Below are 57,671 nucleotides of genomic sequence, written 5' to 3'. Positions count from 1 at the left end.
ACCTGCACAATGATATCTTCGAGATTGTGGTAGACGGCGACCAATCTGGCGGTCCCCTCATTGACCGGTTCCACCCCAACAAGAGCCTGGACCCCATGGAGGCCTACTTTTCCTTTCATGGTGTGCACGCCCAGAACTACCACATCTTCACCCCTTCTGAGGGCAAAGACTGGGCTCTGGCGTGGGGCAGCCAACCCTGGATCAAAGACCTCCCCTATGCCAACTTCGCGTATGATTACAAATTCCGGCCCGGCGAGTCTGGCAAGCTGCTTCTGGAATTTTGGATTACCCCGTTTGACTACGCCGGTGCCGAAGGACCAGCCCGCGCCGTGGAAACCCAACTGGTGGAAAACAAAAACGTGGGCCTCGCCTGGGCGGTTCTGGACTATGATGATGTAAACAGCAAGCAGCACGCTTTCTGGAACCTATCCAAAGAACACACCATGTACGGCAATGCCTCTTTCCTACTGCCCTTCCGCCTGATGCCGCTGGAAGACAAGTTCAAAAAGAAGCTGGAAGCCCAATGGTCGTTTAAGGTAGTAGACATGAACCGCCGGCTGGTTTTCTTTAAAGATGAATCTGGAGGCACCATCACTTCCTGGAAATGGGACTTCGGCGACGGGAAAACCTCCGCAGACCAGCACCCCAGCCACACCTATGAAAAAGCAGGACTTTACGTAGTGACTTTGTGGGTAGAAGGCCCGGCCGGAAAATCCCGGAGAGCCAAAGTCTGGGACGTGGCCGTGAAATAATCTACTCCAAAACCCTCATCCGTTTTCAAGTCATTTTAGAAAAAGAAGCGAAGAAACAAGTCCGCCTTCTGGCGCAAGCTTCCGCTTGCGCCAGAAGCTATCTGCCTGGCCTCAGATAGAAAGTCCTTAGTGATTTGATATGACCCCAAAGAGCTGGCGCTTCTGCTTTGGTGAACGGTTTCAATAAGTGTTACTTCACCAACTGCTGCTTCAGCCACTCTATTGATTCTTGGTTGGTTTCCTCAAAACGCCAGTGGCCGGTGATAGGAGTAATGACAACTGTTTTGGGCGCTTTCACTGCATTCACGGCCGCATACACCGACGTAGGCGGACAGGTATTGTCATTGTAACCCCAGGAGTAAAAGCCCGGCACCGTTACCTGCTTCGCGAAATTGACCACATCATAATACCCAATGGTCTTGATCTTGGCGGGTGTGTTGGTAGTAGCGGCATACCGAGGGCTGAGCAGGTGGGGCCAGCCGCCCGCTCTACCGTGCAGGTAACCAGTCATGTCACTCAAAGCCGGGTAAAAAGACGCGAGCGCCTTTACTCTTTTGTCAAGGGCAGCGGTGACAACGGCCAACGCCCCGCCCTGGCTTCCGCCGGTCACTACCACATTCTTCCCGTCAAACTCGGGCAGGCTGCACAGGTAATCAAGGGAGCGTACGCAGCCCAGGTACACACTTTTGTAGTAATAGTTATCGCGGTCATCCAGCTTGTTAAACCAGTAATCGCCGAAGGCATTGCTGATGTTCTTGTAGGTATCTGCATCCAGCAGAGGCGAGATGCCGTGGATTTCTATGCTGAGGCTGATAAAACCCTGATCGGCGAACGCCGTGCTGGGGCTACCCGGTTTTATACCGGCTCCTGGGGGCGAAAACAGCACCGGGTACTTGCCGGGAGCTTTTGGTTTGCAGAGATACCCGTACAGGCGCTGGCCTTTTTTGTAGTTCTGCAGGTTTACCAGGTACACGTCTACCGTGGTGGTAGAATATTCCGGCAGGTACGTGAGCTTGGCATCCATGGGTACTTTGGCCGCTTCGACCTTGGCTGCTTCCCAGAAAGCCACAAAATCATGGGGAAGTGCAACGGTAGGCACAATCTTCTCCGGCGAAAAACCGACCTTTACCTGACTGCTGTAGGTTTTCCCCTGGTACTCGGTTTTGACTACCAATTGCCGGAAGCCCGGCTCCTTGCTGGTACCCAGGTCTATCTTCCCTTGCCCGTTTTTCAGCTTGAGGGTGGCTTTCTTCTCGGCAGGCAGCATCTCAGGGCCCAGTTCATAGCTGATGGTCACCTCTTCCAGAGGCACATCAGCTTTCAGAACGGTTACCTGCACAGAAGCCGGTTGGTTTACCGCATACGTCCAATCTGCCGCGTTAGGCGTCAGTACAAAGTTGATCAGCTTCAGGGGAGCGGACGAATTCTGCGCTTCAGTATGCGGTAGGTTTAGCAGGTAAAAGCACAAAAACAGCAACAAACCGGTTCGTTTCATTCAGGTGTCATTAAGAAGTAAGCTACTGAATCTGTTTAGCCCCTGTTTTTCAGAAAACAGAGGTTAAACAGACTTACAAGGTAGGTGAGTGCGGAATATATCTCGTGATCAGACAAGAAAAACAGGCTTGCCAGTGCTATTTGGCAGCCGTTTCTGTACTGCGGGAAAGGTTCTCGTAGATTTCGGCCTCAATAATGCTCATGGTGCCTTTCGCCTTGGCGTCATCTCTTGCCACCCCGTCATCCAGCTTCTTGCCATTTACTTCCACGCCGGTGTTATTGCCGTTGGTGGCAGACGCTCCGGCTAGCTGAATTCTGACTTTTGTTCCTTTCTGCGGAGTGCATTTGATGGTGTAGTACCCCAGGGTAGTTTGGGTATTTCCTCTGAAAGCTTCCTTGCCGTCTACGGTGATGAGCAAGGGGTACACCCGTGACCGGAAGTTATTCAGCTTGAGGGTAATTTCATCTACCGTTGCCTCGCGCTCCAGCGTATATTCAATCCAGGCCGAGGACAGTTTTCCGTCGTTTACCCAATCAGAAAGTTCGTTGTCATCAAAGCTGGCTGCTGCTTTCTCTGCGTTGGCCCCGGCGGTTGCGCCTACTACTTTGAGGGGCGTGCGCGTCATGGTGTAAGAAGGGGTTGCCGGAGTTGGGCCGCGGTCCAGGCGGGAAGGAAGTCCGGCGGACGGCAAGGCTTTTGCCAAACCATTTTCGGTCTGAAAGGACTTGGTGGTGAGGGTGAGCGTAGCGCCTTTCAATCCCTCAGCGTTAGCCTGAACCGTGATTTTGCCGGGCTTGGTGGTAGACCGAATCAAGAACCGGTTTACGCCCCCTTCCACCGGAAAGCTTTTGGCCATCACGTAATTACCTGGCCCCATGGCCATGCCGCCCCGCCATTCTGCAGGTCCGTTTAGGGTGTAGGTAATCATGTTCAACGCGGTGGGGCATCGGTTGCCCTGGGCATCTACCACCTCTACTTCTACCAGCGCCAGATCATGGCCGTTGGCTACAAACTCAGTTGGTCTTTTCACCGGGGTCAACCGCAACGCTACCGGAGCACCCACGGTTTTAATGGCAGTAGCGCATACCTCTTTGTTATTGGCATCATACCCCACAGCATTGATACTACCCTGCTGCCAGGCCACGTCTTTGAACGTAAACAGGAATCCGTCACTTTTGGTGCCAAAGCCCAAGGACTTGCCGTTCACCTTCAATTCTACTTTCTCTGCGGAGGAAATAACCACTATGTCCTTTTTTACCCCCGGGGCATAGTTCCAGTGGCCTACAATGTGCAGGCGGTATCTCTCGGGGTTCACCCAACCGTCCCACATTACCTGGTGGGCGAAAAAGTTCTGTTTCTTGATTCTAAGGGCATCTACTTCCCCGCTGCGCCGGTAATTCTCTTCCCCCCGGTGATGGGTATTGGACTCTGACCAGACAATGTTCACCCCGCCGCTGCTTACCCGTTTGCCGGTGCCGGGCCGCTCGTTCCAGAATTCAAACCAGCGTTTCACGTTTTCCACCGCGTGGCTTTCCATGTTGCGGTTGTAGACCGCCGCGCTTTGCCCGTTGTGCAGGGGCCCATCACCGTCTTTGTGGAAAGGCGGCGTAAACTCATCCCAGTATTTGCGCGATCCTTCATCACGGGAATATTCCATGGCCCACATGGGTATATGGGCACTTTTGTTCGTGTACAGCATCTCGCCGCCGTACTCGGCAATCTTGCTGTCCAGCATCTCGCGGGAGCCGATGGCCCGCCCGCCATGCGGATCATATTGGTCTCTGATAGCCTTCATCTGAGCCATGTGCGGCTCACTGATGCTCTCGTTGCCGCACTCATAGAAAATAATGCTGGGGTTGTTTTTGTTATAGATGATGGCGTCGCGCATGACGGCTTTCCGCTGGTCCCAACGGGTACCCTCCACGTCTTTCTCGGCGTCACCGGCAGGCATGGCTTGCATCAAACCTACGCGGTCGCAGCTTTCCACATCCTGTTTCCAGGGGGCAATGTGCATCCAACGCACCAGATTGCCGCCGCTTTCCACCATCAGCCCGTTGCTGTAGTCACTCAGCCAGGCCGGAACGGAAAGCCCGATGGCGGGCCACTCATTGGAGGTGCGTTGTGCGTAGCCATGCACCATGATTACCCGGTCATTCAGGTAAATCATGCCGTCTTTGAAGGCCGTTTTCCGGAACCCAGTTTTAGTAGTGACGGCATCTACGGGTTTGTTGTTCACCTTGAGCACCGTCTTCACGTCATACAGGTAGCCGTAACCCCAGCTCCAGAAGTTCAAGCTATTGACTTTAGAAGCAGCATTGATGGTTTTGGTCTCGCCGGGTGCCAGGGTTAGTTTCTCGCCCGCAAAGGTTTTAACTGTTTTGTTGTTCAGATCCGTTACGGTGACCTCATAGGCTATCTGCTGCGGCTGGGTGGTTTCGTTTTTCACCTGCGAAGTGGCATGAATGGTAGCCGATTTTCCTTTGATGTCAAAGCCGGCGGCGTACACGTACACCCCGGTAGTGCCCAGGTTGCTGTACAAAGGCAGCGTTTGGTACACCTTGGGCAACACGTGCAGGTACACGTTTTTGTGAATGCCGCCGTAGTTCGCGTTGAAGTTTTTGTCTTCCCACTGGAACTTGGTGTTGGTGGCTTTCTCGCGGTAGTTCCAGTCGTTGTCAATTCGGGCGGCCAGCACGTTTTCCTCGTTCCCGAACTTCACCAGATCAGTCACGTCAAAGCCGAAGGCCATTGCCCCGTTTTCGTGCATACCAATAGGCTTGCCGTTCAGGTAAAATTCTCCGCCTTGCCGAATGCCCTCAAACTCCAGGAAGATCTTCTGACCTTTGGCCGAGGCGGGCAGCTTGAAATGTTTGCGGTACCAGGCAATACCCGTGGGGTGGTCCACAATGTCTTTTTTAAAGGCATCGTCCTCATTCCAGGCATAAGGCAGGGTCACCTTCTTCCAACTATCATCATTGAAAGCCGGAGTTGCCGCTTCTTTGGCATCGCCCACCAACACTTTCCAGTCACTGTTGAAGTTGTATTTTACGCGTTGCGCGGAGGCCATGAAAAAGCCGACCAGGAAAAGGAAAGTAAACGTTGTTCTTTTCATTACAAGTAAGATTAGAAGCTAAAATTTGATGTTTGCAGCAGTAAACGGATCACTTCACAGTTTCCGGAATGATAGAATAAGCCCTTTTCAATCCTCCCAGATCTATGGTCATGTAGTCCAGGACCACGCCGGGATCTATGAGGTAAATTTTGAGGGTGTGTTTTCCTTTGGCTAAAGGAGCAAACGTCACCTGCCGCTTGGCCCGGTTCTCCAGCACATTTACTTTCCACTCCTCGCTCCTGCCCACCGTTTTGAAATCTACTACCTGCACCGGGCCCTCATCTATGGAAACGCCGTAACGCATGCTGTTTCCCGTAGTGACCGGATGAGTAGGAAGCGTGAAAACAGAAACAGTGGGTGCGGCCGCTGAAAGCGAATAAAAGTCATACTCTACCACCGGTGCCTGCGCTTTGATGCGTTCGGGGGAGGTTTCTGTCACGTCGGTCTGCAAGGGCATCGCCATCAGGGCTCTTCCGGTATGGCCCAGGTCTTCTACCAGTTCCCACCGTTTTGCCTGCTTTTCCGTTTTCCGGGTGAAATTGGCAGCATGGATGGAAATGTACCCGTTGTTCTCATAGAACCCCCTAAAGAAATCCAGGTCTGCCTTTTCTGGGGCGACTGCTTTTACTTCTACGTTAAGCTTCTCTCCTGCACCCTTAAAGGTGATATACCCCTGTGATTCCAGCTTCTGAGGTGCCTTGCTCCAGTCTATGCTTACCCAGATGCGCTGCTGTTTTTGCCCGGCAGCAGAGGTTAGATTTCCGCTTGGCGCTGATAGCTTGATCCATTTCTCAGAGGCAGTAACTTTCCAGGCAACGGGTTGGTCACAGGTTAAAAACACATCCACAAAGTAGGACTGAGTGCCCCCTAGCTGGAAGGTTGGCAATTGGAAGCCGGTTGCTGAAAACAGGGAAGAATCTGCCGTTACAAATCCTTCGGGCGCAAGACTCCATGTTTTAAGGCTATTTATTGAAATTTGCGGCAAAACCGGCTCCTGGTAAACTGGCAAGTCGCGTGGTTTCATGGACATCATGCCCTTCCACTTGCCGTTGGCCAGTTGGTTGTTGTAGTAGTCTGTCTCCGCCACAATACTTTCGTAGGCTTGTCTGGCTAACTGGGCGAAGTCACGGGCGCTGGCCCGGTTCTGTTGGGCGTAGAGGTAGCTTTTGTCGCGGTACAGGAATTTCTTGTTCATGAGGGCGGCACCCACCACGGGGTAGTACACCAGTTGGTAGAAAGCATCGGCGTCTTTGGCTTCTATCTGGCTGCGCAAGGCTTTTATCTGTTTCTCCAGCGCCTCGTAGCGGTCTAGGCGTAGCTGGGCTTCATCGCCGTAGAAAAAATGGTTGTAGGCAGTGTAGGTGGTTTTGGTGGTAGGCTCGGTCCGGCTCCAGCCCATGAACTCGGGTTTTCGCTCAAAAGCCAGGTTGTAGTATTCCCACAGACTCTGGCTGATGACGGCCGCTTTTTCCTGCCCAAAAATCTCACCTACCCACTGCTGTAGATGCTGCTTCGCGGAGGTCCCGTTCTGAAAAGCAGGCGCATCATACGCCATGTCCAGAAACAGATCAATGTTGTGTTCCAAGGGTTTGATGTCGCCCACGTTCAAGACCCACAACTGGTCAGATTTCAGATGATAGGCTTTCATCATTTCTTCCCTTATCAAAGAAGGGTGCGTGGAACTGAGCCACAGGTAATCATGCGGACGGCCCCAATACGAAGCATGGTAATACACGCCTGAGCCACCGGCCCGCTTCTGTTCCTGCGGATTGCTCAGCCGATGTATGTAGCCGTAGTTGTCGTCGGGCCACACCAGGGTGATGTCTTCGGGTAGTTTCAGGCCGTGATCATAGATTTCCAGCACCTCTTTGTAGGCCGTGAAGACCTGCGGTACGGCGGTCACGTCTTTGTTTACATGCTTCTGCAGGAGGTCTCGTTGATCAGAGATAATTTTCTCCAGCATGGTGGCCGCCTGAGCGGTGTTTTTAGCGCCTTCCATGCCGCTGTCGTGCACGCCGCGCATGCCCATGGTGTAGATGGCTTCTAGGTTTCTGGCCTCTTTCACCCGATTCTCCCAATAACTATGAACCGCTTTTTGGTTACTGAAATAGTCAAAGGAGCCCATGGTTTTCTCTTTCCATTCATCCACGTTGTTGCGCAGCATGGGCTCTGCGTGGGAAGTGCCCACCAGAATGGCGTAATCATCGGCTACCTTGGCATTGCCGGGGTAATGGAAGAAAGCTTTGGTGCTGGGGTGCATGGCGGGCCAGATGAGGTTGGCCTTCAGGCGAAGCAGCAACTCAAAGATTTTGGCGTAAGTGTTAGGGCCTATGTCTTTGATATTTTGGTCCATGTTTTGGGCCGCCCACGGCTGTAATCCCCAATCCTCGTCGTTCAGGAAGATGCCCCGGTATTTGACCGAAGGCGGTCCTTGCACCAGCGTACCGGCCGTCACAAAAAGATCACTTCTGCGCGTAGGCTTGGCATCGGCCCACCAGTACCAGGGCGAAACGCCCATTCTTCTGGACAGTTCAAACACCCCGAAGGCTGTTCCCCGGTTGTCGCTTCCGGCAATGACCAGGGCTTTTTCTACCTTTCCGAAAGGCTTATCCACTACGGCAAGGATGTAGCTTTCCCATTTTCCTTTGATTTCCTGTACCTGCAGCACTTTCTTCTCAACCAGTTGATCCACCAACGCCGACTGCCCAATGGTACCGATGATTACGGGCAAGTTGGAAAGCTCTTTTTGGTCTCCTTTCCTGATTTCGGGGGTAAAACCGGTGACTGCTTTCACGTCCCCTCCCAGCGCCTCTGCCGCCACCTGTACCACTGCCGCATCTTTCGCGTCAATAAAAAAGGAAGCCGCCCTACCAGCCTGCACCAACGGAAAGCTGCCGGAAGTAGCCTTATCCGTCACGTGGACGCCACCTTCCTGCTGAGAACTTTGCGCCTGCAGGGTGTGCCCTGCCAAAGTACATATAAGCGCTATCGCAATAGCAATTTGTCTATTCATTTATCTGCTGCGTGTGGACGGAAAAGTATTTCTAAGTAAGCACCGCGCTTTTCACTTGTAAACTTCCAGCAGGTAAGTAACCAAAACTCAATTAGTAACCCATCCTGTACTTACAGGTCCATGCCCCTGATTTTTTCCTTTTCGGCTATTTACCCTATTATTTCTGCGTGTGGAGTCAAGATCACAACCGCTGAGGCTCCGGTATAAAAAATAGCCCCTGACAGGTTTGTATTACCTTTCAGGGGCTATTTCCCAAAATCAGCCCGTTTTCACACAGGTATAAAAACCTATGCAGCCGGGAAGATTTTACATTTTGAATGGAAGGTACCAGTTGTTGGGGTCCATTAACTTGGCTCTTACTTCCTGGGCTCTTGGATCATTGGCTTTGACCAGTTTCTCGTACACTTTGTCTGCCAGGAAAGCCGGATCATTTCTTCTTCTGGCAATTCTCAATAGATCTTGCCATCTGTGGCCTTCAAAAGCCAATTCCAGAGCAGCTTCTTTTACCAAAGCGTTTTCTATCCTGATCATTAAAGGATCTTGCGTGCCTTGGGTTGCGAAATTGATGTTCTGCAAACCTGCCCTGGTTCGCAGACCAATGTGACGGTACCAATCTCCCCGGAAAGTAGGATAAGTGCCTTCCCGTGCATCAAAATTGTAAGGCGCTGGCAGAAAGGTTTGCTGGGTGTTGGTAACGTCTGGGTTGGTTGCCGGAAGGTTAGGGTCAGAGAAGACCGCTTTGATACCGCGCTGCAAAAAGGCCTCGGCCAGATTTTGGTGACCATCCCGGTTAGCGGCCTCGGCAAACCGCAGGTGTATCAATGAAGCGCGGGCTAAAAACCAGTTGCCTTTGTTTTCAAAAGGCAGAGCGGCGTTGAAATTCTGCAGATACTTTCCAACCACCGGCTGTCCCATTTGGTAGCGCACGGCCCATCCGCCTCTGGTATCGCCGGGGGTCAGATCAGAACGTGTCTCGGCGGCCCATTTATCAATGGCGGCTTGTGATGGTTTCAGGAGATAATTGCCTCCCGCATTCGCGAACAACCCAATAAAAGGGTTACTAGGGGTGGTGTTTGCGGTAAAGGGCAGGTCCCATACCCACTCATAATTCCATACGTTATTTTGGGTCCCGTTAAACCCAACAGAGGGGTCAAAAGGGTTACTCCAGCTTACTCTGTACTGGTCATAGAACCTGGCTCCTCTTGAGGCATCCAACGCTCCGGTTTCCAAAAGCGCCCGGTAGTGCGTGGCCGCTTGGGTATAGTTTCCTTTCCATAAATGCAGATCTCCTAGTACCAGCCTTTTATTCACAAAGAACTTCTCTGTGTTGAACCCGCCTATGTTTGTGAGAAGGGAGCTCCCCGCAGGGTACAGGTCTTTAAAGGGTATTTTCTCCGTAACGGCAATCAAACTGTCTAAGAGCACTTCAAATTCAACCTTCTGGAACTTAGACTGGTCTGCCAGATCTCCTACTTTCGCTAATGGGTCAGTGATATAAGGGATGCGCCCGTACTGGATGCCCAATTGCAGATACACCCAGCTTCTAAGCGCCGTGATGTCTGAAGAACGTTGGTTGTACTCCGCAATGGTTATCTTATTCTCGCTCACCATCTTGTTGAAATTACGCAGCACATCATTACAGTTAATGATTACCTCGTAATACGGTCTGGGGTCTGCGTATTTATTTTCCGGTAACACCGAGTGGTAATTGATCTGCAACAGATCTGGATTACCGGCGGCATTGGCGGTCACGTTCAACAGATCTCCCCTTAGCTCATTCAGAATGACATGCCGCTCGGCCAGGTTCATGAATTTGCCATACACGCCTATCACAGCCGCATCTGCGTCAAAAATATTCTGATAGGCTCGTTCTTCGTCTACTGCCGTTTCTGGGGCAATATCCAGCATATCGTTACAGGAGAAGGTGCTGAAACCAAGCAGCAGCATAGGCACCACACGCGCTATAGACCTGATAAATTTATTTTTCATGGGTTACTGACTTAATACTTTGATGGATTCTATGGCCTACAAACCAATTCTTACCCCTAACAGCACAGATCTGAACTGCGGAATCATGCCAAGGTCAATGCCTTGCGCAAAAATGGTTTCTCCCGCACTAAACTCAGGATCATATCCTTTGTATTTGGAGAAGGTTAACAGGTTGTTGGCAGTGGCATAGAATGAAGTAGACTTGATATATTTTGTATTCAGGGGCAGGTCATACCGCAACGTCAGGGTTCTCAGACGCAGGTAAGAACCATCTTCAATCCATCTGTCAGAGAAGCGGTTGTTGCCCAACGGATCACCGAAATTAGCTCTTGGCATATCGGTTACCTGGCCATCTGTTCTCCATCTTCTAATGACAGCATCGGTCTGGTTAGCGGTTCCGGCAGCAGACTCTAACTGTGCTCTGGTGTAGTTGTAGACATCATTGCCTTGGCTGAACGTGAAATAGGCATCCAGCGAGAACCGCTTGTACTCAAATCTGGAGCTGAACATGCCGGTAAAATCAGGATTAGGATTCCCTATCACCACTCTGTCGTTTTCGTCAATCATCCCCTGGGAATCACCTTCGTTGTTGAAATTCACAAAACGCACATCTCCTCCCTGGAAAGGCACTACTTCCCCGCTAGGCGTTCTGGTTCTCAAACCAGACTGAGCGGCCTCTTCATTGGTGGTGTAGACACCGTTTGTTTTGTAACCATAGAACAGATTCGCTTCCTGTCCTACTTTCGTGAGGATGTTCGCACCGGCGAACTGAGTGATAAACTGATCGCTGTTTAAGGCAGTGATTTGGTTTTTGTATTTGGAAAGGGTTAAGCCCAGGTCCCATTTAAACGAAGGCGTATTCACAACCCGGCTGTTCAGCGTGAGGTCTATTCCTTTGTTCACCATCTTACCGTTGTTGGTGAACATGAATTCAAATCCGGCAGGTGAAACCAATTGTTCCCGCACCAGCATGTTATCAGTCACGTTACGATAGGCATCTACACTTACAGAGAACCTTTCGTTAAACAGGGCCAGATCTACCCCGCCATTTACTTTTCTGTTAGTTTCCCATTGCAAGGCAGGATTCCCGATGTTACCTCTTACCAAACCCTGAAAATCCAGGAGGTTCTGCGACACATAGTACTGACGAGCTGAATAGTTTCCAATATCATCGTTTCCACTGATGCTGTAGGTGGCCCGTAGTTTCAGCATATCCAGGAAATCAACGCCTGCCATAAAGTTTTCAGAAGAGATAAGCCAGGCCGCGCCTACAGACGGGAATACACCAAACTTCCGGTTGAACAAGTTGATCCCATCCTTCGCCTCGGTCCCGAAGCGGGAAGACCCGTCAACGGCCACATTAAACGAAAGGAAGTATTTGCTCAGTAAACCGTAATTGGCACCTGCATAATAATTCAGCCAAAGCCAGTTACCAATATCACCTCCCGCTCTGCGCAAAGCAGCAGATCCTGAACCAATGGTTCTTAACTCATCTGTTGCCGAGTTAAAACCCAGACCCGTATCTGTCTCACTGTTGTTTTTGATGTACCGTAAGCCAATGTTACCGTCTACACTGTGGATATTGTGGAAGGTCTTGTTATACGCAAGGCGGGTGTCACTGAACGTGCTGAACATTCTTTGCACCTGTGCGCCCATTCTGCTTTCAGCCACTGCGTTTTCCAACTGCTCTGCGCTTGTACCTCTGCGCGGCACAAAGAAGTTCTCCCGTATTTTATCATACGTAAGACCGTACTGGGTACTGGCTACCAGGTTTTTGGTGAACGCATAGTTAAACTTAGCCGAGCCAAAAAACCGGTAGTTGATTCCCTTAGCCTGCATGTTGCTGGTAATAACAGCCGGGTTACTTACATCAAATATATCAGTATCAGATAAGTTAGGCGAGGTAATACCAGTGTTTGATATTTCATTTGTGGACAGGAACGGAGCTTTTATCAGGCTCAGATAAATAGGATTTGTGTTGGCGGCAATGCCTTGGTCAGCCAGATTCTGCTCGCTGTACGTAAAGGCCATACTCGTATTCACCGTCAGCTTTGGCGTCATGTTCAGATCTGCGTTGAACAAGGTATTATACCGCTGCAAACTTGTATTTTCTACAATGCCGCCGTTATCCAACACCCCTAGTGACAGAGCGTATTTCGCAATGTTATCGCCCCCTACTACCCGCAGGTAATAATTCTGGTTGTAGCTTCTTTTCAGTACTTCTTTCTGCCAATCGGTATTGTTATGGTAGGTGTAATAGCCAGGGCTGGCCACATCATCACTCATGTAAGGCTGCGCCTGTATCTGGTTATCTGTCATGCCCCGGCTTTTCAGAACATCAGATAGATAAATGCGGTAATTGGAGGCATTCATCACCGGAAGGTTGCCTGGGGCAAAGTTGACGCCCGCATAAGAAGCAAAATCTATTTTGGTTGCCAGTTCCTGAGCACGGGCCGTTGTGATCAGGATGGCTCCGTTGGCTCCTTTTGAGCCGTAGATAGAAGCGGCATCTTTGATTACCGTAATGTTCTCTATGTCTTTGATGTCAATGTTGGAGAGTGGGTTGGTGAAGTGGTTGTTAATGATGGATCCACCGTAATCATTCATGTCGTAAATCATACCATCCACTATAATCAGCGGCTGGTTGGAGGTATACAGAGACGAGTACCCCCTCAGGAACAGGTTGGCACCAATACCAGGTGTCCCGGAACGACGTACCACATTTAAACCCGCTACTTTCCCTTGCAGAAAGTTCTCCGGCGATTCAGCAGAAGTGCTCCATTTTTGACGGCTAGGATCTAACGACACCACCGCGCCTGTGACCTGGTTTATAGGTCTACTGATGCTATTAGGTAAAACGGCAATGTCATATAATGAATTAAAGCCTCCTTCATGCAGGCTAACGGTTACGTTGCTTTGGCCTTTGACCGGTACTTCCCTGCGCTGAAAGCCTTCTCCTTCTAAAGTGATGGAAGAGGAAGAAGACGGTACATTAAGGGAGAAATTACCTTTATCATCGGTTAGGGCAGCTGAATAACCAGGCACGCTCACACTGATCCCCGCCACAGGAAGTTTGGTCGCCGCAGAGGTAACAGTACCGGTAACTTTCACCCCACCCACCTGCTCACGCACAACCGCTACGCTGTCTGCTGTGGCACCAGCAGTCTGGTTCTGCTGGGCAAAAGCGCAAACTGGCGTACCGGCTAATACAACAAGGAATGATAACTCTTTTATTCTTCTATAGAAATGATGCATGAAATTCCTTAGCTATGATGTGATTAAAAGACAGGTACTAACTCCAGGTAATCCAGTGTGAGTGGATTAAGGGCGTTGTTGGTAGACAAAGCACTTCTCAGGAAAGCATTCAAATTGCCATATTTTGCTACTGTGTATTCCCCTAGTTCCTGACGTACCGGGAAAGTAGAAGCGGCTACTGCTTTATAAGGGAATGATGTTGCATCAGGAGTCCCCATTACTAATCGTTGATTAAATGAATCAGCCTGGAAATCATTGATCACACTCCAGTAAACCTTATACTTCATGGAGTACACATTGGGAATAGCATACCTTAACCATAGGCCAGAAATGCTGTGGCCAGTGGCCCGCAGGTATCGGAAGTTTTCACCCGCTACTTCGCTTCTTCTGGTCTGGATAGACACATTGCCTGCTTTATCTGGGTGGCTTAGCCGAAGTGCTCTTATGTCAAAGATAGACTCGCCCTCCACTCTGATCGGCTTAATCTTCTCTTCGTTGGCAACGGTGAGGCTGTTTACTAAAAGAACATTTCCGTTAGAGGTACGCTCTTCCCGCACCACGGCATTCTTATCAATATGTACCTGCACACCTGATCTGGAGGTAAGTACCTGCGGCAATGTTTCCTTTGTATAAACCCCTCTAAAAGCCAAGTCTTTGGTAACGGCCCAGTTGGTTAAAGCATTGGTACTGTCTGTAGTACTAGTGGCAAAGAACTTCTGAAATCTGGTAAACTCGGCAGTATAAGCCTCGTCCGTCAGCATCACGAAGGTATAAACAGAGTCTTCATTGGCAATATCATACACCCTCCGGAAAAACTGATTTTGCTGTACAAACCCGGTAGCAGGATCATACACCGGCTTTCCGGTAACCGGGTCTACCCCTGTTTGCACGGCAAGGCTGTCCACAAAAACTCTTTCGTCCAGAGACTGCATATAGGCTTTCTGGCGTGGGCTTAGATTGGTGCTGGTTAAGAATTCCCAGGAATTCATACGGGGAGTAAGTGGCGCATTTATGATGTGCAACACCCCGTTGCCCGTATACTTATTGGCTTCTTCTACTTTGGCTGCATTCACCATGGAAGTTGCCTGGTTCCAAAGAATGTTCTTACCACTTAACGTCTTTATCTGAGAAGAAGCAGGCAACGCAGTATGGGTAAAGTATTGCTGGTAGCTGATATGGTTACTGACAAACTGCTTCAGTCTATCTGGATTATTCACGATAGTCTGATCTAAATTCTGCAGTGCCTCATTGGTAGGTGCCCAGACAGTAAAAGATTTGGAAGATTGAAGCACCTGGTCAAGCCCGGTTTGAACAAGTAGTTCACTGAACCGGCTTATCCTGGGGTTGATACTAATTTCCTGCATTATGTTTTTGTTTAAGGCAGGATCATCAATACTCGTGTGGTCTTCCCATCCATCCTTACAGGCGGAGAATCCTGCCAGGATACATGCAACTAGTAGTATCTTTTTGTACAAAGTCATTTCTTTGGGTTATTTCTGGACAAAATCATCTTAGGAGTACACGGGCAAATCACTACATGACTGCCAGTGTACCTTCCTAAGTAAATTCATAATTTGATATTAACTCCTTATTGTTCGAATACCAGAGTACCGTCTCTTGCTATTTTAGGGTACAGTTGGTCTTGATCTTCCGGGATAAACTGGATCATATCAATCCGATGGACACCATTGTCATTGGTTAGCCCTTGTAGTCTGATCTTGTGTCTTCCTGTAGTTTCTACTGTAACAGTACCGGCTAACCTTGCATGTGTATTGCCTGGAGAATCGGACACATGTCTTTTTATGCCCTGGGCTAATAACTCTCTTTCGTTTCCACCAGGGTAGTAGATGGACATGTCAATGGTTCTTGGCAATACCTGCCCGTTGAAAGATACCTGTAGCGGCGATGTTCTTAGAATGGTTCTGAATCCTATCCAGACTCTGTATCTTCCTTTCACAATAGCAGGTGTAGTGAACTCCACAACCCTGGCAACGTTCGCACTCATCCGAACCTCCAGGTAGTCCCGATAAGCATACCCGTCTGCATCACCTGTTGAACCTGGTCTATAGGTGATGGATGGGCTGTTAGAACCTTCAACATAGATATCTTTAAAGGATCCAATGGCTGGGAAAGAGACAGAAGCGGCTCCTGCTTTTCTGTAAGATGGAAGAATCTTTATTTCTGGCTGATCTGCCAGATCAAAGTACACCCGCACTGGATTTCTCTTTTTTATCTGGAAGTTTTCGGTAACGGAGTGCAGTACTCCGTTGGTTGCTGTATTGTCACTGGCTCTTCTGTCTACCAGAGCGCCTTCTTCCTGTACGCCATTGAAAACATCCTCATTAATCAATACCTGTTCGCCTTTAAGTTTTGAGGTGATCACCTCCTGTGGTGCCAATGTCGCATGGGAAGGGGCCGTCACCAAGTCAGCCAAGTACTTGCTGTCATTCAGAATATGATAAGACATGTTCAGGTACAGACTGTCAGTTTTATCAGACGGATTACCGGTTTGAGAATATTTTGCTTTCAGGTCTGCATAAGTATTGATGTTCATGCTTTGATAGACCGAGTTTTTCTGTGCCAGTACCGTGTACCATGCTCGTTGGGTGGTAGACCCATCCAGGTACATCTTATCAAGCTGGTTAAATAACCCAGTTTCCTTTAAAGCAGCTGTAAAAATGGAGTACTCAGGGTTACTGGCCAGCATCTGGGCCACTGTCTGGCTGGCTGGCTTCAATACCCGGTCAATAGAGTGAATGATCCCATTTCCTACTCGTATGTTGGCCTGTATTACGTTTGCCTGTCTGTTCACGCGGGTTCTGGCAACCCCATTTTCCAGCTCAGCCCCGGTAATGACATATTGCCCCAGCATGGTGATGCTAGGGAGCTTACCATCTGTAAACTCTGAGGTTGCAATGGTATCCTCTATAAGGTGGAACCGTATGATCTGCTTTAGATCTTCCGTCTCTAACTGATCTACAGACGTGACACCCTTTTCCTTTAAGAAGACGTCAACTGCTTCGTTCGTTGGCGCAAACATGGTATAAGAACCATAAGCAGACAAGAAACCTGCATTCCCTGTTTTCTCCAGAATCTTGACCAAGCTGGAAAACTGATCTGCATTTTTCTCAAAATAGCCCAGCATGTTCACGTCGCTGGTGGTGGTAATGTCAAGATTCTGCTCTTCACAACCCCATAAGGAGGTTATTAAAAGTAGGCTTAAAACCAGTATTCTGGTCCGTAAGCTTTTGTGAAAAATTAGATCTTTCATATGTGATAAAATTTTAGTTAACTATCTTCCTATGTAGAAAGGATTCTGCTCCAGACTCTTGTTAGTAGTCAGTTCGTACTGGTAAATTGGCCAGTAATGGCTGTTGGGGTCTTTGAACTTATTCAGAATAGACTGCTGTCTGTCTGGCGGTGCGCTGTTTAAAACCATTTGGTTTAGCAGATCCTGGCGTGCATAACCTGATCTTCTGGCATTCCTAAGAACATCAAACCACCTTTTTCCTTCAAAGGCGAACTCGCGGGCGCGTTCCTCCAGAATAAAGTTGATCATGTCATTCATTGAGTTTGGATCAATGTTCGCGTTATCTGTTCCTGGAAGAGCATTTGCACGACGTCTAACGGTACGGATCAACTCCAGTGCCTCTTCCCCTCTCCCGTTATTCTGCGCCACCAGCGCTTCTGCCTTCATCAACAGCACATCTGCATAGCGGTAGAATACCCAATGCGCATACGATTGGTCCTGTGTTCTTCTCTCTTCCTCCGTAAGCCCTAAGTATTTCCACACCTCGCTTGTTGAAACTCTCACTGATGCATTTGCCCTTAGATCAGCATTTAACACGTCTACCGGATCTGGTGGAAATACTTGCTCCAATACACGCGGCGATGCTAAAAACCTTCTGCCCGTAACTGAACTGAACATTGGGAAATAAGGATTAGTCCGTTGCTCATTGAATTGCAAGGAGAATATGATTTCACTTGAGTTTCCCTGAGCATAAAGTTGCTGGAACCACTGAGGGTTATTCACTCCCTGTACCAGGCCGTATTGTCCTGAGTTGATTATTTTATCTGTAGCAATGATGGCACTGTCATACTTCTCCTTCCAGAGGTAAACATCTGCCTGTATCGCATTTACCGAATACTTTGTGATGCGACCTCTGTTGAAGGCATTGTTCCCGTAGGTGATCACCGCGAACTCCTCAGCTTTCAATAAGTCTTTTGCCACCTGGTTTAACACCTCTGCCTGGCTTGATTTAGGCATGGCAACAGCCTGCTCATCACTGATAGTAGCGGTCAGCTTCAATGGCACATCACCAAAGCTTCTGGCCAGGTAGAAGTACATAAGCGCTCTGATCGCGTACGCTTCTCCCAGATAGGCATTCAACTGCTCCTGGGTGAACGTTCTGTCCTCTGCCAGAGCACCCGGCGCAAGCTCTATCACGGTATTGCACTGGTTTATGGTTCTATAGAACGGTCTCCAGTCAGCGATGGGGTTGGTATCAATGATGTTTCCATTCATTACCTCCAACTCATTGGCTCTAACTCCGGTATTGGCCATGAGCATATCTGCTCTCAGCTCTCCCCATAGAAGGATTTTCTCCGCGAAATCAGGATCCAGCATAGAAGCATAAATTCCTACTACTGCTGAATTTACCTGCTCTTTTGTTTTCCAGAAGTCCTTTCCTACTATCCCATTCTCCGGCTCCAGATCCAACCAACTATTGCAGGAACTTGAAACCAGAACCAGTAGCGCCAGTGCTGCTTTATATACGTATTTTCTTAACATGTTGTCTTTCTGTTAATTATTTAAAACCTCACATTCACCCCAAGGGTCATTGTCTGCACCGGAGGAGTTCTGGAGCTGTCAAAGCCAATTTTGAACGGATCTCCTCCTGCTAAACCAACTTCCGGGTCCTGGCCTGTGTATTTTGTGAAGGTATAGAGGTTGTTGGCTGTCACATAAAGGCTTAGTTCGTTTGCTCTCAGCTTTTCAACAATGCGTTTAGGGAAGTCATATCTGACGGTGATTGTTTTAAACCTCAGGAAAGAACCATCCTCTACGTACCGGTCTGAAGCCAACCAATTGTAACCCATTCTGTTCAAGGCACGGGGCATGTCTGTCACGTCTCCAGAACGCTGCCATCTTCTTAGAATAGCGGTGCTTTGGTTTGAGTAATCATACATGTTCTCTGTGAGCATTCTGGTCTGGTTTACAATGTCGTACTTGTATCTGAAGTTGAAGAACATGTTCAGTCTCCAGTTTTTGTATTTGACCGTAGGACCAAAACCGCCGGTAAGTTTAGGGTTCGCATTACCCAAATACACTACATCTTTGTAGTCTATGTTCCCGTCATGGTTGATGTCTTCATACATGGCATCACCGGGCTGGAATACATAGTCAATAGCCGGATAACCAAAACGCATAGGTACTACCTGCCCGTTAGGTCCAATAATGGCGTTGCCGTTTCTGTCTTTGGCGATAGTTGCTTCGGCGTCTTTGTACACGCCGGTGAACTTGTAGCCATAGAAAGAGCCAAACGGGTTGTTTTCCTGAATGGTGATCAGGTAGTTGCCGTTTGCATTCAGGTTTCCTCTTTCCCGTGGATAGAATTCTGAGATCTCCCTGATCATGTTTTCGTTGCTGGACAGGTTCAGGCCGAAGTCTACGGTAAGATCCTTGGTTTTATAAGCCGTCAGGTTTAGTCCTACTTCCCAGCCCATGTTATCCATGGTGCCTACGTTCATGTCTACATCAGTAAAACCTGAGATAGACGAAATGCGCAGATCCTGGAAGAACATATCTTTGGTGCGTCTGTTATAGATATCAGCATCTACAGAAAGCCGCCGTTGCAGCATCACCAGGTTAATACCAAAGTTGGACTGTAATACACTCTCCCATTTCAGGTTGTTCAATCGCATGGTAGACTGATACAAACCCGTCATGCCTAAGTAGTTGTAATTGTAGTTTTCGTACAGATCAAAGTGACCGTAGCTGGCACGGGGTTCATTACCACTGGCACCGTAGCTGGCTCTCAAGCTTAGGTCATCAAGAAAGGTAAAGCCCTGCATAAACGGCTCCCCAGATATTCGCCAACGTCCTGAAATGGAAGGGAACGTACCATACCGGTTATTTTCACCGAATCTGGAGCTTCCGTCGCGGCGGACACCTACGTTCACGATATAGCGATCCAGAAATCCGTATTGCACATTCAGCAACAGACCAACGCTTCTGGTTTGGGAAGAGGAAGAGCCCAGTTGGTGTTCATTCCCCTGAATTCTGGACGGAACAGATGGGTCTTGCAGATAAGCAGAGGCTGTGTTAGAGGTCATGACCCCGAAACCTTCGTTTCTGGCATCAAATGTCATAAAGGACAGTAAACCTTGTAGGTTGTGGTTTTCACCCAATTTTGGCGTATAGAGCAGGTTTGTTTTGGTAATCACGCTGAACCGGTCTGCGTCAGAATCTGAGGCTCTGTTCACGGTTGTTTCTGTCCAGGGTCTGCCGGTGGCAGTCTGCGGCAAAAACATCTTTGTCTTGCTGTTATTTATATCAAACTGCACATCTGAGGTGGCTAGCAGCAAACCTGGCAACACATCATATTGGATATTGAATTTAGGGATGATGCGCTCGCCTATCTGTCTGTTGATGCCCTCCAGTGCCATGGCTACCGGGTTGAAGGTACCCGGGTAGCCTCCCTGTACATTGTTTGCCGGTGAAAAGTAGTTGGGGGTTCGCTCTCCAAATTCATTGTACTCGTACACACTCATGTTCGGCATCTTGTTGTAAGCTACCGTTCTGATGGCATTGGTGTAGTTCTGGTTATTATCAAGGTGCGTATAAGATAAATCTGTTCTGAATCTGATGCGGTCTGATACAGTAAAATCCAGGTTGATACGGGCCGAGATACGGGAAAGGTCTGTACCAATGGTAGTACCCTTCTGTCCGAAGTAGCCCAGGGAAGTGTAGTATCTGGCTTTGTCCCCCCCACCCGATAAGGAAATGTTATGATCATTGATACTGCCTAACTGGGTAATTTCCTCAATCCAGTCTGTGTTGTGGTTGTAGTTGTAGAACCAATAAGGATCTTTGGGATCATACTGAAACTCTTTGACCGTAGTGGTGTTCAGGGGAGTTCCCGTTCTGTTCATGAAAGCCTCTGGTATGTACTGGGAGTACTGGTCACCATTGAGCATGGGCAACGCCTCGGGCTGTCTTGTGAGGGAACCTCTGTAGGAATAATTTACGGTTGGTTTTCCTATTCTACCTCTTTTAGTAGTAATCACGAGTACCCCGTTAGAAGCTCTGGCACCCCATATTGCAGTGGCTGCCGCGTCTTTTAGGACAGATATTTCTTTGATGTCTGTAGGGGCGATGTTCAGTAATTGCGCGTAGCCTTGCTCATCTGCCGTGGCAAAGTTGAAGTCAGAGGCAATTTCTATGTCATACGGCATTCCGTCTACCACAATCAGTGGCTCAGAGGAAGAGTTGATGGAAGAAGTTCCCCTGATCCGGATCTGCATCCCTGCTCCCGGGTCGCCGGTGCTTGCCACAATGTCTACCCCAGCCATTCGCCCCTGTAACGCTTCATCAATGGAAGGAGCTGGTAACTCCGCCAAAGCGGTAGCATCAATGGTACTGATCGCAGAGGTCAGGTTCCGCTTGTCTACGTCTAACATACCCGTACTTGATTGCTGGTGGGAAACAATCTCTACCTCCCTCAGGGTATTGGAAGTAGACTCCAGCCCTACATTCACCACAGCTCTGTTGTTCACGGTGAAGGTGAAGTTCTTGTAGCCGATGTAGGAGACAACCACTCTGTTTTGTGGGCTCTTCATCTTCAAGGCGAAACCTCCGTTTATATCGGTACTAACGCCAGCCAGGGTACGGTTTTCATTGTCTATTTCGTAGACGGATACCCCTATGAGCGGTTCTTTGGTTGTTTTGTCTGTGACTGTTCCTCTTACAATCGTCTGCCCTGCCTGGGCATAACCTAACACACTACAGCAGACAAAAACCGCAGTGAGGATCAGATAAGAGAAACTTCCTAAAAATCTTTTCATATTAATACGCTATAGATTCTGTTGACCCTTAATTTCCCTTGTACTTTAAGTAATTGTCTATCTGGTGGATGATAGCCCTGTTAGACAGCACATTGCTGGTTGCTTTGATCACTTTAGCTGTTCTGTCATTGGCATCTGTGATTACCATCTGCCCAGCGGAGTAGGAAACGCCCAGGATTCCTAGGTTACCTTCAACATCTCTGTACAGAGTTTCGTAACCTCTTGGCTCCTCTGACTGGCTTTTGACTGGTACCTGTTCTTTTGCAATGATATGGTACTGCAGGAATCTGGCTACCTGATCGCGCTGCTCTGGGGTTCCAGGATTGAAGTTAGGTACGCCTGTCGCCACTGTGCCCGGCAGAAGCCCATCTTTCACCGCCCGCTCTATGGCCGCGTTGGTAGGAATCAGGAAGGTGTAAGGGGTACCCACGGTTGTACCTTTTATATCGAGCGTAGCCGCATCAAACATGAGTGTGGAGTTTCTGAGATAGCTATTGAAATGAGAGAAAGCAGGATTAGCCGCTATGTGCTGGGCAGGTTTCAGTTCAGAGAAGTTCAGGATGCGATCTACATAGTATACCACCCCATTGCTGGCCTGTACCGGACCGGTTAAAGTGACTTGCTCCCCTTTGTCCACATTACCGGCAGCAAACACTTTCTTGTTGTTGTATTTGATGTATTCCTCACTGAAGGTTTGGATGATTCCTTCGCCGCTCAGGTCATTGAAGACAGTGTTTCTGTTATCAGCCGCGGTGACAATGTGTTGGTCAATGATTCTCTGCAGTCTTACTTGTGCCTGCCCACCTGTAATAGTGGTTCCACCAGTAGGCGGGGTGTACACCCAGTAATTGAATCTGGTATCCCAAGAGAATCCGGCGGCGGTCAAGGCGGCGTCAGAGATCAGGAATAGCGTATATCTGACGTTTGGCGTGGTAAGGCTTTCCTTGTAGCCGGCCAACGCTCTGATCATCATAGAGTACTTGGGGTCCAGGTAGGCTTTCCCGTAAACCGTATGGAAAACATTGGCTTCCTGTACTTTATTAGTGCCATAAAAGAACCCGTTGCTCAGCATTTTGGCTTCTACCACGTGGTTAGCTGGGTTTAACCGGGCGGCTTCGCTTGTTTTAAGGGGTGCCTGGTTGAATTTAGTAGGCCATACCGCCATAGGGAACATGTGCGCATTCAGGAAATCACGGATGATCTCAATTGGTGCTTCCTCCAATGATCTGTAGTTCTGGAGAAGAACTGTATTGATGTAATTGGTCACTACCTCATTTTTGGGAGCGTAGATGGTGTAGGTATTGGTCTGGCCTTCGTTATTCTGGCGGCTTGCACCACGCACCTCGTACCCCTCATCATTCAAGGCAAACTCAAGCTGCCCGTCATAGATTTTGGCGTATACCGGATTGGAAGAGCCCGTTAAGATTCGGTTGCGTTCGGTTGCCTCTGGGTTTTGCTGGTAATACACCATGTATTTTTCAAACAACTCCCTGAATACACTGTATTCTGATTTGCGGGCCAGATACTCTTCTATGTTATCCAGAGGCAGAATGACATTATCCACTTCATGGATTACCCCGTTCTCCGCCAGAATATCAGCGGTCACCACTTTGGCATTAGCCACCTGGAAGTTCCCGTTCCAATTGGCCCCGGAATAAAAGAGATTATAATCTGCCCCCGAAAGCTGCTGGCTGGCGAAAAAGATCTGCATAAAGTACGGGATGTACTTGTTGTTATTGTCAGCAAACACAAAGCCTCCGGTTCTGTTCCCGGAAATGATATTCTGATTCTGTAAGATCTGATTCCCTACTTTTACAGGACCTGTATATACACCTTTATAGTAAGCTGTCCGGCGTTTGAAAGCCTGGTCTGGCATCCACCCAGTGTTGCTCTGATAATCATCAAGCCGGTCTGTCATGAAGGCATTGTAGACCAAGGCGTAGGTGACAATTTTGGTGGCCGTCTCTTTGTTTATGGCGTCTACCCCAGAGATTCCGTTGGCGGTGAAATACTTCGTGAAGGCATCGTCATTGGGGGCAAAAAGGGTCCAGTAACCGGCAGCACTAAGAATGCTCTTGTACTCAGCCTTATCTACCAGTGCTAAAAAATTCTTGAAATTACCTCTGGCTTCTAATTGCTGGTAAATAGCAGGTTCCAGGCTTTCAGGCCTTGCGTAATATTCGTCCTTATCGTCACAATTAGTCAGAAGAACTAATAATGACAGGAAGTACAATAAAACTTTTACAGATTTAATCATAAGAATAGTTAATAGTAAAGGCTTTAATCTTGTGTTGTTTTTTACAATGTATGATGGCTTCTGCCATTGAAATTATCTTCAATACCACAGCATTTTTTGATACTTGAACTCTGTTATATCCTGAAATTGGAATACTTCCTTCTTCTGTTTTGCGGTACCCGTACTAAGAGAAGCTTCTCTGGAGTTTTTCGCTCATTTTTACAAAAGGGGCTTAAAAACCAACTGGAGTTGAGCACCTAAAGAATACCGCTGGCAAGCACACCTCAATTGATAGAGAAAGCTTTGCCACCCAACCCACACCAGCTTTGCAGTTGCCGTTGCAGCAGGCCTGAATAAGTCTCTTTGCGTGGCAGCGATTAGGCGCTGGTTTGGGAAAACAAGCTTCAAACTGGGTAGTTTTTCCGGAACTTGTCCTTTGGGCTGGCTTTGGGGGAAGCCTTGCATGATTACCCTTCCTCTTGTCTCTGACAGTAACACGTCACCTAGGTTGTGTTGCTGTTATTTTCCCGCTGGGCAGGATTCAGGCAAGTTCGGCTTGCATTTGAGACAGGACATGAGCTCTATCCACGAAGAGGTACATTCAGCTTAGTAGAGTTTTATCATATTCCTTTCATATTGTTTTACCCAAGATACGTGATACAATTCCAGTAATCTTTTATCCTATAAAACTAGTAAGTGTACTTGGTACAAGTATCCTGCACTATCCTGCCCTGCTCTGTCGTTTATTACTTATTTCTCTTTTTTAGCTTATAAACCAAGCTGTGGGTTATTAATAAGAGAAAAACATCTACGTTTTTTGAAAATATTTTAATCACTGAAAAACGGCTCATCTCCCATGGCAAGGGCACCTCTCAGATAAGGTAGGTTAAAATATGCCTATCTCTCTGTTGTGAGTTTTCTTCCATGAACATGGGAGAGCGTAAGGCATATTGCTGTTTTAAGGCCGTTTGGGCGAAACTTGGCCTAAAAACCCCTAGAGGCTGGGCTCTCATCAAGGAGCACCTGTTTCTCCTTTCTAACCTTAGGTTTAAACAAGCGAGGTGCTCCGGTCTATTGAATAATCTAACAAAGTAAACCTCGCCCTCTACGGCAGGCACTAACCAGAATATTCTAAGCGGTTGGTAAGTTTACTTGATTACTATTTATGGTGCATCCTGCCCTATCCTGTCAGAAATTGGCAAGTAGCTGCCCCTATACCTCTTCTTATGAACCAGTTTTCACAGGATAGCACAGGATAGAAAACTCCCTACCCACTTCTACTTTTAATAAATATGGACTTACAAAAGCGTACACTATTTTGAAGGCAACAGACAGCACACTTCCCAAAGCAGCGTTTTCCCAGCGTTTGACTTTCCGCCATCTTTTCAGGCACTTCCTCTTTCCCTTGATTTTGCTGCTGCCGATGAGTCCTGCTTTTGCTCAAAAGAGCAAGACGGTTAAACCGGTTACCAAGCCTCTTTTCGCCGATCCAGTTTATGACGGAGCCGCAGATCCGGTGGTGATTTACCATAAAAAGGAGAAAAAATGGTTCATGCTCTACACCAACCGCAGAGCAACGGATGAAAAAGCCGAGGGAGTTACCTGGGTCCACGGTACCCGTATTGGGATAGCCGAATCGACGGACGGCGGCGCTACCTGGAAGTACCGCGACACCGCTAATATCAATTACCGTCCGGTTGCGGCCTATACGCATTGGGCTCCCGATGTGGTAGAGCATGATGGCGTTTACCATATGTATCTTACCTATGTGCCTGGCATCTTTACAGATTGGAACCACCCGCGCACCATCATTCACCTCACCAGCAAAGACTTGTTTAACTGGGACTACCAATCTACCCTGCCTTTGGTGACCGACAAAGTAATTGATGCCAACGTGTACCGGTTACCCGATGGTACCTGGCGCTTGTGGTACAACAATGAAAGAGACGGTAAATCTATTTACTACGCAGACAGCAAAGACCTTTACCATTGGCAAGACAAAGGCAAAGCCATACAAGCCAGAGGCGAAGGCCCTAAAGTGTTCAGGTGGAAAGACCAGTACTGGATGATCATTGATGCCTGGAAAGGCCTTCAGGTTTTTAAATCTGATGACTTGCTCACCTGGCAAGCGCAACCAGAACGTTTGCTGGAAGAACCCGGCAAAGGAACCGATGACCAAGCCATTGGCGGACACCCAGATGTGGTAGTGAACGGCGACAGAGCGTACCTTTTTTACTTTACGCACCCAGGTAGAGCAAAAGCCAATCCGGCTCCTGGCAATTCTGTTGCCGCAAAACGAAGCGTCATTCAATTGGTGGAACTGGAGTATGCAGAGGGAAAACTCACCTGTGACCGAGACAAACCTACTTACATCAACCTGAAGCCTGGCAAATAGCCACAAACTCAACAGAACCTTATTCTGCCTTATGAAGAACCAATTCTTCCTTTTCTTTTTTGCCTTGAGTGCCTTTATCTTCTCTCTTGTAAGTTGTAAGGTAGAGACACCCGTATCCCGTACCTCTGGTCTTGCCTGGGTGCAGGAAGTGGGTGCTAAAAAACTGCCCCGGAAGAAAAAAGAATACAACGTAACTAACTACGGAGCAAAAAACGATGGCCAGACACTCAACACAAAAGCCATTCAGGCTGCCATTGATGCCTGCGCTGCCAACGGCGGGGGGATTGTCACATTTAACCCGGGCAATTACCTCACCGGATCTATCTTTCTGAAGAAAGGCGTCCATCTGCGCATTGACAAAGGCGTGCAGCTATTAGGAAGCCAAAACCTGGCAGATTACCCCGAGATGGATACCCGGGTAGCAGGCATTGAAATGAAATGGCCCGCCGCACTGATCAATGTCCTGGACCAGGAAGAAGTAGCCATTTCCGGCGGCGGAGTGGTGCATGCGCAAGGCAAACCTTTTTGGGACCTGTACTGGAACATGCGCAAGGAGTACGAGCCCAAAAAGCTGCGCTGGATTGTAGATTATGATGCCAAACGGCCCCGTACGCTTCTGGTTTCCAAGTCTTCTGATGTCACCATTGAAGGCATTACGCTGAAACAAGCGGGATTCTGGACCATTCACATCCTCTATTCTGATCATGTAACCGTAGACGGCGTGGTCATTCAGAACAACATTGACGGACACGGCCCTAGCACCGACGGCATTGACATTGATTCTTCCTCGTACGTGCTGGTGCAGAACAGTGACATTGACTGCAACGATGATAATTTCTGCCTTAAATCTGGTCGGGATTGGGATGGACTACGCGTGAACCGCCCTACGGAGTATGTTGTGATCAGAAACTGCATCTCGCGGGCCGGCGGCGGCCTGATTACCTTTGGCAGCGAAACCTCGGGCGGCATCAGGCATGTACTGGCGCATGACTTAAAAGCAAAGGGAACGGGTGTGGGCCTTCGGTTTAAATCTGCCACTACCAGGGGCGGCACCGTTGAAGATATTTATTTGCAGAACATTCAGATGGACGGCGTGGGCACTGCCATTGAAGTTTCCATGAACTGGAACCCCAGCTACAGCTACTCTACCCTACCGGAGGGCTATGCCCCTGAGTCCATCCCGGAGCACTGGAAAACCATGCTCCGGAAAGTGGAACCAGAAGAGCGCGGCATCCCTACGTTCCGGAATGTGACCATCTCCAACATCACCGCCAACAATGCCCGAAAAGCTCTTTCTGCAGCCGGTATTGAAAAATCCTTTGTTCAGGCATTTAAGCTGAATAATATCAACATTCAGGCTGCCACTGCCGGGGAAATCAACTACGCCAAAGACTGGACATTTGAAGACATGAGCCTGCAGACAAAAGACAACAGCAAACTAAAAATACAAAACAGTACCAACGTCAATCCTTAGAAGAACAATCCTGGACTGCGTTTCCGGTTTCAGGCTCGTTTTCACCAAACAGGCCAGAAACCGGAAACGCAGTTTGCAGCAAAACATCATTGTAACTCCTCTACCCTTGGCATGAATTTACTTTTCACCATCCCCTTGCAACCCAAGCGGCTATTATCTTTAAAAAGTTTTTTTGTCTTGGCGAAACTGCTGCTTGTTGGATTATCTTTCTCTGCCCAAGCACAAACCACGCCGGTAACTAAACTACCTGCCATTGACTTTTCACACGCGGGTTATCACGGTGGTGGCGTTGTACTGCCAGTAGTTCCGGCAGTATTAACGGTGCGCCCTACTGGCCAAGATGATACCCGGTTACTACAAGCGGCTTTAGACGAGGTGGCTAAATTACCGTTGCAAGCAAATGGGTTTAGAGGCGCGCTTCAGCTGGCAGCAGGCAAGTTTTTGGTTTCTGGTCAGCTTATCTTGCACGCAGATGGTGTGGTGCTGCGCGGAAGCGGTAACCAACAGACCACCCTTGTTGCTACGGGTAAAAACCGACGCAGCTTGTTTGTTGCAGGTAAAAAGAAATCACCTCAAACGGGTTCGCCGGTTAAAATAACAGACACGGTTGTTCCGGTAGGAAGCCGCACCTTTACCCTTAAAAATCTGGAAGGCCTACAAGCCGGAAACCGCGTGGTCATTACCCGGCCCAGCACCAAAGAATGGATTACCGCCCTGGGCATGGATACCCTGAAGGGAGTGTTTCCAGATCTCAGGTTCCATTGGCCGCCCGGCTCCCGAAACTTGGCGTGGGACCGTACCATCATCGCCCTTGATCCCGCAAAAAAACAAATTACGGTAGATGCACCCATCACCACTGCTCTGGAACAAACATACGGAGGTGGCACCTTGGCCAAAGTAACAGCAGAAGAACCTCTTCAGCACCTCGGCATTGAAAATCTTGTTTTGGAGAGCGATTTTGCGAAAATCAACCCCAAAGACGAAGAACATGCCTGGTACGCCATAAGCCTGGACCACGTGCAGGATGCCTGGGTGCGGGGAATAACGGCTCGTCATTTTGTTTCTTCGGCGGTGCGGGTGGGCCCTCGCGGACGAAGAATCACGATAGAAAACAGCCGGAGCGAACAACCCATCTCTGAGATTGGTGGCTACCGCCGGCATAGTTTCTTGGTGGAAGGCCAGCAGGTTCTGGTGCAGCACTGTACGGCAGAGGCAGGTATCAATGACTTTGCCATCGGGTTTGTGGCCGCAGGTCCCAATGTGTTCCTCAACTGTACCGCCACTAATGCTTTGGGCGCCAGCGGATCTTATGAAAGCTGGGCTTCAGGCGTACTTTATGAAAATGTGCAGGTAAACGGAGCAGGCTTACGACTCACTTACGACTTAGAACGAGCCCAAGCCGGCGGCTGGACTGCCGCCAATTCTGTTGTCTGGAATTGTACCGCCAAAGAGATTGTCGCCAAAGGTTTTGCTGCCGCGCCTGTAGTTGCTATCACTTCTCCAGTGCCAGTTTATTCTAACCAGCTTGCCCTACGGATGGGCAAACCAGCCTTGGCAGCAATCAACAAACGGGTTGCTACAGGTACGCCAGCAAGCGCGGCTTCTCTCAAAGAATTCACCAGCAATAACCTTCCTCCTGCCGCTCCTGAGAATACTAAAACGCATTCTGTCTTACAACTTGTAAACGGCCGGTTTGTGCTGGGCAACAAAACCCTTTGGGGCGGAATGGTAAACGATGCCTGGTGGCTGGGGCAAACCTCTCCCGCCAATGCGTTGGATGCAGGAATTAGCATTACCCGCTACGTACCGGGCCGGGTTGGTCCGGGGCTAACGGAAGAATTACCCGCTCTGGCCGCAAAAGTAGCAGCGCAGGGAACGCCTTTTTACCAAAGCGGTCCTGCCATCTGGTATGACCGCCGTAGAGACGATCATACCATCATAGAACGTCCCACCAGCAACGTATGGGCTGCTTTCTATGAGCTTCCCTGGGCCCGAAGCGGCAAGGGTAAAGCCTGGGACGGCTTAAGTCAGTACGATGTAAGCACGTACAACCCCTGGTATTTTGAGCGTACCCGCGAGTTCGCCAAGCTTTGTGACCAGGAAGGAATTGTGCTGTACCACCACTTGTATAACAACCATAACTTGCTGGAAACTGCCTCCCACTGGATTGACTTCCCCTGGCGACCTGCCAACAACATCAATGAGACAGGCTTGCCAGATCCGCTGGAACCCAAAGCCAGGGTGCACGTGGCCAATCAGTTTTATGACGCCACCAACCCAAAACTGAGAGAACTGCACCGGGCGTACATTTTTCATGTGCTGGATCAACTAGGAGCATTTGACAACATCATCTTTGGGTTGAGTTTCCAGTATTCCGGACCGTTTGAGTTCCAGAAATTCTTCCAACAAACCGTGGCAGAATGGGAGCAGAAAAACAACCGCAAAGTGCGTCTGGTACTGGACACCAGCAAGAACGTGACCGACGCCGTACTCGCAGATCCGGAACTTGCCAAACAAGTAGCGGTGGTAGACATGCGGTATTGGCATTATCTGCCTGATGGCACTTTATGGGCTCCGCAAGGCGGCAAGAACTTGGCTTTTAGAGAAATTCACCCCAAAGAGTTTGGCGACAATACCACCCCCGAGCAGGTGTACCGTCAGGTACGGGAATACCATGCCCAGTACCCAGAAAAAGCCATTGTTGCCTGGCACAGCGGCGCAGGTCCGGTACCAGCTTTGATGGCGGGCGGAGCGCAGGTCATTATGCGCAACCCAACCGCGGGGCACGGACAAGGTAGGAGCCTGGACAATCATCCGCTGGATACTTTTGTCCAACAAAACCTGGCCGAAAACCTCATGCAGATGCAGCCGCAGGACGGACTCCTTGCCCAAAGCACGCAGAACTGGGCCCTCACCGCTGCCAACCAGAACACGCTGCTCTTCTCTTCCCTCTCGGGGCAAGAAATCACCTTATTGCAGAAATTGCCTAAAAAGGCCTACACAGGCTTGTGGTTTGATCCACAAACCGGTAAAACCCAAGCCGCTGTTCTTCCAGGTAAACTCAAGAAAGGCACCGCCCTACAGAAACCCACCGCAGACCATTGGCTTTTACTATTGAAGGTCGGCAATCAAGCATTATAGGTTAGGACTCAAGCAATACCGTCCCGGAACACAGATTCTCCCCTTGAGGGGAGATAAAGAGGGGTGTTTACACAGGAGAGCGAGCACATTATTGACTTATTATAGGGGGTAAAGATAATTTGTAGTTGCTAGGAATTGTATGACCAGAAATGCGTTGACCAGCAGGTGTAAACACCCCTCTACGCTCCCCTCAAGGGGAGAATTTGCCTTGAAGAGGTGCTTTGGTGTTTCTGGGGATGTTTTAACCCCGTGAGGGATGATTTCCTATTTCACATCATGTTACAAAGCCAAAAGCCTTTGGAGAAAACAATGTTGTTTCTTCCAAAGGCTTTTGGCTTTATTCGTTTATTACCTCCTTTTCTCAAATTAGGGCAAAACTAAACCTGTTCTTTTGAGGTGCCTAATCTTTACGTGAGCGCTTCACTTTAGCAGAAGCAGGTTTCACTGGTGCAGGTTTAGCAGATGTAGAGGTTAAAGTAGTTGGCACCAACGCAATAGATGGAGTTGGAGGCGCTGCCATGCCTTCGCCCACGTAAAAACTAGTATGTGGCGGCTGGTTGTACCCTACGTTCTGCCAGGCAATGGCGGTCCGGTATTGAGTATCGTGCATGAAGGTGTAGAACCGGTGCGTAGTGGGGATGGTGGTAGTGAAAATCAGAAGCTCGTCGTTGTTGCTGCTCCGGTAAATGGCTTCCTCTCGCCAGTCGCCCAGGATATCCGCACTTAGTGCCGGATTGGCTTTGGTGCCGTTGTTGCTGGCTGCGCCGTACTCCCGGGCATTGAAGATTCTGTCCAGTTCACTGGTGTTGTAATTCCATTTGTAGATGGTGGGCCCGTCCAGGAGTTCCCGCTGCAGATCGCCGTCCCACCAGCTGCCAAAATTCATGCTTCGGGGCTTCGCGGTAGAGATTTCCTCTCCTTTTGCGTTGTGCAAGCCTCCTGCGGCTCCCCACGCCTCATACCCTTTGTACCTGGGGTCAATATCAGCGGTCATAGCCCGGCCGATGTCACCCGTAGCAGGTATTCCCCATAGTTTTTCGCCAGTGGCGGCATCGCGCATCCAAAGACCATTGCCTTGGTATTGGCGCTGAGATTCATGCGCAGTCCAGGACTCCAGACCCGGACGGTCAGGATCCAGGTCGCCCACGTGCAGGGCATCGCCGTGGCCCAGACCCGTGCTATAAAGCCCCTTGCCATCGTCATTGACGGTCATGGAACCGAAAACCACTTCGTCTTTGCCATCTCTGTCTACATCACTAATCGTTAGATTATGGTTACCCATGCCAGCATAAGGACGGTTGCCTTCGGTTTTGGTGTCAAAAAGCCAGCGTTGGGTTAATTTACCGTTCCGCCAATCCCAGGCTGCCAACACAGCACGGGTATAGTAGCCTCGGGTCATAAGCAAGCTGGGACGCTGCCCATCAAAGTAACCTACTCCGGCCAGAAAACGGTCTACGCGGTTGCCGTACGGATCACCCCAGCTGGCCACATTTCCACGGGCGGGCAAATAGTCAACGGTTGCCATGTTGGCCCCGGTCTGGCCGTTGAAAACGGTCAGGTACTCTGGCCCGCTGAGAATGTATCCGGTTTGGTTGCGGTGGTCAGCAGCGGCATCGCCAATGACCTTGCCCGCACCGTCTACTGTTCCATCAGCGGTCTTGCAGGCCACTTCGGCTTTGCCGTCACTGTCTAAGTCATAGACAATAAACTGGGTGTAATGCGCCCCCGCCCGGATGTTCCTTCCCAAGTCTATGCGCCACAGTCTGGTGCCGTTCATTTTATAAGCATCCAACAAAACCTTGCCGGTATAACCTCTGTGCGAATTGTCTTTGGCATTGGAAGGGTCCCACTTGACCACAATTTCATATTCGCCATCTCCATCTAAATCTCCTACACTGCAGTCACCTGGGCTATAGGTATAATTTATGTTGTCTGGAGTGGTGCCACCGGCGGGGCGCTGCAAGGGCAGGCGTTTAAACGGCTCCGTCCAAACTGTAGCCGGCGCAGATGCTGCTTGCTCCTGCTTACCTGTGATGGGACGTACGGTGTACGGTTCATTCGAGCTTGTTTTATCGATAAAATTAGTAGCTCCAGTAATGGGAGATGCATTTACTTTTGTTTTTCCCCGGTACAGGTTGAAGGCAATCTCCTTGGGATCGGTGCCAAGGAGGCGCCAACTCACAAATACTTCCGCGCTATTGGTTCTTACCGCCACTATCCCTCGCCCCAAATTCTCCACTTGGCGCTGGGCAAACCCAACCGTGCCTAGAGAAAGCAACAGAAACAGCAAGTTCAAGCTCCTGCGCACCAACCTGGGGCAAATCTTAAAATTGGTAAGCATCAACGCACCAGTCCTTTCCCCTTTTGCGGAGAGTTGGTGTTCCTGTAGTTCTTGCCGGTTTAGGTTCATGCGTGAGAAGCGTTAAAATAGGATTGGAGAATCTTAAGCGTAGAACATTTGGATGCATCAGTTTTAGAGCCGTTTTACCGAAAACGCCCTTAAAACAGGAATAGCTTTCTTCTAAACCAAGGCATACACATTGCCAGAGATCTACGCAAGGGTGTGCTATGCAAAGAAAAAGCCCTGGCAAGTAATGCACTCGCCAGGGCTTGAGGGGTTAGAACAACTCGTTTACCACAGGTCGGTCAAACTGTTGGGAGTTGCCGTCTGTTTTAGGCAGGCCGAAGTAGAAGTACAAGGTCCGTTTGATTGGTCCAGACACCTTGTTCATCTCGCCCGCAGGTCCCAGGTTTCTGGTGTTGGCACTGATGTTCAGGGCCAGTTTGGTGCCCAGTGGCGGAATGTTATCCAGGAAGGACACGTTCCCTATTGGCAATTCTGGGTGCGGCTTAATACCAGATAGGCCGTAGAAATCAAAGCGGCGCACGAACAGGCCTTCCTGCGGCGAGGCCACAATGAACTTGCCCTCCACGGTGTTGAACTCCATCCAGGCGATGTCTGAGAAATAGCCTTTGAATTCTGGGTACTGCCAAGGGGCGCTACCGGTCTGCACATCGTTGTAGTAGTTTTCATAAACCCCATGCTCCATACCCTGCGGACGGTTTTTCCAAACACGGTACGGACCTTTGCCCAACCACTTGGCGCCAATGATAAAGTTCTCAGGGTACGTGAAGCTGATACCCGTGAAAGGATAGTTTCCGTTCAGGTTGTACTCATAATCCAGGCTTACCCAGCCGCTGCCATGCATTTTCCATTTTGCGTACTTCAGGTCTCCGGTGTAGTTCACTTCCACCACGTGCCCGTCGCCGTCTTTGTAGTGCTTCACGTTGGCCACTTTGGCAGTACCAGAAACCATTACTGGTCCGTCCCCGAAGTTCAGGTTTTTGGCGGTGGTGTTGAGCACCTCGGTCAGGGTGCCTTTCTTCTTGTCCAACTTGATCGCAATCTCCCCGCCTTTCAACTGGATGGTGGAATCAGTTTCGGTTACTTCTACCTTCCACTCTGGCTCAGCAGTCTTGCTTTGGTTACCGGTAGCAGGTTTGTTGGCGTTTTTCGCTTGTTCTTTGGAAAGGAGCACAATACCGTCCAGCAGCTTTTCATTGGTCTTCACGTTCCAGGTCCAGGTGTAGAGCAGTTCTTTGTGCGGATCATAGGCCGAGAGCATCAACACGTCATAGTCTTTCCAGTCGGCGGGAAGGTTCAGTTTCAGGTTTCCTTTGGCGGTTGGCGCAATAGACGGGCCAGCGCCAGTACCTTTTTTGCGCGTAACTGTGCCGGTGAAGGTATCGCCGGGCTTGCGGTAATCGGCTAGCTCCCACTGGAACGTGCACTGATTTAGGTTTGTGAAATGGTAGCGGTTCTCCACCGGAATAGTGCCTTCAAAAGCGGCAGGCAGTTTCTCCATCTTGATATGCACCGGCGAGTAGATTTCCTTGATGGCGAAGAAGCTGCCTTCTTTCTCGCGGTGCGGACCTACCAAACCATCCGGCGCGTTTACCTTGTTCACATCAATGATGTTGTTCAGATCGGTACGCACAATTCCTTCGTCGGCCAGGTCCCACAGAAAGCCACCGGCACCCAGTTTGTTGTTCCAGTGAAGTTCCCAGAAATCGGCCAGCGAGGTTCCGCCGCCGCCATCGTCCTGAGAGTGCAGGAACTCGGTAGGCATGTAGATATTCGGTCCTTCCAGCAGGTTCTTGGTGCTGTAATAATCTTCGTAATGGTTACAGTCAATGCCGTTGAACGCGTTGCCGGGGCGGTGGTGCGCATGAATCACCGGGCGGTTAGACAAGTCGAATTTGGCATAATCGTCTACCAGTTCTTTGTTGTGTCCGCCTTCATTCCCGTTGCTCCAGAAGATGATGGAGGGGTGGTTGGCATCTCTGATTACCATCTCTTTCACTAGCGGGGCACCGGCTTTGGTGCTGTAGGCTTTCTGCCAGCCAGCCAGTTCATCCAACACGTAAAGACCCAGTGAGTCGCAGATTTGCAGGAAGCTTTTGTCTGGCGGGTAATGCGAGCACCGCACGGCGTTCATGTTCATTTCCTTCATCAGCTTCACGTCCATCAGGTCAATATCGCGGTTCACCGAACGGCCCGTCTCTGGCCACCACACGTGGCGGTTCACTCCTTTCATCTTGATCTTGGTGCCGTTCAAATAGATGCCGTCGCCCTTACGAATCTCAATGGTCCGGAACCCGAACTTCTCCGAGGTTTGGTACAAGTTCTTTCTTCCATTTTTGATAGAGGTCCTGACAATATAGAGATTAGGCGTTTCAGCGGTCCATTGCAGCGGGCTGTTCACTTGAGTTTTGATGTTCACCAGCGTGTCTTTCGAAACGGTAGCGCGGCCGGTGCCCACTACTTTTCCAGCCGCATCTACTATCTCAGCCACTACTTCCCGGCCGGGCTGTGGATTCACTAAATGCACGTTCATGGAGAAAGCACCGTCAGCCTTGGCATCAACAGCGGTGTAGGCCACATGCTCAGTTGGCAGAGCCTCCAGGTAAACCGGGCGGAAAATACCTCCGAAGATCCAGTAATCTGCCAGTCGCTCTGCGTTGTTCACCGATGGATCGGCTGACATTTTGCTTACCGTCACTTCCAGCAGGTTGTCTTTGCCGTACTCCAGCTTGTCCTTAATATTGTACTTGAACTCGTAAAACGCTCCCTGATGGACTGGCCCCGCTGACTTGCCGTTGATCTTTACCTCCGTATCTGTCATGGAGCCCTGGAAGACGATGTACACGTCCTTGCCTTTCCAGTTTTTGGGAACCTGGAACATGTGCTTGTACATGCCTTTCTCATCCGCGAAGCGGAAGTTCTTGCCGTAGGTCACGTAGTCACGGCCATAATTGTACGACCCAAAACCCTGTTGCTCCCAATGCGAGGGCACCTGAATAGTAGTCCATTTACCGCTTTGCCGCCCGCCAGTAACCATAAAATCCCAGGCAACCGTGTTCTTGTTATCGGTCCCGGAGAGATACTTTATCTGTTTGGTTTCGGGTGTTTTGGAAAAGGCTCCCGCCGAGACCAGCAGAAGTAAACAAATAGATGCAAGCTTTTTGATGAACATGAGCTAGTGATTGTGGTACTATAGAAAATGACTATTCAACGTTGAGTTCTTGAGTAAAAAGTATTTTGAAACAGATTACCGTGCCTTCCTCTATTGCTTCTCTCTGTTCTTTACAAGCCAGATTATTGGCTGTTTTAGGCAAATTAGCCTATAAACAAGCTACCTAAGTTCTCTGCTCCAATGTCTTCTTCTCTTCAACTGCTTTAAAAATAAGGAAGTGGTTTGGCAGAAGTATCCTGTTCTGTCCCGTTGTGCCTTCGGCTTCTTTGAAGAAACTCTTGCCATGCACTACATAATCAGTCAATAGAAGAAGTTCTCCACTTTATTCTCTGCTGCTTTCTGCCTGATTTTAGCAAAACACCCTGAAAAAGATAAACACCTAAAAGAAAAGGGAAATACCTAAAAGAAAAGGGAAACAGGAAGTAAACCTCCTGTTTCCCTTTTCTTTTAGGTGTCCTTTTGGTAAAACGCGCTAGAAACGCAGACTGAGTTAATTAATAGCCCGGATTTTGTTCGGCTTGCCGTTCCTCAGAATTGAGGGGCTGCCCGTTTCTGGTTACCCGCTCCAAGTGTTGGATTGGAATGGGCCGTAATTTGTGGAACGGCTGTACATTCACCGCATCTGGGTTGAAGGCTTTGGCGCGTACCAGCAAGGTTTCGGTGCGAACCAGATCTTCCCAGCGGTGTAACTCGCCCAGCAACTCACGGCTTCTCTCGTTCAGGATAAAGTGGATGAACCGGTCTTGTACAGATGTAACGGAGGCGGGATACATTTCACTAGCCGCATTGGTGGTGAAGAGTTCAGTAGTGGCGGTGATTTCTGGATAAGTGCTGCTGGTGTTGTTTCTGTCACCACCTTCTACTTTCCAGTACTCAGGTCTTTTCACCTCACCCGCTTTGTAAGCAGCACGTTGTCTAATTACATTGATGTACTCCAACGCTTTGGCATAGTTTCCTTTACGTCCGTAAGCCTCGGCTGCAATCAGGTAGGTTTCGCCAAGGCGGGCAAGAATACCGTCTTTTACACCTTGTTGGGCCGCTACGTTCTGGCGGAATGGATCTATATACTTAATCAAAGTTGGAAAGATTGCTCTTGTTGAGAAAGCTGATGCCAGTGCCCCTGCGCTGGTGGTGTAGTATCTTGGATACAGATTATACCTCGTTTTATTTATCTGGTCCTGTGTTACTGGTTTGTTTGCCGAATTCACCATCACATAGAAGGCAGTATCTCCAACAGCCCACCTCGGTTGCCCTACCAAGTTAGCGCTAGGTGCATTGGCGGCAGTCCATTTTGGTATGCTGGCTGCATTATTACTGATGTAAGCCAGTTGAAAACTCTTGTGGAAACGAGAGTCGTTCTTGCGGTCGTAAATGTCCATAGCGTAATTGGTGGGCATGGCTCTACGGAAAGGTCTGCCGTTGGCAAGATCCCGCACCATACCTGGTTGCTGGTCATAGGCCATGATGAAATACATGTGGGTCTGGTTCCCATAGCGGCCAGAAAGCAAGGTATTGTTGTTCCATTGCGCTGAGAAGATGATTTCTTTGCTCTTCTGGGCAGCGGTACTGTTGGCGTAGCTGGAGATATCCCACAGTCTGCCGTAGTTTGACTCCAATGCATACGTACCAGAATTGATTACCTGGTCTGCGTAGAAAGCGGCGCTGTCTATGTCAGTAGGTTTCTGTCCTCTCTGGTCTGTGATGGCACTGCCTCTAGTTAGATAGGCTTTGGCCAGAAAATGCTGGGCCGCGCCTTTGGTTACCCTCCCAAACTGGGTTTGAGTGGCAGGGAGATTATCTACTGCAAATTTAAAGTCAGAGATAATGGTCTGGTACACTTGGGGCACCGGTGTTCTAGGAAATTCGGTTTGTACCCCTTTAGTAGATTCCAACGGCATAGGAATGGCCCCAAACTGCTGCACCAATTGGAAATAATACAGGGCTCTCAAAAACCGAAGTTCACCCATTCTTCTGGCTTTTGCCTCAGGGGTCACCAAGGTCTGCACGCCAACTACCTGCGGAATATATTCAATGCCGGTATTGGCCTGGTTAATCCCAAAGTAGAGCGTAGACCAGGTCTCATGCAGGAACACATCTGGGGCCGGTGGGTTGGAGTTTAACCGGTTGTCATAAGTATTGTAGTAGTTATGGTTTACCTGATCTGCATGGGTAAACTCATCAGTCCCGAAGTTCCATAGGGTATAAGCCCACTCATAGGTGAACTTATGCCTTACCGGCTCATAGGCAGCCTCTACTAAATCCTCCACTCCTTGCTCTGTCTTGTAGTAATCCTCTGTTAATGTGGCTACTAATTCCTCTTCCAAATAATCATTACAAGAAGTGGCGCCCAGAAAAAACAGAGGAAATATAGCCGCTATGATTATATTCTTCTTTTTCATTTGTTCAACTGTTAATCTTTAAAAACCTACTCTTAACCCAAACACTAGACTTCTGTTGCTCAAACCCAACTGACGTTCTGCCTCAGCAGAACCTGTACCCGGGTCTGTAACTTCTGGATCTAGTGCTTCAAAACTTGTGAACAAGAATGGGTTCACTGCATTCACGTAAACACTAAGGCTCTTGCCTCTGAATTTAGAGACAAAGGCTTGCGGGAAGGTATAACTCAAGGAGATGTTTCTAACCCGTACAAAGTCTCCATTTCTGTACTGTAAAGAAGTACCGTACTGCTGAATATCAGTGTTTCTGATTGGTCTTGGGAATTCATTACTTGGGTTGGCAGGGGTATAGTAATCAAAATCAATGTTCTGGTAACGGCCGCCAAGCCCTGGCCGGTACGCGATGCTGTTGATTTTCTGGCCAACCCTGGCAAACACCAGGAAAGAGAGGTCAAAGCCTTTGTACGCGAAGGTATTCTGAATACTGCCCGACCACTTAGGTCTGTTGGTTCCTACAATGGTCAAATCCTGTCCATTGATCACTTTGTCATTGTTCAAGTCGGCTACTTTGATATCTCCTGGCACTTGTTTATACACCGATGCCTGATCTCGTTCGCTTTCCTGCCAGATGCCCTCAAACTTGTAGTCATAATACACACCTAAAGGCTGACCAATGAACCAGCGGTTTCCTATGTCATCATTAGCCCCGTTGTACAGCTCCACAAATTCTTCTTTGTTTTTAGTGAAGATGAAGGTTGAGGTCCAGTTCAGACCGCTCTCATTACGGATGTTGTCTGTAGTTAGAGAGACCTCTACCCCTCTGTTACGGGTAGCGCCAATGTTCTCCAGTACGCTGGCATAGCCTGAGGCGGTAGGCAAGGCTCTTGGTAAGATCAGGTCCGTGGTTTTGGCATCGTACACTTCTACCGTACCGGTGATTCTTCTTTGAAAGAAGCCAAAATCAAGGCCGAGGTTTACTGTGCTGGTTTTTTCCCAGGATAGATTTGGAAGACGTTGACCGGTTACGGCATAACCATAGGCGGCGGCTTCATCCCATACGTAGGAAGTACGACCCAGTACACCACCTGTTTGGTATGGCCCAATAGAGGATTGCCCCACAGCACCGTAACCTATTCTGAATTTCAGTTCATTGATAAAATCAACCCCTTTCAGGAAATTCTCTTCCTGCGCTTTCCAGGCCAAGGCGAAGGAGGGGAAGAAATCCCATTTGTTACCCGGCGCCAATACCGAGGAACCATCATAACGGCCAGAAGCGGTAAACAGGTATTTGTCTTTGAAGCTGTAGTTCACCCGCCCCATCCAAGACTGTAAAGTTCTCAAGGAGTAACCACTTGAAAAAGCCGTTGGTGTACTCTGGTTTGTAGAGCCTATGTTATACCACAACTGACTTTCATAAGGAAAATCAGCGGCGGTAATACTGCTGCCTTCGTTTCTATCTTTCTGAATACTCTGGAGCAACGTTACCCCAAGGGTATGGTCTGTGGCTATTGTCTTGTCATAAAACAACAAGTTTTCAACCACATAGGTAAAGTTCTGGCTTTGGCCGTAAACCGCACGGGCACTACCACCTTGTCTCACGGAAGACAAAGAACCTTCAAACGTACCGTTTCTGGAATGCCTGAAGTCTGGCCCTACGTTGACCCGGTACCGTAAACCTTCCAGCAATTTGGCCTCGGCATAGAAACTCCCGAAAATGCGGGTACTGCGGTTTTCGTTGATAATTAAATCTGCATCACGTATGGGGTTATAGATGTTGATATCGCCGCCTGGTAGCTGTATTACATTTCCTTCATTGTCATAAGGGATAGCTAGAGGCAATTGACTGGTGTATCTACCGTAAATGTTGGCTCCGTTGTTCTGAACGTTCACGTTGGCGTTGATGGTACCGCCCACCGTTAAGAACTTAGCTACGGTATAGTCCAGGTTTAGGCGCGTATTGTACCTTGTAAAATCCTGACCTAACTGGAGCCCCTCTTGGTTTAAATAACTTGCTGAAAAGGCTGCTCTGATTTTATCTGTACCGCCTCTCAATAGAATCTGGTGGCTTTGGGTAACAGCATCACGCAAAGCCATGTCCTGCCAGTCTGTTGATCTCACATTGGCTGGGTTGTAAATAGGCAATTCAGTAACTCCATACAAGGCCTGCTCCTCAGCAGTTGCAGGGCGCAACCTGGGAATCCGGTTTTCCAGGTCAATCCACTCATATCCCATGGCCACTGATTCCCACATATAGGGATCTTGACGGAACAAGTTGTAATCTAAAGTTGGATCTGGATAAGGACTGGCATACGCATTGGTGTTCCGGTACGCCTGACGTCTCAATTCGGCAAACTCTGGGCCGTTCATTAGGTCAAGCGTAACCAAAGGACTATCAAAACTCATGTAGCCATCATAGTTCACACTAATGGTCCCTTCTTTCCCTCTTTTGGTTGTCACCAATACCACTCCATTTGCTCCCCGTGACCCGTAAATAGCGGTAGAAGAAGCATCTTTCAGGATCTCTATTGATTCAATATCCAAAGGGTTGAAATCATTGATACCTGTACCTTCTGCCAACGGAATACCATCTACCACATACAAAGGCTCATTAGATGCCTGAACAGAACGGTTCCCTCTTATTCTAATGGAAGGTACTGCGCCCGGGCGGAAACTACTGGTGGCAATGTCTACCCCGGCTGCTCTACCCTGCAAAGCCTGCGTCAAGTTTTGCACTGGCACCTGCGCAATTTGCTCCGCTGAGACAGAAGACAAAGCACCCGTTACGTCACTTTTCTGAGCAGTACCATACCCAATGACCACTACTTCATCTAATGCCTGAGTATCTGTTTTAAGAGTGACATTTACGGTAGTGCGGCCATTAACGGCAACCTCTTGCGTGACATATCCTATAAAGGAGACCAATAGAGTAACGTTGCCATCTGGAACGTTCAATGTATAGTTTCCTTGTACATCTGTAGCCGTAGCAATAGTGGTGCCTTTTACCATTACCGTCACGCCCGGCATTCCCTCTCCGTCACTTCCTATCACTCTGCCACTAATGGCCAAATCGGCATAACCTGCCGTTCTGCTAGTACTATTTTCTGCACTGCTGTAAAAATGAGCAGCAGATGTGATTATAGCACTTGCTCCACTATTGTCAATTCTCCTGTAGCTTACTTTGCTCTCAGCATGAACTGGATTCACCCCAATACCAAGAAACGGCAAAGCAAAACAAAGGTAGCAAGCATAATAAAGTCTCTTCTTCATACCATTATAAACCAATGTGACTTAGGTAATATAAATATGTGATAAAGCTAAGTCTTGAGCTTAGAACTACCATCCTGCACTGTCCTGCCTAAAGTTGATATATTTACTATTTATAGCCTTTCTATGAATAGTTTACAATCAAAATAACAATCTTCCGACAGTTTATTTCCTAATAATTCAACCAAAGGCTCAGAAAGGATTAGAAAGGATAATTAAAACTAATTGAGAAGAAATCACGAGAAACTAATTTATACCAAATCGCCTAAGGACTTCCATCTTAAACTAGGCAGATTCTGGCGCAAGCGTCCGTTTGTGTCGCCGTTTGGCAGAACAGCTATGCGTGTGGACACAAGCGGACGCTTGCGCCAGAATGCTTTTGGAAGAATGTAAATACTAGAGGGGATATAGGTATGTAACTTTGGAAGAGCTTTGAAAGAGAAATAGAATCAAAACAAATTTGACCTCAGCACTTGTCAGGTCATTCAGTTTAACTTTAGCAGGAAATTGTTTGGGGATGGAGTTGGTCTTAGCTCCATCCTCAAACAATTTCTTAGGTCCTTTATCAGGGAGATTGGGACAAGGGAAAAGTAAAACTATCTACCAGCTTTCCCCATTGAACCAGAGACCTTCTCTGCCGAGGTGCTGTAAGGAGTAATAGTGACCGGGCCTAGTAAACCAGACGGCATTGGTTTCCACACAGAGGCATCAAACGGTTTGTAGTCAATGTTCACGAAGTTGATTTCGTGGTAATTGCGCCATTCAATCTTCTTCTGGTCCATGTTCCGGATGCGGTTAGCCATGAGATTGGCAACCTCTATCTTCAAAGTATTTTTACCGGGTTTTAAGTACTGGCCAACTCTTGCTTGAAACGGAATACTAAACAAAGTACCTACTTCCTGACCGTTGATCCAGACTTTGGCGCTCTCATTTACTTTCCCTAAATCCAACACATATTCTGATGCTTTTTTAGCGGGCACCTCAAAGGTGATGGTGTACTCACCAGTGCCCGAGAACGCTTCGGCTTTCTTGTCTGAAAGTTCTGTCCAGGATTTCAACTGCGTCAATTTCTGCTCTGAAGGCATCTCGGGACCTCCTTGCGTGAAGCGAAGGTTCCAGGTGCCCTTTACTTCCATAGGAGTTCCGGCATTGTCCAGGTACTCCCATGCCAGTACACCTGACTCTGGGCTGGTAGTGGCTCGCAGGATCAGCGCTTCTCCCGGTTTCATCTGTACCCGCACATTGGTAGTACCGTTTGCCGTTGAGGAGGTGGCCAAACCGGCACTACCGCTTTGCGGGTCCAGCATCACTACAGATTCCGCTTTCAGGTTTAATGGAATAGTCGTGTCAATAGTCTTAGCTGTATGGTTGACCAGGTAATAATATTTGCCATTACCGATGTCGCGGCGGGTGAATTTTAGGCCGGTATCGGTTAAAGATTCCCGCTGGATGTTTTTATAGGCAAGGGCTTTGGCGATATCTTTTGAAAGCAGGATTTCTCCCCTACCAATCTTCATCTGCTGGATACCATTACCGGCAGATGAGAACGTAATGCCTTGGGTTAACTGCTTTAGTTTCTGTCTTCTGTTGTCCAGATCATGCAAACCAGGCACCTCGGCAGGTAATTGTTCTAAAATGACGGTAGCGCCTTCCTGAGCAAGTTGCAGCGCTCTTTCAAAGGTGGTTACTTCCATGTACTTGCTTTGCGGCAACACTAAAACCTTGTGTACCGGAGCAGCACTAGATGTTACAATATCTCCATTTTGCACGCTCGCTTTTTGCAGCATTTTGTCAGACACAAAATCCAGGGAATAACCAGCATCCATCAGTTGTTTGGATTGCTTGTAGAACTGGGTAGGATGCAGCCATTCATCAATGTCATGTACTTTAATGAGCATTTCCATGCCTTTCGGATTACTCCAGACATCATGAATGGGCCAGTACACCAGAATTTCATTGTCGGCTTTGCCAGACTGCAACACAGATTGTACTCTGGTAATGTATTGGTTAAAGCCGTTGAACTGCGGCCATAAACTGTTGGCAGGGGTCAGGTTTAGGGAAGCATAAAACAACCAACCCGGCCAGGCAACTTCTGCCGGAGAGTAGGTAACGCCGTGGTAAAAAACATGATTTACCCCAGATAAGAAAACCTGCTCTACTTCAGGCTTCATTTGGGAGTACGAGGTTTTGAAGTGTTCTCCTAACCAGGTAAAGGTCTCGCTGGAAACCAGATTTTTACCAGCCACGTGTGCCGCCGATGAGGCAAATTTCAGCATGATGGGATCTGGATCTACGTTCCGTACATCGGCACTATCGCGGCGTAAGCCTGGGATTGGGAAATAGCTGGACCCAAACGTTTCGCACTCCGGAATGTCAACGGCGGCATACAAATCTAGGAGGTTTCCCGGGGAGCCGTGTGACTGGTTCTTGGTGAGACTGCCGTGTTTGTGCGCCCAGTTGTTCCATGTCTGGTAGAAATTGTCATAGAGCATATCGCCCATTACTTCACGGTAATCAGATTTCAGACGGGCAACCATTTCTGTTTGGTCTTTGCTCACCAACTCCCGCAGGTACTTTTTCAGATCATATCCTTTTCTCTTCTGAAATTCCTCAAAGAAACCAGCAGACCAATCTGCTCCATATACCTCATAGCTATCATTATAGAACGCTCTTACTCCGTGGTTACTGCCATTGAATGCTTGGGTAAAAGGCAGCAAATACGCCTCAGTCGCTTCTTTAGATAAGTGGTTCAGGGTGTAACCTACCCCACCCGGCGCAGCCCTCTTCACCATTTGACGCGTACGGCCATTAAAAGCCGCATACAGGTTCCAATTTCCGGCCGGGGCTTTCCAGTTTAGTTTCCTGTCTTGGCCCACTTTGTCAGTTATATTCAGAACTTCTCCTTTGTCACTGTAGGCCATTATTGCCTGCAACTCCACGCCTAGTTCTTTCTGCTTCGGCTCTTTCACCTCCAGCGTTTCTTTCAGCGTCTGACCTCCTTTCAATGGATACTGTTGCACAATCAGTCTGGAGGCGGCATGTTCAGGTTTCACCTGTGGCCCGCCAAAAGGCCAACCGGTTCCCTGAGTCATGTCTACGCCCATGTTCAGGCTACCCGCTTTCTTTACCGTATTATCCAGAATTCCCATCCACTGCGGCGACAGGAAATCAATGTACTTGCTTTCATGCCCCTTGGCTCCGTAGATGGGCGCAATTTCCACCCCGCCTATACCGGCTTTTGCGTATTCTGTGAGCAGCTGGTCTATGTTCTTTTCATCCACCGCATTGCCCATCCACCACCAGCGGGTCCAGGGACGGGTTTCTTTTTTTACCTCCGGCCATAGCGCACTGTTTTGGGCCTGTTTTTCAGAAATGGCGCTTGAAACGGTATTAGAGGCCTGCGGCTGACGGCAATTGGCTAGGATGGCCCCGCACAACGCAAGCGAAGCAAGAAATTTAAATTTATGAGTCATGAAAGAGAATCTGGGTGATTTGGTAAACTAAGGATGGATGCATCTGGCAATAACTGGTTCTTGCCAAGCGCAGATTACGCCATATAAAACACTTCTTTCAAAGGAACCGAAACCGGAGAATTGTCCGGGTTGGTTTCCATGATATCGGCCATGTAGGCCCACCACTTCTGCACAATCTCGGTGGTACCTAAATCCTGCGACGAAGCGCCCTGCTGTTTCTGCACGGCGAACAAAGTATTGGTTTCTGCATCCAGAAAAATGGAATAATCGCTTACGCCGGCATCCTTTAACAGCTGCGAAACTTCCGGCCAGATTTCATCATGGCGCTTTTGGTATTCGGCTTCACAACCAGGTTTCAGTTTCATTTTAAAAGCGAATCGCTGCATATCTTTATTTGTAATCTTTAAACCAAAATTTAAACTTAGGCACTAGATAGACTTGGCACATCTGAACCCGGTATGGAAGAGCGCGGTCTCACGCGAAGAGGAAGTGCGACCATTGATCTGGTAATTGTGGCAGAACGTGGAATCGCACATAAAGGAACCGCCTTTCAGCAGCATTACGTCTGGCATTTGTGGTTGCCCTTCTTCGGTAAAAGTTTCTGATGTCCACTGCCAGACATTCCCGCCCATGTCTGTCAGGCCGTGTCCGGTCTTCCCGAAGATTCCCACGGGGGCAGTATAGGGGTAACCGTCTTCTGCAGTATTATTGCCCGGAAAGCTTCCTTGCCACACATTTGACTTGAACTGGTTGTTTTCCACCAGCTTGTTTCCCCAACTGTAGCGGGTATTCTTTTTTCCGTTGCTGCGCGCGGCATACTCCCACTCATACTCCGTAGGCAAACGCTTGCCTGCCCATTTACAATAGGCCGCGGCATCGTTCCAACTTACCTGGGTGACAGGATGGTTATCTTCGGCTTTAGACGCTCCTTTTCCTAACGGGTACTCCCAAGACGCGCCTACTACCAGAGTCCAGCTCTTACTCTCCGGATCAAATACTCCCGCGTCGCCAAACTTTTCAGCGTCTGTTTTATAGCCAGTTTTCTTAATAAAGGCCCTAAACTCAGCCACCGTGACCGGATGCTTGTCCAGCAGGAAACTTTCTATTTCTACCTCCTGCTGATTCAATCCTACTGTTCTTATAAAAGATCCCTCTGGAATGTACTGCATCCCAGCGGGCACGTGCGCTGGCGCTTGTTCTTTGCAAGCGCATAAAGCCACTATAAACCCGATGACAAGGAGAAACTGTTTCATTTTGCTTTTTTCTGCTTATCTATTTCCAACAACTGCGCAAAGGGCACCACATTGGCACGGGCAGCCCAAGTATTGTACAGCGTTTCCATTTCCTTCACCCTCTCTGGATTCTTGGCGCTCAGATCATTTAGCTCTGACCGGTCTGTTTTGATGTTGTAGAGCGCCCACTTGTTCTCTGGGAACATAGAAACCAGTTTCCAATCACCTTTTCTTACCGCTCGGTTCCCTTCATGCTCAAAGAAGATGGCGTCATGCCCTTGCCATTTCTGGCCTTTAAACAAAGGAGTTAAACTAACTCCTTCCATGGGTTTGATGGTCTTGCCTTTGTAGGTTTTAGGATAGGCCACTCCGGCCAGATCCAGGGTGGTCGCCATCAAGTCAATGACGTGGGCGGGCTGATGGTTGATGCTTCCGGGTTTGATGGTGTTGGGGAAATAGGCAATAAACGGCGTGGAAATGCCGCCTTCATGCTCCCAGCGCTTGAACTTTCGGAAAGGGGTGTTGCTGAGGTTGGCACCTTGGTACTCATACGCCGTGAAAGATGTGGGGTCGCTGGCGGGCTTTTTACTGGCGGCAATGATTTCAGGGGTAAACGATGGTCCGTCAATATCTTCATAACTGCCGCCGTTGTCTGACAGAAACATAATGATGGTATTCTTATCCTGGCCGGTTTCTTTCAGTTTTTGGCGGAGTTTGCCAATGTTCTGATCCATCCGGTCTACCATGGCGGCGTACACCGCCATTTTTTCCTCCCACTGCTTTTTTTCTGCTGCTGTCAAAGAGGCCCAGGCAGGCACCTCTTCGTCTCTTGGCGAAAGCTTGGCGTCCTGAGGAAGTATGCCCATAGCCTTCATGCGCTTAAACCGCTCTTCGCGCAGCACATCCCATCCTTTGCTGTACTTACCGCGGTATTTGGCTATATCCTCTTCCAAGGCGTGAAGCGGCCAGTGCGGGGCGGTGTATGCCAGGTATAAAAAGAAGGGCTTGGCTTTTTCTTTGCGTTCGTCTATAAATTTTAATGCGTAATCTGTGTAAGCATTGGTGGCATAAAAGTCCTTGCCGGGAGTGTACTCTTCATCATTCAGCGCATAGGTAAGTTTCTGATTAGGACGGTATGGTCTGTTCCCGAAGTAGCTATTCGCGCCGTCCAATAACCCGAAGTACTGATCAAAGCCCTGCTTTATCGGCCAGTGCTCTTTGCGGTCATTCAGGTGCCATTTGCCCGTCATCATGGTGTTATAGCCACCTTCTTTCAACGCTTCGGCAATGGTCACACACTCCTCGTTCAACATGCCCCGATACGACGGATGCTCGCGCTCATTTACCATATGCCCCACGCCTGCCTGGTGCGGATACACACCGGTAAGCAAAGAAGCGCGGGTTGGGCAACAGCGGGAGGCGTTGTAGAACTGTGTCATTTTAAGCCCACCTTTGGCCAGCGCATCTAAATGCGGTGTCTGTATCTCAGACCCAAAGCTACCGATGTCAGAATACCCCATATCATCGGCTAGGATGATAATGATGTTGGGCTGCACTTTTTGCGGCGCCAGACTCAACAAAAAGCCCGATGCGATTATCAAAGAAAGGCTAAGAAAGCGTTGCTTGATCATAGGAGGAAGCCTTGGGGTGAAACAATAAATGCCTACCGGATGAGCTTTGAAAGTTTCATCCATGCTAAATATAGCAAAGCCTTCACAGCTGATTATCCTGCTGTAACCTGCTTGCTAATACCTGCTGTTGAATTGGCAATTTACTTCCGCACCAACGTCACGCCCATCAGGCCAATCACTACATCATTCGCCAAGGATTTTACCTCCAAGGACTTCAACTTCTTATTCGGGTCTAAAGGAAGGTCCAACACAGTAGCCGCGCCACCCGGAATGTAGCTGTTGTAGGCAAACCCCTTGATGTCTGAGTATTTGAAATTCTGGATCACATCTCCGGTTTTCAGATGTACACGGATGGGCTTTGGTTTATCAACCGTGAAAGAGTAGTTGTTGATGTAGTAATCCTGTTCAATAGGCCACCAGGTTTCGGGGTTCCTGAGGGTTAGTTTCTCCTGTGAATTGTCTGCATAGGTCACCACCACTTCGCCATTATCAAAGCGCGACTGCATGGGATTGGTGGAACCAGCCATCAGCAGGTAGGCATGTGAGGCACTTCCGGTCAAGGGAATGATGGCTGCATCTGGGTAATTGTCCCATTGGCTGGTGAAGAGAATGTTCTTGCTGCTACCTGGCCCGGCCGTTTTAAACAGCAGTCCGTTTGGCAAACTGAAAACGCCGCTTGCTCCCGCTTTTGCCCGCAAGCCTGTATCATCTATCTCTGCGGTCACCAAAGGATAACACCAGTTGCCAATGCCTTGCATAGGCAACTGTAGCGTAGCCGTGGCGGGTCGGGGCGACAGATATTCATTCTGGAAAATCTGCGTTACCTTATCATTAAAGTGAGGGGTTAGATCTACTGTTTCCAACCTGTTTTTTGAAATGGAAGGGCTAAACGCCACTCCCCAGTTTGTGATTTCTTCGGTTGCTAGTACTTTTCCATTCGCTTCAATGCGCACTTGGTTGGTACCAGGTTGTAACTGCCCTGAAGGAATGGTGACAGGCGTTGAAGAACCGAAAGGAGCAATGGCCAAGTTCAGCTTTTGAGTGAAATTGCCTGTTGTAACGGTAACTTCTTCCTTGAACGCAGAAGCGGTATTGTTCTGAAGCACAAACTGGTTTTTAGCTTCTCCCGGACTGTTATTAACCAACAGTTTAAGCGGCTCCCGCACTTCAACATCAATTGGTTGCCACCAGCTTAGTTGTCCTTGCCTGGCTAGCACAAACAAAGAATGGTGTCCAGCATTGCCTGCTATTTTTGCCTCTAACCTGTTCCCGTTAGAAGTTGAACGAACTATTATCTTCTGCGGATCTCTGACCTCCAGAAACTGTGCCTTTCCTAGATCAACAATGAATGGTGCGCCATTGGCGGCTACTGCCTCATGCTTGATTTCCGCTGGTTTTTCGCCAGTCCAGGTAATACTCACCTCGTATTTTTCTGCTACCGCAGGAAGAATCTCAATCTGTGGTTTTCCTACTGTTTCCAGAAAACTCGTCCATTTCACTGGCTTACCGTTCACGGTCACAGAGGCCACCTGGTCTTTCAATGCCGCGGCTCTGAATTTAAGCTTTAGCGGCTTCCCGAAGCGTGGTTCAATGGTATAGGTTTCTTTGTCGCCCTCCCTTTTGAAGGCATAGGCAACATCTGGCGTTTCTATGCTGGCATGATTCCAGTCAGTTGGTAAACCGGGCCTTATTATCAGTTCACCGGCCAGCATATCTGGTAGAATCCCAAACATGCCTTCCACTACCGCCCTGGAACTGATCCCAATGCCGTCGGCAAAATCACGGTACAGTTCTCCCCGGTAATGGTCATAGTGAGAGAGCTGCTGGAAATTACCGGGGCTGGAGCCCATGTACATGCTTTCTATTAGCACACTGCGCATCAACTTGTTGGCCTCTTGGGTGCGGCCAGCCTGCCAATACGCCAAAGCGGTATGCGCCACTTCTGCCAGGGCCACGTTGTTCACTGACCACGTGTAGGGCATCCAATTGGAAGTGGTCAAAGTAACCAACTCATCGTTGGGCAAGTCTGAGTTCCTGATGGGGATGTGCGGAATCTGCGTATCTACGTAGCGCAGCACCTGGTAGGCCTGGAACGGGTCTGACACTTCAGAATCAAGGGTGTGGTACACGGTCCAGAGCCCGGCAGAGGTATGGAGCTTTTGCAGGCCCAGCAGGTCTTTGTATTCGGCGAACCAGCCTTGCTTGGGCATCCACATGGTGGAACCCAGCGCCTGCTTTATCTTTTCCGCTTCTTGTCTATAGGGTGCGGAGTTCTTTCCTAGAAGTGTTGCTAAACGGGCTGCTGTTTTATTGGAGAAGTAATGATAGGCCGAGGAATGAGTGACGCCACCACCGCTGTATTGCACGGCATCGCTGGCCCAGAAACTGGCATAGGCATCATACAGGCCATCATTATCGGCATCAAAATTACGTTTCTCCCACGCTAGGTGCCGCTCAATAATGGGCCACGCTTCCTGAATGTAAGTCTTATCACCCGTCCATAAAAAATGCCGAAGCATTTCATCAATGAACACCATGTTCATGTCATAGTGGTGGGCTACTTTTCTGGCGCTGGGATTGCGTGAAATGTACCCGTTAGTGTACAAGGAGATTCCTATTTCCTCTTTCTGCCGGGCCAGGTTTCTGGAAGAATCAGGCACTACCGGCCCGTTGGCAGGCTCCGTTACCTGGGCATCGCTGTAGCCCCTGAAATGAGTACGCGCTCTATCATGCCATCCCAGAGCATCGGCTACGTACGCGCCGCGCCAGCCGTTGAGCGGCATACGCCAGGCAATGGCACCGTGCATGTAACTTTTTCCGTCCCAGATGGCATCGGCGGCAACACTCAATGCCCCACCCAATGTATTGAGATACGGATCTGGAGTCACAATCTTCACTTGACCCGCTATCTTTTGGCGCTGCTCGTCAGCTCTTTTGAAAACTTCCGGCAGTTCCTGGTAAGATTTAGGTTTAGTGGTTAAGTTATTCTGCAGCCCAAAGTAAACCTTCTGCTTCCCTTGTATTTTCTGGCGGCCAATTACAATCGGCAACTCTGATGCACTGGATTGCAACAGCACTTTAGGCGAGCTTTGCTGATTGGCATCGCCTACTTTGAGCGCAGAACCCGGAGCCACTACCCCATAAATCTGTGAACCTTTCTCCTGTACCTTCAGCTTAGAGGTATCCCCTCTCTGCTTCCCACTTTCATAGCCCAGCAGGAAAGAATTATTCTTTATTTCGAAGACATTGCCTTTGCAGTGTTCGGGGTGCAGGTAAAATCCTTCTTCTGAGTCTGCGCCTATGTCTCCGTCCCGTGACGGTTTATGGCCGCTGGCACCACCGTAGGTCCAGATGAGCTCAAATGGTTTATCAGCGGTTGACTCCAGAGCTATGACCATACCCTCTTCTGCCGCCATGGCTAACACTTGCAGGTTCAGTTGTCCCTCCCCTAGCAACGTGTCTTTGATTTCATACCGCATGGTGCCCGGGCTGTAAATGGCTTTGATATGCGCCGCATCTGTGAGCCACTTGTTCCCCGCCTCTGTTATTATACCCAATTTCAGGTTACCACCTTTGCCGGGCATGTACATCAAGAATTCTGGCAGATCACCCGTTTCTACCCTAAAGGCAGTTCCTGTTCCATACAAAGCCCGGTTAAACCGTTTAGTCCCGTTAATGATGTAGAAATTTGTTCCTTCAGGTTTGTAGCGGAGCGGGCGCTCCTGGTCTAGTTTACCTGAGGAAGGGTTTTCAGCTATATTTTCTTTAGGAACGGTATTGTCTGGCGCCAAAGGAACATTCTGTGACTGGCATGCCATCAGCGTCATTAATAGGAATGTACTAATTCTTTTATCAAGCATATACCTACGTTTTGTCCTTCAACCAGCCAGTGTTCCTTTGAGCGTATGTATGATTAACCACCCATGAACTTCCAGATTTGATAAAACTATCTGTCCTGCCTGAAATAACTATCCTGTTATATCCGGTACTGGCGTTTCCGGTATTGTTTCAGGAAAAGAGGTTGAAAACGGAAGCTTCCTTATTTCAGGTAAACAGAGAATGTACTCCTTGACTCTACCAAAATAAAAGAGCGCACTTTTAAGTGCGCTCTTTGTACTAAATGGGCTTCTTGATAACGACTTCTAATAACCAGGATTCTGGTCATACAAGCCTTTTTTAACATCTAGCTGGGTTTGCGGAATGGGGTAAATGATGTCATTCACAGTTACCGCATTTATTTTTTTGGCTACATCTTCAGAGGCTCTCCAGGCATTCATCACGTCAAGCACTTTACCGGTTCTTACCAGATCATGCCACCGCTGCCCTTCGGCCGCAAATTCTCTTCTTCGCTCGGCTAACAGCATATCCAGACTTACGTTGGCAACTGGCCCCAGACCTGCTCTGGCTCTTACCTGGTTCACGATGGCATCCACCTCTGCCTGACTTCCGCCTGTTCCTCCTCTTAAAATAGCTTCTGCTTTCAGCAACAAAACATCTGTATATCTTAGCACGGGGTAGTTGATAGGCCAGTTAAAGCGGTCTACTCCAGCCCGGCTTACATCCAGGAATTTTACATACTGAGCTCTATTCACCAAGGCTCCGTTAGGATCTCTATAGGAAGGCAAGATGATGAAGTTGTCACGCACATCATTGGCAGGATAAGAGTTGATTAAGTCATTGGAAGGCGTTTTAGGGCCATCTATTGGAATTCCGCCCGGAAACGGAATTCCAATAGCACGGGCATACAACTCTTCATACATCTCAGAGGGCAGCAGAGAACCTACTCCTACATCTCCGGCACTTCCGCCAATGGCCTGCACATCAAAAACTATGTCAGGATTGTTCTCATTGGTATAGGAGAAGATGCTGGCATAGTTATTCACCCAGGAATACTGCCCACTGTTAATCACATCGTTCAGTAACGTCAGCGCTTTGTCATACTCATTCAGACCTAGGGTTGGTCCGGCAGGGTGTAATTTAGGACCAGAACGCGTTAGGTGTACCAAGGCTAATATTCCTTTGGCCGCAGGTGCTGTTATCCTGCCTTTGTTAGAGGCATTGTAGGTAACAGGCAACTTTGAAATGGCATCTTCCAGATCTGAGATGATCAAAGCATACACCTCTTCCACCGGGCTTCTAGGTACTTCCAGGGCTTGCGCAGGAGTTAACACTCTATTGAAGATGGGAACTCTGCCAAACAATCTTACCAGATCGAAGTAGTAGAATGCCCTTAGAAATTTCGCCTCTCCAATAAACCTGTCTCTGGTGGCTGCCTCAGGAACTACTGTCTCGTTTATTTTATCTAAAACAGTATTGGCTCTTAGTATGCCAACATAATTTGCATTCCAGGCATCTGAAATCAATGGGTTTGTAGCCAGCGTTTTCTCAAAATTGTTAACCGGGTTCCACTCTCTTACTCCAGACACACCGGGAGCATACACATTATCTGATCTTACCTCAGATAAGTTCAGGCTCCTGACAGGGTAGCTTCCCAGTGCATTATAAATTCCGTTTACCGCTACTTGAAAATCTTCGGTGTTACGGTAGAAATTAGCGGCACTGGCTTCTGATATGGGTGCCTGGTCTAAGTCGTCTTCGCATGCCCCTAAACTTAGGAGCAAAGCCGAACAAAGTAGTATTCCTATTCTTTTCATGATTCTAGTCTTTTAAGGTAATTAAAAGGTGAGGTTCAGGCCAACTGTCAATGACTTAGACAACGGGAAAGCGCCATAGTCATCACCTCCATTGTTCACGGCTTCGGGGTTGAACCCACCGGTGTACTTATCTTTGCCGAACCAGTTTTCAGCAGTTGCATATACTCTGGCTCCGCTGATCAACTTACTTTTCAGAACATTACCCAAATTGTAGCCCAAAGTGATGTTTCTTACCCGCCAGTAATCAGAAGGATATAACCAGTCTGTGTTCTTGATTCGGCCAAAGCTAGATGGGGCTTTGTGGGTCTCTCCATCTCCAGGGTCTTGCGGTGATCTCCATCTGTCTCTATACACACCTAAGGTATTATCAATGAAATCCATACCCGTTCTGTTTATTGCCCGCCCAAAAGTGGAGTAGATTTTGCCGCCCCACTGGCCTTGCAACAGAATGCCCAGGTCAAACCCTTTGTAGCTAAACGAATTGTTGATGCCCCACACATAATCTGGATTAGGATGACCAGATAGCACGCGGTCACTTGCATCAATTTTGCCGTCATTATTGGCATCAAAATACTTAGGGTCACCTGGCTCCTGATTACCATACCTGGGGTAACCGGCTGCTATGTCCTCGGCTGATAAAAGACCTATTTGCTGTACTAAATACAGGCTATACATAGGTTCGCCAACCATTAGAATATTATGGTTTATATCCCAATCACCGCCTAGGATTGGAGTATTGTTAGGGCCAAGCTGCTTTACTTCATTCTGGTTATGGCTGAAGTTCAGGTTTGTATTCCACTCAAAAGGGCCCGTCAGGTTACGGGTGGTCAACTCAAATTCCCAGCCTTTGTTTACTACTTTACCAATGTTGGTAAGCGCTGTGGTAAACCCAGATGCTGTAGGAACCGGAATATTCAACAGAAGGTCCCTGTTTGTTTTGATGTAATAGTCAAATGAGGTGAAGATACGGTTTGAGAACAGCCCCAGGTCAAACCCAACATCTATGGTTTCAGATTCTTCCCAACTTAGATTAGGGTTAGGAAAGTTTTGCGGAACCTGGCCGTTGGCCAACCCAGACCCGAAGGAGTAGTTAGCTACCCGCAAGCGGGAGATATCATCATAATCGCCCACGCCATTGTTACCGGCTATACCCCAGCTTGCCCTCACTTTCAGGTCATTGATAGCGGGTATATTCTCCATAAATCTCTCTTGAGAGACTCTCCAGCCAACGGAAGCAGATGGAAAGATACCCCACTGGGTCTCCTCTCCAAACCTGGAAGATCCGTCTCTCCGGATAGAAGCCGACATCAGGTAACGGTCATTGTAATTATACTGAACCCGACCAAAGTAGGAAAGTAAAACATTTTGGGTTTCAGCGCTGGTACCTGAAAAGGAAGTGGCCTGGTTTAAGGTTGGTATCTCATTTGAGGTAAACCCCGCCCCACTCAAGCGCCAGTTTTCAAATTTGTAGTTGCTATAAGAAATACCCGCCAGAGCAGAGAAGTTATGCATCTCTGCAAAGGTTTTGTTATAGTCTAAGGTGTTTTCGTTTACGAAGGTCTGCCTACGATATCCCTGAAGGCTTCCCGTAGTGTTCCTGTTGAGGGATAACTTAGCAGGTACCCAGTTTTTGGTAGTGGCATCTGCATGGTCCAGGTTTAACGTGGTTCTGAAGTTTAGCCCTTCCAGAAGTCTATACTGCCCAAAAATAGTAGCCAGTGTCCTGAATACTTTATTTTCCCCTATGGCTTCTCTGGCAACCGCTACCGGGCTTACCCTAGCAGGGCCCCAGGTGTACACGTTGAAAGGCGCAACCCCCGTCAACAATCCGGCACTTTCTTCCACAACGGGGGGCATAGAAACTGCCAGGTGCATTAACTGGTCTTTTCCTTCTACGCCGGGGTCATTGGTGACCGCATAAGATGGAGATAAATTTAAACCTAAGGTTAATCTGTCATTGGCTTTCACCTCTACATTGGCCCGTGCCGAATAACGCTCATACCCCAATCCAATAGCTACTCCCTCCTGATTCAGGTAATCACCGGAAACAAAGTAGTTGACGGCATCTGTACCTCCACTGGCAGATAGTTGATAGTTCTGTACGTTTCCCTGGCGGAGCAATTCATCTTGCCAATCAATGAACTTCAGGCCAGGATACCCTTCCTGCAGCCATCTTTCATCAATCATGAAGTTACGGTTTACTGTACCGGCAGGTAGCTTTAGAATCGCGCGCCTTTCTTCAGTAGTTTGATTGGCTGTTCTGCCTGGTCCTGAACGCACCCAGTTGTAGTTAATGCTTTCAATGGCACGGTCAATCCATTCTTCCCCGTTCAGCATGTCCAGCTTTCTGACTACTTCGCTTACCCCGCCATACACATTGAAGTTGATTTTGGCTTTACCGGCTTTACCTCTTTTAGTAGTGATGAGTACCACCCCGTTAGATGCTCTGGAGCCGTAGATAGCTGATGCCGCCGCATCCTTCAAGACCTGAATAGATTCAATATCATTTGGGTTGATGTTATCTAAAGGGTTACCACTAGAAAAACCTCCGCCGGAGTTCTGCGGCTGTACTGCCAGCGGGAAGCCATCAATCACATAAAGCGGTTCATTGTTGGCTGAGATTGAACCGGTTCCTCTCACCTGAATACTGAACCCTCTACCGGGCACCCCGCTGGTCTGCTGAACCCTTACACCCGCCATCTGGCCTACTAAAGCTTGGTCTACCCTGGTTACGGGCCGTTCGCTTAGCCTTTCAGCATTCATAGTGGCAATAGCCCCGGTTATGTCTGCTCTTTTCTGGGTACCATACCCCACTACCACTACCTCTTCCAAGGCTTTAGTATCATCAGACAACGTAACGTTTATAGTTCCCGGTCCGGTGAATGGCTTTTCTTGTGAGGTGTAACCTATATATGAAAAGACCAGTGTTCCGGGTCCTTCAGGTACAGAGATGGTGAAGCTGCCATCTACTCCGGTTGAAGAAGCAGTGGTTGAGCCTTTTAGTAAAACCGTTACCCCTGGCAAAGGATCACCAGTACTGGAAACCACCTTTCCAGTTACTGTCCACTGGAAAGCATAGTTAATGTCTGCAAATGGATAAGATGAAGCCTCAGATGGAAGCACAACTGCTACCATACTTAATGGAATAAATGCAAAGCAACATTTTAGCTGCCAGTACTTTCTCCCAGGTAATTTTCTAAACATATTCACCAACGGTTAAATTGTAAAAACATAGATGATTCATTGAAACTTCCCAAAACTTGGGAATGCACAGGTGTTGTTCTAACTATAAGTTGTTAAAGAGAAAGCCACTTTTTGATTGTAGAATAATCATAGATGAAGAGCCTTTGAAAGTGGACGTAAGTTTCTGCTTTAAAGCTTGCAACCTGTCTTGCTTGAACTTCCCCCTCTTACCAAATCTATAATCTTCTCAAAATCTTTCCATCCTGCTATATCCTGCTACCCAAGAATGTTTCTGTTTGCCTTAAACACAGCTTTTATTCCTGATTCAAGCCAAACTTGATCTCTTTGCAAAAGATAAGGACACACCCATTA

General features: G+C 48.6%; 25 protein-coding genes (1 of these 25 running past the window's edge). 4 read left to right on the top strand and 21 right to left on the bottom strand.

Annotated elements, in window-relative coordinates:
• A protein-coding gene (locus ACY0JR_RS17600) for a PKD domain-containing protein (protein ID WP_462635470.1) crosses the window boundary here: on the top strand, window positions 1-752 show its 3' portion. It extends 340 nt beyond the left edge of the window; 752 of the gene's 1,092 nt are visible here — the last part of the coding sequence; its start codon lies beyond the left edge, outside the window; its stop codon occupies window positions 750-752.
• 190 nt (window positions 753-942) lie between these two features.
• Here ACY0JR_RS17600 and ACY0JR_RS17595 read toward each other — a convergent pair whose 3' ends face one another.
• The 10 genes from ACY0JR_RS17595 to ACY0JR_RS17550 all read right to left on the bottom strand — a co-directional run bounded on the left by ACY0JR_RS17595 (window position 943) and on the right by ACY0JR_RS17550 (window position 23,940).
• Entirely contained in the window at window positions 943-2,247 is a 1,305-nt protein-coding gene (locus ACY0JR_RS17595) for an acetylxylan esterase (RefSeq protein ID WP_462635468.1), read from the bottom strand.
• Window positions 2,248-2,383: 136 nt separating this feature from the next.
• Window positions 2,384-5,359, bottom strand: a complete 2,976-nt coding sequence (locus ACY0JR_RS17590; RefSeq protein ID WP_462635467.1) for a glycoside hydrolase family 2 protein — start codon at window positions 5,357-5,359, stop codon at window positions 2,384-2,386.
• A 49-nt stretch (window positions 5,360-5,408) separates the two neighbouring features.
• Window positions 5,409-8,372, bottom strand: coding sequence for a glycosyl hydrolase 115 family protein (locus tag ACY0JR_RS17585; RefSeq protein ID WP_462635466.1), 2,964 nt, complete (start codon window positions 8,370-8,372; stop codon window positions 5,409-5,411).
• Window positions 8,373-8,678: 306 nt separating this feature from the next.
• A complete protein-coding gene (locus ACY0JR_RS17580) occupies window positions 8,679-10,361 on the bottom strand; it encodes a RagB/SusD family nutrient uptake outer membrane protein (protein ID WP_462635465.1) in 1,683 nt (560 codons plus the stop codon).
• A 36-nt stretch (window positions 10,362-10,397) separates the two neighbouring features.
• Window positions 10,398-13,616 (bottom strand): SusC/RagA family TonB-linked outer membrane protein, encoded by a 3,219-nt coding sequence (locus ACY0JR_RS17575; protein ID WP_462635463.1) that lies wholly within the window; start codon window positions 13,614-13,616, stop codon window positions 10,398-10,400.
• A 23-nt stretch (window positions 13,617-13,639) separates the two neighbouring features.
• Window positions 13,640-14,980, bottom strand: a complete 1,341-nt coding sequence (locus ACY0JR_RS17570) for a fasciclin domain-containing protein (RefSeq protein WP_462635462.1) — start codon at window positions 14,978-14,980, stop codon at window positions 13,640-13,642.
• 224 nt (window positions 14,981-15,204) lie between these two features.
• Window positions 15,205-16,887 carry a fasciclin domain-containing protein gene (locus ACY0JR_RS17565; RefSeq protein ID WP_462635461.1) on the bottom strand — a complete coding sequence of 561 codons (1,683 nt, stop codon included), beginning with the start codon at window positions 16,885-16,887 and terminating at the stop codon, window positions 15,205-15,207.
• A 21-nt stretch (window positions 16,888-16,908) separates the two neighbouring features.
• Complete coding sequence (locus ACY0JR_RS17560) at window positions 16,909-18,408, bottom strand: RagB/SusD family nutrient uptake outer membrane protein (RefSeq protein ID WP_462635459.1); 1,500 nt, start codon at window positions 18,406-18,408, stop codon at window positions 16,909-16,911.
• A 20-nt stretch (window positions 18,409-18,428) separates the two neighbouring features.
• Entirely contained in the window at window positions 18,429-21,683 is a 3,255-nt protein-coding gene (locus ACY0JR_RS17555; protein ID WP_462635458.1) for a SusC/RagA family TonB-linked outer membrane protein, read from the bottom strand.
• Window positions 21,684-21,711: 28 nt separating this feature from the next.
• Complete coding sequence (locus tag ACY0JR_RS17550) at window positions 21,712-23,940, bottom strand: fasciclin domain-containing protein (RefSeq protein WP_462635457.1); 2,229 nt, start codon at window positions 23,938-23,940, stop codon at window positions 21,712-21,714.
• 1,402 nt (window positions 23,941-25,342) lie between these two features.
• Here ACY0JR_RS17550 and ACY0JR_RS17545 point away from each other — a divergent pair.
• From ACY0JR_RS17545 to ACY0JR_RS17535, 3 genes are all read left to right on the top strand, one after another.
• The gene (locus ACY0JR_RS17545) at window positions 25,343-26,314 is read left to right on the top strand and encodes a glycosyl hydrolase (RefSeq protein ID WP_462635455.1); all 972 of its coding nucleotides are present in this window, start codon (window positions 25,343-25,345) and stop codon (window positions 26,312-26,314) included.
• 31 nt (window positions 26,315-26,345) lie between these two features.
• Window positions 26,346-27,788, top strand: a complete 1,443-nt coding sequence (locus ACY0JR_RS17540) for a glycoside hydrolase family 28 protein (RefSeq protein WP_462635454.1) — start codon at window positions 26,346-26,348, stop codon at window positions 27,786-27,788.
• Between the two features lie 177 nt (window positions 27,789-27,965).
• A complete protein-coding gene (locus ACY0JR_RS17535; protein ID WP_462635453.1) occupies window positions 27,966-30,929 on the top strand; it encodes a DUF6298 domain-containing protein in 2,964 nt (987 codons plus the stop codon).
• Between the two features lie 400 nt (window positions 30,930-31,329).
• Here the strand turns inward: ACY0JR_RS17535 and ACY0JR_RS17530 are convergent, their stop codons facing one another.
• The 11 genes from ACY0JR_RS17530 to ACY0JR_RS17480 all read right to left on the bottom strand — a co-directional run bounded on the left by ACY0JR_RS17530 (window position 31,330) and on the right by ACY0JR_RS17480 (window position 57,251).
• The gene (locus ACY0JR_RS17530; RefSeq protein ID WP_462635452.1) at window positions 31,330-33,339 is read right to left on the bottom strand and encodes a rhamnogalacturonan lyase; all 2,010 of its coding nucleotides are present in this window, start codon (window positions 33,337-33,339) and stop codon (window positions 31,330-31,332) included.
• Between the two features lie 208 nt (window positions 33,340-33,547).
• Window positions 33,548-36,466 carry a glycoside hydrolase family 2 protein gene (locus ACY0JR_RS17525; protein ID WP_462635450.1) on the bottom strand — a complete coding sequence of 973 codons (2,919 nt, stop codon included), beginning with the start codon at window positions 36,464-36,466 and terminating at the stop codon, window positions 33,548-33,550.
• A 494-nt stretch (window positions 36,467-36,960) separates the two neighbouring features.
• Window positions 36,961-38,865: a RagB/SusD family nutrient uptake outer membrane protein gene (locus ACY0JR_RS17520; protein ID WP_462635449.1), complete on the bottom strand. Its 1,905-nt coding sequence runs from the start codon at window positions 38,863-38,865 to the stop codon at window positions 36,961-36,963.
• An 18-nt stretch (window positions 38,866-38,883) separates the two neighbouring features.
• The gene (locus tag ACY0JR_RS17515) at window positions 38,884-41,910 is read right to left on the bottom strand and encodes a SusC/RagA family TonB-linked outer membrane protein (protein WP_462635448.1); all 3,027 of its coding nucleotides are present in this window, start codon (window positions 41,908-41,910) and stop codon (window positions 38,884-38,886) included.
• Window positions 41,911-42,722: 812 nt separating this feature from the next.
• On the bottom strand, window positions 42,723-45,599 hold the full coding sequence (locus ACY0JR_RS17510; RefSeq protein WP_462635446.1) for a glycosyl hydrolase: 2,877 nt from the start codon (window positions 45,597-45,599) through the stop codon (window positions 42,723-42,725).
• Between the two features lie 74 nt (window positions 45,600-45,673).
• Window positions 45,674-45,985 carry an L-rhamnose mutarotase gene (gene rhaM / locus ACY0JR_RS17505; RefSeq protein ID WP_462635445.1) on the bottom strand — a complete coding sequence of 104 codons (312 nt, stop codon included), beginning with the start codon at window positions 45,983-45,985 and terminating at the stop codon, window positions 45,674-45,676.
• Between the two features lie 42 nt (window positions 45,986-46,027).
• Window positions 46,028-46,852, bottom strand: a complete 825-nt coding sequence (locus ACY0JR_RS17500) for a formylglycine-generating enzyme family protein (RefSeq protein WP_462635444.1) — start codon at window positions 46,850-46,852, stop codon at window positions 46,028-46,030.
• A complete protein-coding gene (locus tag ACY0JR_RS17495; protein ID WP_462635443.1) occupies window positions 46,849-48,462 on the bottom strand; it encodes an arylsulfatase in 1,614 nt (537 codons plus the stop codon). Before ACY0JR_RS17495 ends, ACY0JR_RS17500 begins: the two co-directional genes overlap by 4 nt.
• 140 nt (window positions 48,463-48,602) lie before the next feature.
• On the bottom strand, window positions 48,603-52,322 hold the full coding sequence (locus ACY0JR_RS17490; RefSeq protein WP_462635441.1) for a DUF4450 domain-containing protein: 3,720 nt from the start codon (window positions 52,320-52,322) through the stop codon (window positions 48,603-48,605).
• A 282-nt stretch (window positions 52,323-52,604) separates the two neighbouring features.
• Window positions 52,605-54,116 (bottom strand): RagB/SusD family nutrient uptake outer membrane protein, encoded by a 1,512-nt coding sequence (locus ACY0JR_RS17485; RefSeq protein WP_462635439.1) that lies wholly within the window; start codon window positions 54,114-54,116, stop codon window positions 52,605-52,607.
• A 21-nt stretch (window positions 54,117-54,137) separates the two neighbouring features.
• Window positions 54,138-57,251: a SusC/RagA family TonB-linked outer membrane protein gene (locus tag ACY0JR_RS17480; RefSeq protein WP_462635438.1), complete on the bottom strand. Its 3,114-nt coding sequence runs from the start codon at window positions 57,249-57,251 to the stop codon at window positions 54,138-54,140.
• Window positions 57,252-57,671: the final 420 nt, after the last annotated feature.

The organism is Rufibacter sp. JT3400010 (assembly GCF_054956755.1).
The sequence above is the reverse complement of the archived record's forward strand: the minus strand, read 5'-3'. Positions and strand labels throughout refer to the sequence as shown.

Coding starts and splice junctions, on each gene's coding strand:
- ACY0JR_RS17570 (WP_462635462.1), bottom strand. CDS start 14,980: ATGCAGGAAATTAGTATCAACCCCAGGATAAGCCGGTTCAGTGAACTA.
- ACY0JR_RS17490 (WP_462635441.1), bottom strand. CDS start 52,322: ATGCTTGATAAAAGAATTAGTACATTCCTATTAATGACGCTGATGGCA.
- ACY0JR_RS17510 (WP_462635446.1), bottom strand. CDS start 45,599: ATGACTCATAAATTTAAATTTCTTGCTTCGCTTGCGTTGTGCGGGGCC.
- ACY0JR_RS17580 (WP_462635465.1), bottom strand. CDS start 10,361: ATGAAAAATAAATTTATCAGGTCTATAGCGCGTGTGGTGCCTATGCTG.
- ACY0JR_RS17565 (WP_462635461.1), bottom strand. CDS start 16,887: ATGAAAGATCTAATTTTTCACAAAAGCTTACGGACCAGAATACTGGTT.
- ACY0JR_RS17495 (WP_462635443.1), bottom strand. CDS start 48,462: ATGATCAAGCAACGCTTTCTTAGCCTTTCTTTGATAATCGCATCGGGC.
- ACY0JR_RS17550 (WP_462635457.1), bottom strand. CDS start 23,940: ATGATTAAATCTGTAAAAGTTTTATTGTACTTCCTGTCATTATTAGTT.
- ACY0JR_RS17480 (WP_462635438.1), bottom strand. CDS start 57,251: ATGGTAGCAGTTGTGCTTCCATCTGAGGCTTCATCTTATCCATTTGCA.
- ACY0JR_RS17485 (WP_462635439.1), bottom strand. CDS start 54,116: ATGAAAAGAATAGGAATACTACTTTGTTCGGCTTTGCTCCTAAGTTTA.
- ACY0JR_RS17520 (WP_462635449.1), bottom strand. CDS start 38,865: ATGAAAAAGAAGAATATAATCATAGCGGCTATATTTCCTCTGTTTTTT.
- ACY0JR_RS17525 (WP_462635450.1), bottom strand. CDS start 36,466: ATGTTCATCAAAAAGCTTGCATCTATTTGTTTACTTCTGCTGGTCTCG.
- rhaM (WP_462635445.1), bottom strand. CDS start 45,985: ATGCAGCGATTCGCTTTTAAAATGAAACTGAAACCTGGTTGTGAAGCC.
- ACY0JR_RS17590 (WP_462635467.1), bottom strand. CDS start 5,359: ATGAAAAGAACAACGTTTACTTTCCTTTTCCTGGTCGGCTTTTTCATG.
- ACY0JR_RS17500 (WP_462635444.1), bottom strand. CDS start 46,852: ATGAAACAGTTTCTCCTTGTCATCGGGTTTATAGTGGCTTTATGCGCT.
- ACY0JR_RS17555 (WP_462635458.1), bottom strand. CDS start 21,683: ATGAAAAGATTTTTAGGAAGTTTCTCTTATCTGATCCTCACTGCGGTT.
- ACY0JR_RS17585 (WP_462635466.1), bottom strand. CDS start 8,372: ATGAATAGACAAATTGCTATTGCGATAGCGCTTATATGTACTTTGGCA.
- ACY0JR_RS17560 (WP_462635459.1), bottom strand. CDS start 18,408: ATGTTAAGAAAATACGTATATAAAGCAGCACTGGCGCTACTGGTTCTG.
- ACY0JR_RS17530 (WP_462635452.1), bottom strand. CDS start 33,339: ATGAACCTAAACCGGCAAGAACTACAGGAACACCAACTCTCCGCAAAA.
- ACY0JR_RS17540 (WP_462635454.1), top strand. CDS start 26,346: ATGAAGAACCAATTCTTCCTTTTCTTTTTTGCCTTGAGTGCCTTTATC.
- ACY0JR_RS17595 (WP_462635468.1), bottom strand. CDS start 2,247: ATGAAACGAACCGGTTTGTTGCTGTTTTTGTGCTTTTACCTGCTAAAC.
- ACY0JR_RS17545 (WP_462635455.1), top strand. CDS start 25,343: ATGAGTCCTGCTTTTGCTCAAAAGAGCAAGACGGTTAAACCGGTTACC.
- ACY0JR_RS17575 (WP_462635463.1), bottom strand. CDS start 13,616: ATGCATCATTTCTATAGAAGAATAAAAGAGTTATCATTCCTTGTTGTA.